This window comes from Neobacillus sp. MER 74, from assembly GCF_023714155.1.
Window position 1 is genome coordinate 115,344 of sequence record NZ_JAMAUV010000002.1, and the last position, 57,671, is coordinate 173,014.

68 protein-coding genes and 1 riboswitch (2 of these 69 cut by a window edge) are annotated in these 57,671 nt (G+C 36.9%); of the genes, 6 read left to right on the forward strand and 62 right to left on the reverse strand.

Going from position 1 to position 57,671, the window contains the following annotated elements; all coding sequences use genetic code 11:
• The 11 genes from dinG to M3610_RS04875 all read right to left on the reverse strand — a co-directional run.
• Window positions 1-1,540, reverse strand: the 5' portion of a protein-coding gene (gene dinG / locus M3610_RS04825) for an ATP-dependent DNA helicase DinG (protein WP_251456940.1). It extends 1,262 nt beyond the left edge of the window; the window shows 1,540 of its 2,802 coding nt (coding positions 1-1,540); its start codon is at window positions 1,538-1,540; its stop codon lies beyond the left edge, outside the window.
• Window positions 1,541-1,707: 167 nt separating this feature from the next.
• A complete protein-coding gene (panD, locus tag M3610_RS04830) occupies window positions 1,708-2,091 on the reverse strand; it encodes an aspartate 1-decarboxylase (protein ID WP_251456942.1) in 384 nt (127 codons plus the stop codon).
• Between the two features lie 28 nt (window positions 2,092-2,119).
• A complete protein-coding gene (panC, locus tag M3610_RS04835; RefSeq protein WP_251456943.1) occupies window positions 2,120-2,968 on the reverse strand; it encodes a pantoate--beta-alanine ligase in 849 nt (282 codons plus the stop codon).
• The gene (gene panB, locus M3610_RS04840; RefSeq protein ID WP_098574782.1) at window positions 2,965-3,801 is read right to left on the reverse strand and encodes a 3-methyl-2-oxobutanoate hydroxymethyltransferase; all 837 of its coding nucleotides are present in this window, start codon (window positions 3,799-3,801) and stop codon (window positions 2,965-2,967) included. Before panB ends, panC begins: the two co-directional genes overlap by 4 nt.
• Window positions 3,802-4,044: 243 nt before the next feature.
• Window positions 4,045-5,022 (reverse strand): biotin--[acetyl-CoA-carboxylase] ligase, encoded by a 978-nt coding sequence (locus M3610_RS04845; protein WP_098574783.1) that lies wholly within the window; start codon window positions 5,020-5,022, stop codon window positions 4,045-4,047.
• A complete protein-coding gene (locus M3610_RS04850; RefSeq protein WP_251456945.1) occupies window positions 5,007-6,206 on the reverse strand; it encodes a CCA tRNA nucleotidyltransferase in 1,200 nt (399 codons plus the stop codon). Before M3610_RS04850 ends, M3610_RS04845 begins: the two co-directional genes overlap by 16 nt.
• A 10-nt stretch (window positions 6,207-6,216) precedes the next feature.
• Window positions 6,217-7,344: an N-acetyl-alpha-D-glucosaminyl L-malate synthase BshA gene (gene bshA / locus M3610_RS04855; RefSeq protein ID WP_098574785.1), complete on the reverse strand. Its 1,128-nt coding sequence runs from the start codon at window positions 7,342-7,344 to the stop codon at window positions 6,217-6,219.
• Between the two features lie 2 nt (window positions 7,345-7,346).
• Window positions 7,347-8,057 carry a bacillithiol biosynthesis deacetylase BshB1 gene (gene bshB1 / locus M3610_RS04860; RefSeq protein WP_098574786.1) on the reverse strand — a complete coding sequence of 237 codons (711 nt, stop codon included), beginning with the start codon at window positions 8,055-8,057 and terminating at the stop codon, window positions 7,347-7,349.
• On the reverse strand, window positions 8,050-8,466 hold the full coding sequence (gene mgsA / locus M3610_RS04865) for a methylglyoxal synthase (RefSeq protein WP_098574787.1): 417 nt from the start codon (window positions 8,464-8,466) through the stop codon (window positions 8,050-8,052). Before mgsA ends, bshB1 begins: the two co-directional genes overlap by 8 nt.
• Window positions 8,467-8,477: 11 nt before the next feature.
• Window positions 8,478-9,281: a 4-hydroxy-tetrahydrodipicolinate reductase gene (gene dapB, locus M3610_RS04870; protein WP_251456947.1), complete on the reverse strand. Its 804-nt coding sequence runs from the start codon at window positions 9,279-9,281 to the stop codon at window positions 8,478-8,480.
• A gap of 5 nt (window positions 9,282-9,286) precedes the next feature.
• Window positions 9,287-9,613, reverse strand: coding sequence for a nucleotide pyrophosphohydrolase (locus M3610_RS04875; protein ID WP_180230147.1), 327 nt, complete (start codon window positions 9,611-9,613; stop codon window positions 9,287-9,289).
• A 214-nt stretch (window positions 9,614-9,827) separates the two neighbouring features.
• On the opposite strand from M3610_RS04875, the gene M3610_RS04880 reads away from it, so the two are divergent.
• Window positions 9,828-10,700, forward strand: a complete 873-nt coding sequence (locus tag M3610_RS04880) for a YitT family protein (RefSeq protein WP_098574790.1) — start codon at window positions 9,828-9,830, stop codon at window positions 10,698-10,700.
• 34 nt (window positions 10,701-10,734) lie between these two features.
• Here M3610_RS04880 and ypjB read toward each other — a convergent pair whose 3' ends face one another.
• The 28 genes from ypjB to M3610_RS05020 all read right to left on the reverse strand — a co-directional run bounded on the left by ypjB (window position 10,735) and on the right by M3610_RS05020 (window position 35,474).
• Window positions 10,735-11,520 carry a sporulation protein YpjB gene (gene ypjB, locus M3610_RS04885; RefSeq protein WP_251456948.1) on the reverse strand — a complete coding sequence of 262 codons (786 nt, stop codon included), beginning with the start codon at window positions 11,518-11,520 and terminating at the stop codon, window positions 10,735-10,737.
• Window positions 11,521-11,586: 66 nt separating this feature from the next.
• Window positions 11,587-12,180 (reverse strand): lipoprotein heptaprenylglyceryl N-acetyltransferase LhaT, encoded by a 594-nt coding sequence (gene lhaT / locus M3610_RS04890; RefSeq protein ID WP_251456949.1) that lies wholly within the window; start codon window positions 12,178-12,180, stop codon window positions 11,587-11,589.
• 80 nt (window positions 12,181-12,260) lie between these two features.
• A complete protein-coding gene (locus M3610_RS04895) occupies window positions 12,261-13,034 on the reverse strand; it encodes a menaquinol-cytochrome c reductase cytochrome b/c subunit (protein ID WP_098574792.1) in 774 nt (257 codons plus the stop codon).
• A gap of 63 nt (window positions 13,035-13,097) precedes the next feature.
• Window positions 13,098-13,772 carry a menaquinol-cytochrome c reductase cytochrome b subunit gene (qcrB, locus tag M3610_RS04900; protein ID WP_026563914.1) on the reverse strand — a complete coding sequence of 225 codons (675 nt, stop codon included), beginning with the start codon at window positions 13,770-13,772 and terminating at the stop codon, window positions 13,098-13,100.
• A gap of 1 nt (window position 13,773) precedes the next feature.
• A complete protein-coding gene (locus tag M3610_RS04905) occupies window positions 13,774-14,280 on the reverse strand; it encodes a QcrA and Rieske domain-containing protein (RefSeq protein WP_285850948.1) in 507 nt (168 codons plus the stop codon).
• 142 nt (window positions 14,281-14,422) lie between these two features.
• Window positions 14,423-14,887 (reverse strand): YpiF family protein, encoded by a 465-nt coding sequence (locus tag M3610_RS04910; RefSeq protein ID WP_251456950.1) that lies wholly within the window; start codon window positions 14,885-14,887, stop codon window positions 14,423-14,425.
• Window positions 14,888-14,996: 109 nt separating this feature from the next.
• Window positions 14,997-15,563, reverse strand: a complete 567-nt coding sequence (locus tag M3610_RS04915; protein ID WP_098574795.1) for a ReoY family proteolytic degradation factor — start codon at window positions 15,561-15,563, stop codon at window positions 14,997-14,999.
• Window positions 15,564-15,596: 33 nt separating this feature from the next.
• A complete protein-coding gene (locus tag M3610_RS04920) occupies window positions 15,597-16,862 on the reverse strand; it encodes a tetratricopeptide repeat protein (protein ID WP_251456951.1) in 1,266 nt (421 codons plus the stop codon).
• A gap of 21 nt (window positions 16,863-16,883) precedes the next feature.
• Window positions 16,884-17,786: a hypothetical protein gene (locus M3610_RS04925; RefSeq protein WP_251456952.1), complete on the reverse strand. Its 903-nt coding sequence runs from the start codon at window positions 17,784-17,786 to the stop codon at window positions 16,884-16,886.
• A gap of 133 nt (window positions 17,787-17,919) precedes the next feature.
• Window positions 17,920-19,209 carry a 3-phosphoshikimate 1-carboxyvinyltransferase gene (aroA, locus tag M3610_RS04930; RefSeq protein WP_098574798.1) on the reverse strand — a complete coding sequence of 430 codons (1,290 nt, stop codon included), beginning with the start codon at window positions 19,207-19,209 and terminating at the stop codon, window positions 17,920-17,922.
• A gap of 27 nt (window positions 19,210-19,236) precedes the next feature.
• A complete protein-coding gene (locus M3610_RS04935; protein ID WP_251456953.1) occupies window positions 19,237-20,343 on the reverse strand; it encodes a prephenate dehydrogenase in 1,107 nt (368 codons plus the stop codon).
• Between the two features lie 34 nt (window positions 20,344-20,377).
• The gene (hisC, locus tag M3610_RS04940; protein ID WP_251456955.1) at window positions 20,378-21,466 is read right to left on the reverse strand and encodes a histidinol-phosphate transaminase; all 1,089 of its coding nucleotides are present in this window, start codon (window positions 21,464-21,466) and stop codon (window positions 20,378-20,380) included.
• A gap of 54 nt (window positions 21,467-21,520) precedes the next feature.
• The gene (gene aroH, locus M3610_RS04945; RefSeq protein ID WP_251456957.1) at window positions 21,521-21,895 is read right to left on the reverse strand and encodes a chorismate mutase; all 375 of its coding nucleotides are present in this window, start codon (window positions 21,893-21,895) and stop codon (window positions 21,521-21,523) included.
• A 15-nt stretch (window positions 21,896-21,910) separates the two neighbouring features.
• On the reverse strand, window positions 21,911-22,981 hold the full coding sequence (gene aroB, locus M3610_RS04950) for a 3-dehydroquinate synthase (protein WP_251456959.1): 1,071 nt from the start codon (window positions 22,979-22,981) through the stop codon (window positions 21,911-21,913).
• Complete coding sequence (aroC, locus tag M3610_RS04955) at window positions 22,981-24,153, reverse strand: chorismate synthase (RefSeq protein ID WP_251457611.1); 1,173 nt, start codon at window positions 24,151-24,153, stop codon at window positions 22,981-22,983. The genes aroB and aroC overlap by 1 nt, the downstream gene beginning before the upstream one ends.
• 165 nt (window positions 24,154-24,318) lie before the next feature.
• The gene (gene ndk, locus M3610_RS04960) at window positions 24,319-24,765 is read right to left on the reverse strand and encodes a nucleoside-diphosphate kinase (protein WP_026563926.1); all 447 of its coding nucleotides are present in this window, start codon (window positions 24,763-24,765) and stop codon (window positions 24,319-24,321) included.
• A gap of 99 nt (window positions 24,766-24,864) precedes the next feature.
• Window positions 24,865-25,827 (reverse strand): heptaprenyl diphosphate synthase component II, encoded by a 963-nt coding sequence (hepT, locus tag M3610_RS04965; RefSeq protein WP_098574803.1) that lies wholly within the window; start codon window positions 25,825-25,827, stop codon window positions 24,865-24,867.
• A 43-nt stretch (window positions 25,828-25,870) separates the two neighbouring features.
• Window positions 25,871-26,575 (reverse strand): demethylmenaquinone methyltransferase, encoded by a 705-nt coding sequence (locus M3610_RS04970; RefSeq protein WP_098574804.1) that lies wholly within the window; start codon window positions 26,573-26,575, stop codon window positions 25,871-25,873.
• A gap of 7 nt (window positions 26,576-26,582) precedes the next feature.
• Entirely contained in the window at window positions 26,583-27,395 is an 813-nt protein-coding gene (locus tag M3610_RS04975) for a heptaprenyl diphosphate synthase component 1 (protein WP_251456961.1), read from the reverse strand.
• A 223-nt stretch (window positions 27,396-27,618) separates the two neighbouring features.
• On the reverse strand, window positions 27,619-27,855 hold the full coding sequence (gene mtrB / locus M3610_RS04980; RefSeq protein ID WP_026563930.1) for a trp RNA-binding attenuation protein MtrB: 237 nt from the start codon (window positions 27,853-27,855) through the stop codon (window positions 27,619-27,621).
• A gap of 31 nt (window positions 27,856-27,886) precedes the next feature.
• Window positions 27,887-28,453 (reverse strand): GTP cyclohydrolase I FolE, encoded by a 567-nt coding sequence (folE, locus tag M3610_RS04985; protein ID WP_098574806.1) that lies wholly within the window; start codon window positions 28,451-28,453, stop codon window positions 27,887-27,889.
• A 153-nt stretch (window positions 28,454-28,606) separates the two neighbouring features.
• Window positions 28,607-28,879: an HU family DNA-binding protein gene (locus M3610_RS04990; RefSeq protein WP_026563932.1), complete on the reverse strand. Its 273-nt coding sequence runs from the start codon at window positions 28,877-28,879 to the stop codon at window positions 28,607-28,609.
• A 394-nt stretch (window positions 28,880-29,273) separates the two neighbouring features.
• Window positions 29,274-30,752: a stage IV sporulation protein A gene (spoIVA, locus tag M3610_RS04995; RefSeq protein ID WP_098574807.1), complete on the reverse strand. Its 1,479-nt coding sequence runs from the start codon at window positions 30,750-30,752 to the stop codon at window positions 29,274-29,276.
• A 271-nt stretch (window positions 30,753-31,023) separates the two neighbouring features.
• Complete coding sequence (locus tag M3610_RS05000; RefSeq protein WP_251456964.1) at window positions 31,024-31,734, reverse strand: hypothetical protein; 711 nt, start codon at window positions 31,732-31,734, stop codon at window positions 31,024-31,026.
• Between the two features lie 31 nt (window positions 31,735-31,765).
• Entirely contained in the window at window positions 31,766-31,951 is a 186-nt protein-coding gene (locus M3610_RS05005) for a DUF2768 domain-containing protein (protein WP_098574809.1), read from the reverse strand.
• Window positions 31,952-32,222: 271 nt separating this feature from the next.
• The gene (locus tag M3610_RS05010) at window positions 32,223-33,278 is read right to left on the reverse strand and encodes an NAD(P)H-dependent glycerol-3-phosphate dehydrogenase (protein WP_251456968.1); all 1,056 of its coding nucleotides are present in this window, start codon (window positions 33,276-33,278) and stop codon (window positions 32,223-32,225) included.
• Between the two features lie 23 nt (window positions 33,279-33,301).
• Window positions 33,302-34,612, reverse strand: a complete 1,311-nt coding sequence (gene der, locus M3610_RS05015; RefSeq protein ID WP_098574811.1) for a ribosome biogenesis GTPase Der — start codon at window positions 34,610-34,612, stop codon at window positions 33,302-33,304.
• 253 nt (window positions 34,613-34,865) lie between these two features.
• A complete protein-coding gene (locus tag M3610_RS05020; RefSeq protein ID WP_251456971.1) occupies window positions 34,866-35,474 on the reverse strand; it encodes a YphA family membrane protein in 609 nt (202 codons plus the stop codon).
• Between the two features lie 108 nt (window positions 35,475-35,582).
• Between M3610_RS05020 and M3610_RS05025 the strand changes: the two genes are divergently transcribed.
• On the forward strand, window positions 35,583-35,723 hold the full coding sequence (locus M3610_RS05025; RefSeq protein ID WP_098574813.1) for a YpzI family protein: 141 nt from the start codon (window positions 35,583-35,585) through the stop codon (window positions 35,721-35,723).
• Window positions 35,724-35,796: 73 nt separating this feature from the next.
• Here M3610_RS05025 and fni read toward each other — a convergent pair whose 3' ends face one another.
• From fni to M3610_RS05100, 15 genes are all read right to left on the reverse strand, one after another.
• Entirely contained in the window at window positions 35,797-36,855 is a 1,059-nt protein-coding gene (gene fni, locus M3610_RS05030; protein ID WP_251456974.1) for a type 2 isopentenyl-diphosphate Delta-isomerase, read from the reverse strand.
• A gap of 11 nt (window positions 36,856-36,866) precedes the next feature.
• Entirely contained in the window at window positions 36,867-38,006 is a 1,140-nt protein-coding gene (gene rpsA / locus M3610_RS05035) for a 30S ribosomal protein S1 (protein ID WP_098574815.1), read from the reverse strand.
• Window positions 38,007-38,162: 156 nt separating this feature from the next.
• Entirely contained in the window at window positions 38,163-38,744 is a 582-nt protein-coding gene (locus M3610_RS05040; protein ID WP_098574816.1) for a lysophospholipid acyltransferase family protein, read from the reverse strand.
• 2 nt (window positions 38,745-38,746) lie between these two features.
• Window positions 38,747-39,421: a (d)CMP kinase gene (gene cmk, locus M3610_RS05045; RefSeq protein ID WP_098574817.1), complete on the reverse strand. Its 675-nt coding sequence runs from the start codon at window positions 39,419-39,421 to the stop codon at window positions 38,747-38,749.
• 162 nt (window positions 39,422-39,583) lie between these two features.
• The gene (locus M3610_RS05050) at window positions 39,584-39,763 is read right to left on the reverse strand and encodes a YpfB family protein (RefSeq protein WP_098574818.1); all 180 of its coding nucleotides are present in this window, start codon (window positions 39,761-39,763) and stop codon (window positions 39,584-39,586) included.
• Window positions 39,764-39,840: 77 nt separating this feature from the next.
• Entirely contained in the window at window positions 39,841-41,190 is a 1,350-nt protein-coding gene (gene ypeB, locus M3610_RS05055; RefSeq protein WP_251457614.1) for a germination protein YpeB, read from the reverse strand.
• Window positions 41,191-41,204: 14 nt separating this feature from the next.
• The gene (gene sleB, locus M3610_RS05060; RefSeq protein WP_251457617.1) at window positions 41,205-42,131 is read right to left on the reverse strand and encodes a spore cortex-lytic enzyme; all 927 of its coding nucleotides are present in this window, start codon (window positions 42,129-42,131) and stop codon (window positions 41,205-41,207) included.
• Window positions 42,132-42,261: 130 nt separating this feature from the next.
• Complete coding sequence (gene prsW, locus M3610_RS05065; RefSeq protein WP_251456977.1) at window positions 42,262-42,951, reverse strand: glutamic-type intramembrane protease PrsW; 690 nt, start codon at window positions 42,949-42,951, stop codon at window positions 42,262-42,264.
• A gap of 112 nt (window positions 42,952-43,063) precedes the next feature.
• Window positions 43,064-44,020 (reverse strand): asparaginase, encoded by a 957-nt coding sequence (locus M3610_RS05070; protein ID WP_251456980.1) that lies wholly within the window; start codon window positions 44,018-44,020, stop codon window positions 43,064-43,066.
• The gene (locus M3610_RS05075) at window positions 44,020-45,000 is read right to left on the reverse strand and encodes a YpdA family putative bacillithiol disulfide reductase (RefSeq protein ID WP_251457620.1); all 981 of its coding nucleotides are present in this window, start codon (window positions 44,998-45,000) and stop codon (window positions 44,020-44,022) included. The genes M3610_RS05070 and M3610_RS05075 overlap by 1 nt, the downstream gene beginning before the upstream one ends.
• A 117-nt stretch (window positions 45,001-45,117) precedes the next feature.
• Window positions 45,118-46,395 (reverse strand): Glu/Leu/Phe/Val family dehydrogenase, encoded by a 1,278-nt coding sequence (locus M3610_RS05080; RefSeq protein WP_251456983.1) that lies wholly within the window; start codon window positions 46,393-46,395, stop codon window positions 45,118-45,120.
• Between the two features lie 220 nt (window positions 46,396-46,615).
• A complete protein-coding gene (locus M3610_RS05085) occupies window positions 46,616-47,197 on the reverse strand; it encodes a genetic competence negative regulator (protein WP_251456986.1) in 582 nt (193 codons plus the stop codon).
• A 75-nt stretch (window positions 47,198-47,272) separates the two neighbouring features.
• The gene (locus M3610_RS05090; RefSeq protein ID WP_251456988.1) at window positions 47,273-48,055 is read right to left on the reverse strand and encodes a metallophosphoesterase; all 783 of its coding nucleotides are present in this window, start codon (window positions 48,053-48,055) and stop codon (window positions 47,273-47,275) included.
• Between the two features lie 22 nt (window positions 48,056-48,077).
• Entirely contained in the window at window positions 48,078-48,446 is a 369-nt protein-coding gene (locus M3610_RS05095) for a hypothetical protein (RefSeq protein ID WP_098574826.1), read from the reverse strand.
• A 55-nt stretch (window positions 48,447-48,501) separates the two neighbouring features.
• Entirely contained in the window at window positions 48,502-49,137 is a 636-nt protein-coding gene (locus tag M3610_RS05100) for a CBS domain-containing protein (RefSeq protein ID WP_251456990.1), read from the reverse strand.
• 142 nt (window positions 49,138-49,279) lie between these two features.
• Here M3610_RS05100 and M3610_RS05105 point away from each other — a divergent pair, with 142 nt between their 5' ends.
• From M3610_RS05105 to M3610_RS05115, 3 genes are read left to right on the forward strand one after another with little or no spacing between them, the layout of a single operon-like run.
• The gene (locus M3610_RS05105) at window positions 49,280-49,510 is read left to right on the forward strand and encodes a spore coat associated protein CotJA (protein ID WP_098574828.1); all 231 of its coding nucleotides are present in this window, start codon (window positions 49,280-49,282) and stop codon (window positions 49,508-49,510) included.
• Complete coding sequence (locus M3610_RS05110; RefSeq protein WP_098574829.1) at window positions 49,507-49,767, forward strand: spore coat protein CotJB; 261 nt, start codon at window positions 49,507-49,509, stop codon at window positions 49,765-49,767. Before M3610_RS05105 ends, M3610_RS05110 begins: the two co-directional genes overlap by 4 nt.
• Before the next feature lie 44 nt (window positions 49,768-49,811).
• On the forward strand, window positions 49,812-50,381 hold the full coding sequence (locus tag M3610_RS05115) for a manganese catalase family protein (RefSeq protein ID WP_098574830.1): 570 nt from the start codon (window positions 49,812-49,814) through the stop codon (window positions 50,379-50,381).
• A gap of 72 nt (window positions 50,382-50,453) precedes the next feature.
• Here M3610_RS05115 and M3610_RS05120 read toward each other — a convergent pair whose 3' ends face one another.
• The 5 genes from M3610_RS05120 to M3610_RS05140 all read right to left on the reverse strand — a co-directional run bounded on the left by M3610_RS05120 (window position 50,454) and on the right by M3610_RS05140 (window position 54,776).
• Window positions 50,454-50,909: a YpbF family protein gene (locus M3610_RS05120; protein ID WP_251456994.1), complete on the reverse strand. Its 456-nt coding sequence runs from the start codon at window positions 50,907-50,909 to the stop codon at window positions 50,454-50,456.
• Window positions 50,910-50,999: 90 nt separating this feature from the next.
• Window positions 51,000-51,626 carry a LysM peptidoglycan-binding domain-containing protein gene (locus M3610_RS05125; protein ID WP_251456997.1) on the reverse strand — a complete coding sequence of 209 codons (627 nt, stop codon included), beginning with the start codon at window positions 51,624-51,626 and terminating at the stop codon, window positions 51,000-51,002.
• Window positions 51,623-52,228 carry a CPBP family intramembrane glutamic endopeptidase gene (locus tag M3610_RS05130; RefSeq protein WP_098574833.1) on the reverse strand — a complete coding sequence of 202 codons (606 nt, stop codon included), beginning with the start codon at window positions 52,226-52,228 and terminating at the stop codon, window positions 51,623-51,625. The genes M3610_RS05125 and M3610_RS05130 overlap by 4 nt, the downstream gene beginning before the upstream one ends.
• Window positions 52,225-53,739: a RecQ family ATP-dependent DNA helicase gene (locus M3610_RS05135; RefSeq protein ID WP_251457000.1), complete on the reverse strand. Its 1,515-nt coding sequence runs from the start codon at window positions 53,737-53,739 to the stop codon at window positions 52,225-52,227. The genes M3610_RS05130 and M3610_RS05135 overlap by 4 nt, the downstream gene beginning before the upstream one ends.
• A complete protein-coding gene (locus M3610_RS05140) occupies window positions 53,739-54,776 on the reverse strand; it encodes a YpbB family protein (protein WP_251457003.1) in 1,038 nt (345 codons plus the stop codon). The genes M3610_RS05135 and M3610_RS05140 overlap by 1 nt, the downstream gene beginning before the upstream one ends.
• A 256-nt stretch (window positions 54,777-55,032) precedes the next feature.
• On the opposite strand from M3610_RS05140, the gene M3610_RS05145 reads away from it, so the two are divergent.
• Window positions 55,033-55,281, forward strand: a complete 249-nt coding sequence (locus tag M3610_RS05145) for a ferredoxin (protein ID WP_098574836.1) — start codon at window positions 55,033-55,035, stop codon at window positions 55,279-55,281.
• A gap of 111 nt (window positions 55,282-55,392) precedes the next feature.
• Here the strand turns inward: M3610_RS05145 and M3610_RS05150 are convergent, their stop codons facing one another.
• The 3 genes from M3610_RS05150 to M3610_RS05160 form a co-directional block, all read right to left on the reverse strand.
• Window positions 55,393-55,977 carry an ECF transporter S component gene (locus M3610_RS05150; RefSeq protein WP_098574837.1) on the reverse strand — a complete coding sequence of 195 codons (585 nt, stop codon included), beginning with the start codon at window positions 55,975-55,977 and terminating at the stop codon, window positions 55,393-55,395.
• Window positions 55,978-56,144: 167 nt separating this feature from the next.
• Window positions 56,145-56,278, reverse strand: a riboswitch (FMN riboswitch).
• A 110-nt stretch (window positions 56,279-56,388) separates the two neighbouring features.
• Window positions 56,389-57,135: a peptidoglycan DD-metalloendopeptidase family protein gene (locus M3610_RS05155; protein WP_251457005.1), complete on the reverse strand. Its 747-nt coding sequence runs from the start codon at window positions 57,133-57,135 to the stop codon at window positions 56,389-56,391.
• A gap of 171 nt (window positions 57,136-57,306) precedes the next feature.
• Window positions 57,307-57,671: the 3' end of a hypothetical protein gene (locus tag M3610_RS05160; RefSeq protein WP_251457008.1), read on the reverse strand. Its footprint extends 811 nt past the window's final position; only the last 365 of its 1,176 coding nucleotides appear in the window; its start codon lies off the right edge, out of view — the gene reads right to left on this strand; its stop codon occupies window positions 57,307-57,309.

Sequence of the window (57,671 nt, forward strand, 5' to 3'; positions counted from 1 at the left end):
TTTTACTTGGTACAGAATCCAGCAGCATTTCCAAATCATAAAAGAGCTGTTTTTGTTCATACAGTCCAAATTGACCTAATAGGAGACGGGTCGATAAATAATCCAATGTATGTCCAAAAAACTGACTAGCGGCTTTCTCAAAATGATGCCCTTCATCAATAATGGCATAAGAAAATTCAGGCAGGATTGCCACTTCACCTTTAATATCACTTAATAATAAAGAATGATTAGTAATAATAATATCAGCAACTTCCGCTTTTCTTTTTGCCCTTAAATAAAAATCTCTTTCTTGCCACGCTTCGTCCTGTAAAAAAATTCCTGGTTCATTCTTTATTTTATTCCAAAAAATTTGACCGCCGCTTGAAAGGTTTAACTCATCCCGATCACCTGTTTCTGTTTCAATCAGCCAAACAAGAATTTGCATCTTTGTTAAACCGGTATCGTAATTATCGTTATCATCTGCCAGCGTCTGGTGAAACTTTTCTAAACTAATATAATGATTTCTTCCCTTAAGTAATACAGTGTTTAATGGAAAGGGCAAAAGTTTAGACAAGAGCGGTATTTCATTTTTTAAAATCTGTTCTTGCAAATGGATAGTATGTGTACTTACAACGATTGGAAGCCTATTCTTCTTAGAAAAGTAAGCACTTGGCAGCAAATAGCCCAGAGACTTGCCAACACCTGTACCAGCCTCAATCACAGCATGTTTTTCATTTTGAAAAGCCTGATAGATTGTATCCATCATGGTAAATTGACCCGTTCTTTGCTCGAAAGCTTTAAATGCCTGACTGACCATTCTGATTTTTTCAGCCTCAGATGCAGGGAAATGATATTCTTTATCTTCAGCAGGGAGCCTAATTTGGTCTGGAATCCTTTTTAAAGCAAGTTCCCTAAATATCTCCAATGTCTCAGATAAGCATTCGACAGTTTCTTCTTTATTAATCAGTAATTCATCAAGCAGCTGTTGTAGGTCGCTTTTCAATCCGCCTGATAAATGTGCAAGCTGTTTTAATGTTGTGAGTGGTAAAGAAGCCAATTTTTCTAAAAGAATCAGTAAAAGCTCAGCTGTAACCTGTGCATCACTATCTGCTTGATGGGGGCGATCATGATTCAATTTTTCTCTCTCCGCTAAATTAGATAGCTTATAACCATCTGCCGTGGGATAAAGAATTCTAGCCATTTCAACCGTATCTAAAACAGGACCGAAGAACCCTTCTTGGCCCGCTTGGATTAATTCTTCTTGAAGAAAGGACAAATCAAACAAAACATTATGGGCAACAAAATAGGACCCGTCCAGTAAAGACATGACTTTTTCCGCGATTTCCGAAAAAAGCGGCGCATCTTTAACCATATCATCATTTAAACCCGTTAATTCTTCAATAAATATGGGGATGGATTTTTTGGGATTAATGAGTGATGAAAACTTTTCTGTGATTTTCCCATTTTCAATGACCACAGCTGCAAATTGAATGATTTTATCACCCTTTTTTGGAATGTTTCCCGTTGTTTCCAAGTCGATTACGACGAATTTATTTAACATTTATTAACACCCCAAACCTTCGTTCATTCAAACGGTATCACATAATCTTTAAAAGAAAAAGTATACACTACTATAAGCTTTTGATTCTACCACAAACTTTTTGATTAATGTTACTACATATATTATATAAAACCCTCGTTAAAAAAGAAAAATCCCCTGAACGGGGATTACATAATCGTTAGTGCTGGTTCAGCATGGATCAGTTCTTTAATCCGATTACCTTCATCCATGATCGCCACTTTTGGTTTATGTGCTGCTACTTTTTCTTCAGAAATCAACGCATAGGATATGATAATCACGATATCACCTTTTTGAACAAGACGGGCGGCAGCACCATTTAAACAAATAACTCCACTGCCTCTTTCACCTGGAATAATATAAGTCTCTAGGCGTGCACCATTATTATTATTAACAATTTGAACCTTTTCATTAGCAATCATTCCAACTGCATCTAAAATATCTTCATCAATTGTGATACTTCCTACATAATTTAAATTTGCCTCAGTAACAGTGGCACGGTGGATCTTTCCGTTCATCATGTTGCGAAACATATCCTCTTCCTCCATTTCCTCTTACCTATCAATCTATTTTTGTAATGATGTTGTCTATTAAACGAACCTTCGTAAATTTTACAGCGAGAGCAATAATAATTGTACCCTCTAATTTTTCCAATGGTTTTAATTGTGGATAGGAGTAGATTTGGACATAATCAATGACACTCGATGATTCATTGCCAATCACTTCGCGAATCATATCAATTATTTTAATAGGATCTCTCTCTCCTTTATCAATCGCTGCATTTGCTGCTTGAAGACTTTGATAAAGAACAGGTGCTTCTTTTCTTTCTGTCGGCAAGAGATTAACATTTCGAGAACTCTTAGCCAGTCCATCATTTTCCCGGACAATATCTACTGCTACCAGATTTACAGGAATATTAAAATCTGAAATTAACCCTTCAATAACCGCAACTTGCTGGGCATCTTTTTTCCCAAAATAAGCACGTGTTGGCATAATGATGTTAAAGAATTTTGTTATAACTGTTGCAACGCCATCAAAATGGCCAGGGCGTGAACTTCCACATAATACATCTGTGCGCTCCTGTACGGTAACTTTGACTGAAGGGCTGGTCGGATACATTTCTTCTACACTTGGATAAAACAGAAAATCTACCATTTCACTTTCAGCCAATGCACGGTCACGCTCAAAGTCACGGGGATATTCAGCATAATCCTCTTTCGGACCAAACTGCAACGGATTAACAAAAATGCTAAGGACGACGATATCATTTTCTTTTCTAGCTCTATTTAAAAGCGTCAAATGGCCTTCATGCAGAAAACCCATCGTTGGAACAAAGCCAATCGATTTTCCTTGGGACTTTTGTTTCAAAATTAACGCTTGCATGTCTTTAATTGTGGTAACTACCTTCATTTTATACCTCCATAAAGCCCTTTCAGTTCCTGCTCCTTCATTGTGAATGAATGCTTATCTTCTGGAAACTGTTTATTTTTAACATCTGCTGCATAAGCTTGAATAGATTCAAGCATAAATGGATTTACGGAATGGTATTGTTTCACAAACTTCGGTACACGCTCAACACCATAACCAAGAATATCATGATACACGAGCACTTGACCGTCCACATCAATCCCGGCACCAATACCAATGATAGGTATTGAAAGACTTTGTGTAATTTCTTCAGCCAATTGTTTTGGGACACATTCAAGAACGATGGCGAAAGCTCCTGCTTGTTCACATTTCTTCGCATCATCTATTAATTTCCTTGCTGCCTCAGCATCTTTCCCTTGTACTTTATACCCGCCTAATACACCAACGGATTGTGGAGTTAACCCCAAATGAGCACACACAGGGATGCCTGCTTTCGTTAGAGCAGTTATTTTTTCTAGGACATCATCTGCACCCTCAAGTTTCACCGCATGTGCGCCTGTTTCTTGAATGAGTCTGCCTGCATTCATTAATGTATCACGGACGGATAAATGATAGGTTAAGAATGGCAAGTCCGCGAGAATAAATGTATCCTTTGCACCTCGTTTTACTGCTTTCGTATGATGGATCATGTCTTCAAGTGTCACCGGTATGGTCGAGTCATACCCTAAGACAACCATACCAAGGGAATCACCCACCAAAATAATGTCAACTCCACCTTCTTCTGCTTGTTTAGCAGAGGGGTAATCATACGCTGTTAACATGACTATTTTTTCATTTTTTTCCTTCATTTTTAAAAAATCTGTTGCTTGCTTCATCCATTTTTCCCTCCTTTTTTGTTGGGAGAGGGGATATGAAGATTTCGAAGAGCAAATAAAAAGATCCTTCTGAAGGCAGAGGATCCCTATTACTCAATTCAAGCTTCATCCCTCTGTCCCGGTCCGTTAAACGGATCTAGGCAGAAACCTTTTTTAATTGTTGGTTACTTCATTAAGGTGCAGTTCACTATGGATACTGCCCATTGGAATGAATTATAGCAAATTTCTCGAAAAGTTCAAGTCTTATAACTCAATATCCGCTGAATAAATATGGTGGATGAATCCAGTCTGATCCTCCAGTTTCAACACACCATCATCTGTGATACCTAGCGCAATACCTTCAATGGTATTTGTCAATGTTCTCGCTTTTATGTACTTGCCGATACTGCTGGCATAACCTTCCCATAAAAGCTTTATTGGCAAGAAGCCCTGTTCCAGATACATTGTATACAAATTTTCAAAGTTCTTTAGGATCGTTCTAATTAATTCCGCTCTCGAGACAGTGTCTTTTTTCTCAATAAAAAGGGACGTAGCAATATCTTGAATTTCTGCTGGGAAATCTTCTAACTTTTGATTCACATTGATACCAATTCCAATAATAATGGAATGAATTCGATCGGCCTCAGCTTGTAGCTCAGTCAATATTCCAGTGACTTTTTTTCCGCTAATTAGAACATCATTAGGCCATTTAATATCTGGGACTAAGTCTGTCATTTCTTCAATGGCTTGAACAATGGAAACTGCAGCTAATAATGTCAATTGTGGCGCATTACTAAGAGGTATATTGGGGCGCAGGATCATGCTCATCCAAATACCTGAATATTTTGGAGAATGCCATTTACGGGCCATTCTTCCCCTGCCTGACAACTGCTCTTCTGCAATGATGACCGTTCCTTCTGGTGCATCTTCAGAAGCCATGCGATGGGCTATCTTCTGAGTTGACTCAACAGTCTCCTCATAATGGATATTCCTCCCCATGAAGTGAGTTGTTAGACCCAGTCTTATTTCATCGGCAGTTATTTTTTCTGGGGTCTTTAGAATCCGATATCCCTTATTTCTAACTGCATCTAATTCAAAGCCTTCTTTTCTTAGTTCCTCTATATGCTTCCAAACTGCCGTCCTAGAGCAGCCAATGAGTTCAGCTAGATATTGACCTGACAAAAAGGCATCTCCGGCATTTGTAAAGGCATCAATTAATTCTTTTCTTATTTCTGATTGCACTTCATTAGCCACTCCTTGATTTTTTCTTTGTTATTAGGAAGTTGACAAGATAAGATGTTATTTTCAATTTCTAATAGGGTTTCCTTTAGCCATGGTCCGCCTCTTTTATTGAACCAATCCATTAAGTCATTTCCTGATACATTTATTTCTGCACGTTCTTTAATCGGAAGAGAATCATACATTTTTCCCCAATGTTCAATTGATCGAATATCCTTTATTTGGTTAATCACAAGGTAGAGTCTTTCTGTTGAAAGGATTGTATCACGACCTGCAGCATAGAGATCATAGATAGACCATTCTTGTTCAAGTCTTTTATATAAGAAATGGACCGTTCGTCCAATTTCTCTTATTTCCTTAATTGAAAGCCGCCAGTCTTTTAGAAATACCTCGATCTCTTTTTCTTTAAACTGTAAACAGAAAATTAATAATGACCACATTTCATTAATATTAAGAGGGATACTTTCAAAGCGAATCAGTTTCTCTAAAGACTTCCTCTCTCCTTTTAAACCAGGCAAATATAAAAAAATGCTTGTATCTAGAAGGATATTTAACGCGGTTTGTTTGTTTTTACCGATTAACAGTTTTTCGAACTCTGTTTTTTTTCTCTCCACAGCAATTTTCTCAAGTAAATGAACCTGATTGGCTAATGCGGTGATAGTTCCCGCTTCTATTTGAAATGAAAGTTGACTTACAAAACGTACGGCTCTCATTATTCTTAAGGCATCTTCTTGGAACCTGTCACTTGGACTTCCGACTGTTTGAATTAATTTATTCTGTATAGCTAAAAATCCGTTAAAAGGATCAATCAGTTTCCGATTTCTGTCCATTGCAATGGCATTCATTGTAAAATCCCTGCGCTGCAAATCATCCTTTAAATTCCGAATAAACGTAACCTCTTTAGGTCTACGATAATCTTCATACTCCGATTCTGTCCTAAAGGTAGTAATTTCATATGCCCCATTAGTAACCAGGACTAGAACTGTTCCATGTTCTATTCCAATATCTACTGTTTTTGGAAAGATTTTTTTCACTTCATCTGGAGTTGCACTTGTCGCAATATCCACGTCATTTATCTCTCTATTTAAAAGAAAATCTCTAACTGATCCGCCAACAAAGTAGGCCTCATAACCGGCGTCCTCTAGCTTTTCTAAGACAGGAATTGCAGTTAAGAATGGGTCTGTCATTTCCTTCACCTTAATTCAGTATATTAAAATATATTTGCTCATACTGTTCAACGATTTGATCTGCTTTAAATTTTGTTTTTGCTGTGTAAATGGACTGTTGAGAAAATTGCTGATGAAGCTTCGCATCATTTAAAACCGCTAATGCTCTACTAGAAATATCCTCTATGTCACCTACTTCACAAATAAATCCATTGACACCATGATTAATAACCTCTGGAACACCGCCAACATTCGTCCCGATACAAGGGACACCACAAGCCATCGCTTCTAGTGCAACAAGTCCAAAGCTTTCTTTCTCTGATAATAACAACATTAAATCACTAATAGAGTACAATTCCTCTAAACTCTCTTGTTTACCAAGAAAAATGACTTGATCTTCCAAGCCCAACTCTCTGACGAGCTTACAAACGATAGTCATTTCGGGACCATCACCGACCAATAGTAATTTTGCAGGCATTGCAGATGCAATCTTTGAAAAAGATTTTACTACATCTTTCACGCGCTTTACTGGACGGAAATTTGAAACATGTATGATTACCTTCTCGTTTTCCCTTATTTCAAAATCTGACTTTAAACCAAGTGCATCAGTTTTTTTATAGACGCGGTCATCAATAAAATTATAGACAGTTTCGATTGTTTTATCAGGATTGATGAGGTCATAAGTTTGATTCACAAGCGAATTCGATACAGCAGTTACCACATCAGATTTTTCTATTCCAAATTTAATTGCATCTGTCAACGAAGGATCATACCCTAAAACGGTTATGTCTGTTCCGTGCAGGGTAGTGACTATTTTAAAATCTCGGTGACTCATTTGCTTGGCTAATATAGCACAAACCGCATGAGGAATAGCATAATGAACGTGAAGTAGATCTAATTTTTCCCGATTAGCAACTTCCGCCATTTTACTTGCTAAAGCAATATCGTAGGGTGGGTACTGAAATAAGGAATATTGATTCACTTCAACTTGATGATAATAGATATTATGATAAATTTTGTTCAACCTAAAAGGGATGCTTGATGAAATGAAATGAATTTCATGACCTTTTTCAGCCAGCATTTTTCCTAATTCCGTTGCTACCACCCCTGAACCACCTACTGTTGGATAGCAAGTAATTCCAATTTTTAATTTCCTCATGGTTATTCTCCTATCAAATCTCGATTCAAAAGAATGGGAACTTTCGTTTTGAACCCTTCAGCAAATGTAACACCAACAAGCTTGCCAAACATTCTTTCCCTTGCCTCGACTGTTTCAATATACCCATTAACAAGTGGAGTATTGTGGGTTTCTTCTGTTTGCTGGAATTGGCTCTTATACTCCCTTAATGCTTCGAGCTTTAAATCTATGTATTGTGAAATATCGATAACAAAATCGGGTTTGTGAAAACCATTAATCATATAAAAATAAACTCTTTCCACTCGGTGAGCAGGTTCATTTCCATCTGTTTCATATTTTCGGATTCCAGCTGAAAAAACTGCCTCTTCCACTAAACTAGCACAATTTCCATGGTCTGGATGACGGTCTTCAAAATAAGGTGCAAACACGATTTGAGGCTTGTTTATTCTTATTACCCTTGCAATTTCTCTTATGTATTCTTCATTAAGGTATAAGCCCCTATCCGGAAAACCCAGCGAGGACCGCCACGAAACTTTTAGAACTTCAGCCGCATTTGCCGCCTCAGACTTTCTGAGCTCTATATTCCCATTTGAAGAAAGGTCGGCATCTGTTAAATCACAGATACCTACACGTTTTCCCTCAGATGTAAATTTTGCGATTGTCCCTGCCATGCCTATCTCGACATCGTCTGCATGGGCACCAAATGCAAGGACTTGAAGGTGTTGATTATTCATTATGTCCACCATTCTCTTTAATTATATTTCTCCATTCAATCAGCCCGAGTTCTAAACCTCTTATAAGCAATTCCGCAGTTCCCATATTGGTTGCAAGGGGTATGGAGTATACATCACATAGTCTTACTAATGCAGTAACATCTGGTTCATGCGGCTGTGCGGTTAATGGATCTCGAAAAAAGAAAACAGCATCCATTTCATTTTGAGCAATCATCGCACCAATTTGCTGGTCACCACCAAGCGGTCCGGATTGAAACCGTGTAATATTCAATCCTGTTGCATCACTAATTCTTTGCCCTGTTGTTCCAGTAGCAAATAAAGAGTGCTTCGAAAAAATATTCTGATAGGCAATCGCGAACTGCACCAAATCATTTTTCTTATTATCATGAGCAATTAATGCAATATTCATTATATTTCCTCCTATCCTAAAATATTTTCAAGGCCATAAACAAAGGCATTATGTGTCATCACAGACTCAACTGCCACTTTTACCCCTGACATAAACGACCCTCGGTGGTAGGAATCGTGCCTGATTGTTAAAGTCTGACCATCTGAACCGAATAACACCTGTTGATGTGCAACCAATCCCGGCAATCGAACCGAGTGAATATGCATCCCATCAAAATTTGCCCCCCTCGCTCCTGCGATTGTTTCTTTTTCATTTGGGTGGCCTTGATTTTTTGCTTCTCTTACAGTTGAGATCATTTCCGCCGTCTTTACCGCTGTTCCTGACGGAGCATCCAGCTTCTGGTCGTGGTGTAATTCGATAATTTCAACATCCTCAAAATATTTGGCAGCCATTTGAGAGAATTTCATCATTAAAACCGCACCTATAGCAAAATTCGGAGCAATAATACACCCCAGTTCTTTCTCCTGACAAATACGCTCTAATTCTTCTAATTCATCAGCGGTAAACCCTGTTGTACCTACAACAGGCCGCACATTGTAAGAGAGTGCTGTTTTGGTATGATGCATGCCCACTTCAGGTGTGGTTAAGTCAATTAATACATCTGCTTGGATTGTTTGCAGACATGTTTCAATATTTGAATAAACTTGCACATTATGTATTGAATGAAAACCTTCCAAATCGCTTAACATGATTCCGTCATACTTATGATCCACAACAGCAACTAATTCAAAATTATCAGTATTTGTGACTAACTTTACAGCTTCGCTCCCCATTCTTCCACGAGGGCCTGCAATAATAATTTTAATCTTTTCCATCGCATTCACTCCATTTTTTCTTCGTTAATTCTAGTCCAACGATTTTTGTCTCTTGTCTTAAATTTTGCCATGACATAATCATGTGCATCTTCTAGGCTAATATTTAAAGAATTAGCAAAGCAAATTAAGACAAATAAAAGGTCTCCCAGTTCTTCCTCAATCGCTTTTTCAGTTTCACTAGTTTTTTTGGGTTTCTCTCCATAATAATGATTTACTTCTCTAGCAAATTCCCCTAGTTCTTCTGTAAGTCGCGCCAGCATTGCCAGTGGACTGAAATACCCCTCTTTAAATTGACTAATGTACAAATCTACTTCTTGCTGAAGTTCTTTCATTGTCTTTTCATTGGCCAATTTGCCTTCACCTCGTTAATATGATTGATACTAATGCCCATTTTCTTATTCATTGTTTATGTTAGCTAAATTATCTCGGTTTTACAAATGTTTTCAATTATTTTTAGTCTTTTTCACTACTCATTGCTCTAGCATTTTTAATTCGATATAATAAAAATCGCCAGATAAGAGAATTTATGGCAGAGGGGGGTTATGAATGATATCAGGACTTAAATTTAAAAACATATTATTTATCCTTTTAGGGGCTGCAATCATGTCGTTTGGACTTGTGAATTTTAATATGCAAAACAAGTTGGCTGAAGGTGGTTTCACTGGGATTGCTCTATTATTTTATTTCTTGTTCAAGTGGGATCCGTCATATTCAAATTTATTTTTAAATATTCCACTTTTTTTTATCGGGTGGAAATTGTTAGGACGGAATACATTTTTATACACCATTATAGGAACGGTAGGAGTATCGATTTTTTTGTGGATATTTCAACGCTATGCAATAGATATGCCACTTGAAAGTGATTTAACATTAGCAGCATTATTTGCTGGAGTTTTTACAGGCGTTGGTTTAGGAGTAATCTTTCGTTATGGTGGAACTACGGGAGGAGTCGATATTATTGCAAGGCTCGTCCAGAAATATGCAGGCTGGAATATGGGGAAAACGATGTTCTTATTTGATGCATGTGTTATCGCGTTATCTCTAGTTACATATTTAAATTATAAACAGGCAATGTATACACTTGTTGCTGTTTTTATTGGTGCAAGAGTCATCGATTTCATTTTAGAAGGTGCCTATTCTGCAAGAGGGGCAATGATTATTTCGGAAAAAAACGAACAAATTGCCGCAAAAATTATGGAGGAAATGGACCGAGGAGTTACTGCCTTAAAAGGTTATGGATCATATACAAAAAGTGAACGTGAGGTTTTATATTGTGTTGTGGCTAAAAATGAAATCGTTCGGTTAAAAAATGTAATCACCTCGGTCGATCCACATGCCTTTGTTTCAATTACTATTGTTCACGATGTTCATGGAGAAGGATTTACCCTTGACGAAAATAAAATGCCGTTAGTAGATTAAAAAAGCAATGTCGTTTGACATTGCTTTTTTAGTATCAATCTTTCGAACGGTCTTTTTTCTGGTTCTTGTCACCTTGATATTTTCTCCAACCCACATAGGATAATGTCATGATAATAATGCTTCCAGTGGATATAATAACCCACCAAATGTTAGGATCTGCCTCATCCTCTTCCATGTTAGAAAAGAGTTTGACTAAGTCCGTATCTAGTTTATCCAATTCCTGCTGACTTTTAGTGTCATTTACTACTAGGGAACGGTATTCATTTATAAAATCAATCCGTGCATCTAATTTTTGTACATTTTCTACGGACACATCAATTTTCATACTTGGATAGATGACATTGTACAAAGATAAAAATGAATTGAAGTTTGTATGAAAGTTTCCAGAATCACCTTTTTTAGCGGCATCTTTCGCTTGATGAAAAGCAGTCATAATTTGATCTTCCATTTCAACCCATAGGGGTTGATGACTTGTAGCAATCGCATCAATAACAAGTCTAAATTTGACTAATTTATTTATTCGTTCCTCATATTTCATGTTGGAACTAACTGCCGCTTCCACTGCTTCATCATGGGAGGTGTTAATTATTCTCACTTCATCCATGGTTAATGGTGGATCCGTACCAGCAATACTTGTGAACTGATTTGAAAAATAATCAAGGAGTCTTTTCGCATCTTCATATCTATGAAACTTCACCATTTGGAGTGCTTCATCTGAAATATCATCAAGCTTCTCCATTGGCGATTGTTGTTCTGCATAAATAGATGTGGGAGTAAGCATCATGATAATTGCAAATAAAAATAACCATTTGATTTTCAATCCTTGTCCCCCCTTTCATTACTAATAAAATGTATGTAGGGGTGGACAAGGTTAGACCATTTTGGATTATTTTATTTCAAGCTTGTACCGATTGGACCGAATGGAAAAATAATAGGCAAGGGCAATAGAAAAAATCGAAAGCCAGAATGTAAAATAGCCAATTTGCGGAGTGTAGCGATCAAGCATATGATAGCTCGGCAACATGAAAAAAACATAATCTATCACATCATTATGTAATGTCCAAACAGCTGTTATGATTAAATGCCACCATTTAAAACGATAAAATGGAGCATACAAAATCCCTTGTACAGCCATTGCAAAATGGGAAAATATTAGCATATAGCCAACTGCATCAAGTTCCCCTTGGACAAAGTAGACTAGAATGTTCATCACCACTGCCCAAATTCCATATTTAAAAAGTGTGACAATCGCCAGAGCCTCTATTAAAGGCCAGTTTCTCCGTAATAGAAAGGCAATTAAAACGAAAACAAAGAATAAACTAGCGGTAGGGCTGTCGGGAACGAATGCCAGGAAAATTGCAGGTGTTTCTTTTAGTTGCCACCCATACCAGTAATACCCATATATAGTTCCAGCTATATTTATAAATAATAGCAGCTTAATAATTGACCTATGGGCCAAGAGAGGATAAATCCAACTCACAAGCATGCTCCTTCCAGGATTGATTTTTCATGAAGAAAAAAAGCTGACGATCTTTCGTCAGCTTTTCAATAATTCGATTATTACTTACCAAGGCCTGAGATAAATTCAGAAAGTGTTTTAAGTTCTTCGTCAGTACCTTTGAAGATTCCGGGTGGCATTTTTCCACCTTTACCTTCTTTAGCAATTTTCGCTACTTCTTCAGCAGATAGACCAGTTCCAACTAATGCAGGAGCACCGGCACCTCCGGAAAGATCTTCACCGTGACAAGTTATACATGTATTCGCACTAGCAATTTTGTAGCCGGCACTCGACTTATCAATATCAACCTTTTCAACAATTTTACCTTGGCGCTCAGCTTGTTCCCAGTCGTGGGTCGCAACAGACTCCCAAGTTAAAAATACGGTGGCAGCTAATGCCAAAAGCATAGCTGTAGTTGCAATCGGACGCTTCATTGGACGACGTTCAGGACCATTATCCAGGAATGGAGCTAATAGTAAGCCTCCAAATGCAAGTCCAGGCATAATCATAGCTCCGATAACTGTATACGGTCCGGATGCATATGAATATTTTAGTAATTGATACAAAAATAAGAAATACCAGTCTGGCAATGGAATGTAACCAGTATCAGTCGGATCCGCTATCCTTTCAAGCGGAGCCGGATGGGCAACAGTTAAACATAAAAAGCCGACAAGAAATACAGCTCCTATCATCCATTCTTTCAAAAGGAAGTTAGGCCAGAACGCCTCTGTTTTACCAGGGTATTCAGAGTAATCTTTCGGAATCATTTTTTTTCGTTCAGAAGGTGCTAAAACACGTGAATCACCAACGAACTTTAATCCTTTACCGCGATGCATCGAGCAATCCCCCTCCTTTTTCCGTAGTTAGTAGAAAAAACATCGATTGAGAAAAAACGTTTTTTATAGTGGTCCAGAAATACCTTGTTTACGAATCATTAAGAAGTGGGCTCCCATTAATCCAAGCAGTGCACCTGGCAGGAAGAACACGTGAATCGCAAAGAAACGGGTTAATGTTTGGGCACCAACAATATGTTCATGACCTGCAAGTAAAACCTTAACCTGTGTACCGATAAACGGTGTTGCTTCGGCAATCTGCAGACCTACTTTTGTTGCAAATAACGCTTTCATATCCCATGGTAATAAGTAACCAGTAAATCCTAAGCCAAGCATAACGAAGAAAATAAGCACTCCGACTACCCAGTTTAGTTCACGAGGTTTCTTGTAAGCACCTTGGAAGAAAACACGTAGTGTATGTAAAAACATCATTACAAGTACTAAACTTGCACCCCAGTGATGCATTCCACGTACAATTTGTCCAAAAGCAACTTCATTTTGAAGATAATAAACCGATTCCCATGCATTTTTAATATCTGGTACATAGTACATAGTTAAAAACATACCAGAGAGAATTTGAATGACTGTTACGAAGAATGTTAGACCTCCAAAGCAGTATACAAACGCTGAAAAGTGATGCGCTGGATTAACATGCTCAGGTACTTCATGGTCTGCGATATCGCGCCACAAAGGCGTAATATCTAAACGTTCATCTACCCAATCGTAAATCTTGTTTAACATGTTACGCCTCCTTCCGTGGTTCAGCTTTACCTAAATAAAGAAAACCGTCTTTTTCCTTAAATGGATATACATCAAGCGGGTGAAGTGGTGGTGTACCTGGAACGTTGGTTCCATCCTTTGTGTAACGGCCATAGTGACATGGACAAAAGAATTGATTTGGATGTTCCTTGTCCGTATTCCAGTTAACAGTACAGCCTAAATGTTTACACACAGGTGAAAGGGCTACAATTTTACCTGCATCATCCTTATAAACCCAGGCAGTCTCCGTAACCTCTGACTCATACCATGCATCCTTTTGTTTAAAGCTAAAGTCAACTCGAACCGGTTCGTTAGTTATTTCAGAAACCTTTTGTTTTGTTGCGACGAAATCTCCGCCTTCTTCAGCCTTTAAAACTGGATCAACTGCAAATCTTACCATTGGCATTAACATACCAGCTGCCATAAAGCCGCCTACTCCTGTTAATGTGTAGCTTAAAAATTGACGTCTTGAAACGCGTTGCTTACTCATGCTTATATCCCCCCCTCTATTCACGAAGTTAAGTCCGACGGACAAATTTAAACACATATAAAACTAGGACATAACAATGATATATCAATCTGCAAGTTAGGTCAATATCATACTATTTTAAAAACATGCTTAAAAGGTGGTTTTACTCATTTTCATGCCATTTTTGCGTAAAAAGGTCTAATAATTGTTTTACTTGACTATCAACAACCGCCATTTTCTGTGAATCATTCATGTGTTCCAGTGGGATTGATGGAAGCCATATTATCGTTCCGGAAAGTTCTTCTTCTCGTGATCTCCAATCAATTTCGGATGTAATGTAAAATATGTGTTTAAATTCCCCCTTTTGAAGGCTAGCCTCCCATTCCTTCAAATCACTAATGATATTTTCTCCATTTTTGGACTTCAAATATGTATATGGAGGTAATAATAATAATCTTCCCGTAAATTGCCTTTCTAGATGTCCAGTAAGTAATGTGATAAATTCCGCAGCTGTCGCAGACTGTTTCATCCCCCCCCCCACAGATACAGCCAGCAATGGCACAACAGCTGTGTCTACATATTCCTTTGCATTCAAATACGTCTCAATATCTTGAGGTGTCCATTTCATATTTATGCACCAACCTTTTAATTTCACTATTATCATAATATCATTTTCTACAGAAACAATAAAAGATATAGTGCAATATTTAGAAAATCCCAAACAAAAAGGAAGCTGCTTATCGCACGCTTCCTTTTTGTTCTGACATGGTTAACTGATTAAGCTTTTGTGTAAGAACTTGAAATGCTTTTCGATCTTGATTATCAAGGGCCTCATCAATTAATTGAAGGATTTTCTCACGTTGAAAATGTTCAATACTGCGCTGCAATAATTGTTCTGCAATAATTCCATCCTTCTCATTCACTTGCAGGTGTTTGGGAACGTATAAATTCTCTTCAAGAACCGCAGCATACTGGTGTGCCTGATTAGCAGCATGAAAGTTTAATTGGATAAAAATATCCTCATCACGATTTAAACGAATGTCGTGAAAAGACTTTTCAGCATCTGTAGTCATCACATTTTCTTTATAGAATCTAAATGGTACCTTATCGACGCAATGTGTAGACATAATTAAACCTCTCGGACAATACTGTGCTTGCTCCACAAAATGGACCTTCTCCATTAATTGATCGTGGCTCATTAGATAATTAAGAATCCAAACACATTCTCTTCTCTTTAATTGATAATGATTTAAAAACCAGCGAATAAAGTCCTTCTTCTCGTTGACAGAAACAGGGGTTGCCATGATAGTTTCCCTCCTCTGCAAATTCAGCTTTTTTTAATCTTTCAACCCTGTAAGACGTTCAATTAAATCCATATACTCCCCGTTTGTTGGATCTTCATTTAGCAACTGTTTAAAAATTTCGGCGGCGCGGTCGCTTTTTCCTTCTTCAATTAGAAAATAACCGTAATCCTGTAAAAATGTTTCATTTTTCTTAAAAAAAGTATATGCACTTTCATATTTGTCTAATGCGTAAGAAAATTTTTCTAACCTCTGATAGCTTACTGCAGCATCCCATAAGAGTTGGGGTTCTTCATCTTCTTTAATATCAAGTTCAGTAATTAAATCAATGATGTCCTCATATCTTTCTTGAAGTAAAAAGAGTTTATTTAATGTAAGTGCTGCTTCAATAAATCCTGGGTCTAAGGCAAGTGCTTCACGGAAAAACTGTTCTCCTTCTTCCACTTTTCCTAGTTGGGTTGCTATTCTCCCGCCAAAGAAAAATAACTCCTTATTATATTCATCTTGTTTTATGCCTTCTTGAATGGTAAGTAAACTATTTTCAAGTTCTCCCTCCCTTTCATATGCTAAAGCAAGGTGTAAATATAGAGAATGGTATTCCGGATCCAGCTCTTTCAATTCAGTGAATTTTACGATAGCAGTCTTGTAATACCCTGCCTGAAGTGCCGTAAAACCATAGCCGAATAAAGTGTTAATCTCTAATTTTTCATTCATTGCCTTTTCATAATAAACTAATGCATCCTCAAACATCCCAGATACACTTAAGAGATCTGCAATCCGTTGATCTATATTTACACCAGCTATTTCATTTTCTTCTTTTAAAACCTTTTCGTATGCTTCCAGTGCCTTGGTCACTTCACCTTGTTCACTATAAAGTTCGCCTAAAGCAAAATCTATAATGATTTCATCGGGCAACAATTCCTTTGCCTTCAAAAGTTTTCTTTCACAAACTTCATACAAACCTTGAACTTGATAAAGATCGGCTAATAAAAGTAGGGATTGTCCATAATTCGCATCATGTTCTGATATCTTTTCAAGAACAAGAATTGCTTCTTCGTCTTCACCGGCTTCAACTAATATTTCACCTAACAGGACAAGAAGCTCACCTTCCTCAGGGAATGTTTCTAATAAATTTGCTATTAGTGACTTTGCCTCTTCTAGGAAACCATATTGATACATTTCTTCGCTAAGAAGAAACTTTTCATCGGGCATACCATTTTGTAATACATCATTATATTCAATTAAGGCCTCATTATGTTGACCATTTTCTAACATGGTAATAATTTTATTCACTCGGTCCATTGACTCTTACCTCTCGTTCTCCTAGATTGACAGAGAAAAATAGGATGGGATTCGCACCCTAACATGTTCTCCATTTCCAGGTTTAAATATCACGTTACCACTTGCTCGTAAAACCTCCCCCTTGTGGACGGTTACTACGAGTCTATCACTATGATAATGAAATATATTCACTTCATCAACATTCTGGCCTTCATTTATTTTAGTATACAAATTATAACTCACTTCTGTACCACACATTAAACTACCTTTTTGCGGATATACACCAATTTTATTTAATACAGAAACAGCCAATGGGATATTTTCTTCAATTTCTTCATAAAGAGCGGGTATATTCTCTCTATTCATGATACCATTCCATTTCGACAAAACACCCTTCACTTCCTTCTTGTGAACCGAAGAAATTATTGGGATGAACGGACTGTTGAAAGGAAACATTGCTTCTTTAATCCAACCCCATGGAACTTGTTCTAATTCTTCATGTGATTGAAGGTCTACAAAAATAGCTGGTACTTTTTCTTTCTTACATTTCCTAATAAACGATGGAGAAATCAATCGAACTGGTATTCTTACCCCAATAAGATAATCTATTGGGCTGCTTAAGAGAGCCGTTTTAAGCGCTGATATTTTTGTGGTTAATTCATTTTCGTAGGAAACATTAACATAGGTGAACAAGGTGGTGCAACCTTTCAACAAAAAATCTTCAGTCAAATACTTTTTTAATTCTTGAAAGGCTCTAATTTGTGGAATATTTGAATTAAATAAAACATAGGTGGGGGTCATAATATATGGTTCGGCATTCATTCTTATTAACCGATAATAATTGAAATGCGAGTCAATCCTTTCTATTCGATTGTTACGTATTAATAGTGAACAAGTTTTTAATTGCTTGTCTTTTAGGAGATTGGCATTTTCAATAATATACATTATCCACCACCATTTCATTGTGTCCTATTTTCTTTTTTGACTATTCTCTTTAAGACAAGCTATGCGAAAATTCCAAAAACTATGCCATTCAATTCGGGATATAAAATAGAAAAAGCTGCATTGATATGCAGCTTTACTTAATCAGACTATTTAAATGGTCAAAGAAGTTCGGATACGAAACGGAAATCGCTTCTGGGTTTTCTAGAACTGCCTTTTCTTCACAGAGGAGTGCAGCTATGGCCAGCATCATTCCAATTCGATGATCGCCATGACTAGCGACAGTTCCACCAACTAATTTGGTTTTTCCATGAATAATCATTCCATCTTCAGTTGCTTCGATTTTAGCACCTAAAGTTTTTAGCTCATGAACAACTGTATCAATTCGATTTGTTTCTTTTACTTTCAGTTCCTCGGCATCCTTGATAATTGTTGTACCTTCTGCCTGGGTTGCTAAAAGGGCAATTATTGGGATTTCATCAATTAATTTTGGAATTAAATCTCCTTCAATCACGGTTCCTTTCAGACTGGAAGTCTTAATAATTAGATCCCCCATTGGTTCAAATGATGATTCCTCGTTCTGGACAATTTCTAAGTCCGCACCCATCTTTTTCATTACTTCGATAATTCCCGTTCTTGTTGGATTCAGCCCAACATTTTTTAATACAACTTCACTTCCAGGAATTATGGCACCTGCAACTAAAAAGAATGCTGCAGACGATATATCCCCAGGAACATGGACTGTCGTTCCGACTAGTTTTTGACCGCCATTGACGATAATCATTTGGTTATCCTTGTGGATTTCCCCGCCAAATTTAATAATCATTCTTTCTGTATGATCACGAGTTTCTTCCGGCTCAATAATCACACTTTGACCTTCTGCTTGCAGGCCTGCAAGAATTAAGGCAGATTTAACCTGTGCACTCGCAACCGGAAGTTGATAATTTACAGGTTTTAATTCACCCCCACGAATAGAGATGGGTGTGTAGGAACCATTGTTACGACCATCTATTTTTGCACCCAATTCCGATAAAGGGTTCGTTACCCTCGTCATTGGACGTTTCCCGATTGACTCATCACCAACAAGAGAAGAGAAAAATGGTCTACCTGCCAATATCCCCATTAATAAACGGATTGTTGTTCCAGAGTTACCAACGTCTAATACTTCATTTGGTTCGGTTAACCCTTCAAATCCTTTTCCAATAATGTGAAGTTGGCCATCAGATTCTTCGATGGTAACTCCGAGTTTTCGAAAGCACGATATTGTGCTTAAGCAATCTTCCCCAGGTAAAAAATTGGTTACTTTGGTTTCACCGTGGGCAATCGAACCAAACATAACTGACCGGTGTGAAATTGATTTATCCCCAGGAATTGTTATTTCTCCGTTTAAGTGTGTTATGTTTGTCTTCAGTTTTAGAGACGTCATGAAAAATCACCTTTTTTATTTATCATTTTAAGATCCAATAGATGTAGCATAACTAGAATAGGAGCCAATACATTGTTCCGCTTTTTGACGGTCCTCTTCTGTTTGAAAACTAATTACTAAGACACCATTTATATCTTCACGTGTTTCTAAAATTCGAATATTTGTGATACTAATTTCTTCCTTCGCTAAATAACCAGTAATCTCGGAAACGACCCCTGGGTAGTCCGGTACATCAACAAATAAATCATAAAATGCCGGAATTGCACCCTTATCTTTTTGAGGCAGACCATCACGGAATTGTTTTGCTTGGTGAAAATAGTCATATATTGCCGAACTGTTTTCATCTTCAAGCAGCATTTTGACATCATTCATCTCTTCTTGCCACTGATTGAGCAATTCAATTAATATCTCACGATTGTGGAGGAGAATATCTTTCCACATCTTCGGACTACTTGAGGCAATCCGGGTAATATCTCTAAACCCGCCTGCTGCAAGACGCGGAATTAAACTCTCTGCTTCAGCTAACTTTTCAGTTTGGCGAACAATTGAGGCAGCGATGATATGAGGAAAATGACTGACAATCCCTGTAAGATAATCATGATTTTCTGGTGTGATAGTTAAAAACTTGGCTTTAGTTCCAATTAACCATGATTTTAATATTTTTACCTTTGAATCATCTATATGTTCCTTTGGTGTTAACAAATAAAACGCATTTTCAAATAGAATTTCTTTGGCAGCAGAAACACCACTTTTATGTGATCCCGCCATTGGATGCCCGCCGATAAAGGTGATTCCTCTCTCTTTTAGGCTTTTGGCACTTCCAACAATCTTGCTTTTTGTACTACCTGTATCTGTCACGATTACCTCTGGATGAAGAGGGAGACCCGCAAGGAACTTGATAATTTCCTCTGTTTCATTTACAGGTGCAGAAATAATAATTAAATTAGCATCAATAGCGCCACTTTGGATATCTTCAGCTATTTCATCGATAACCCCAAGCATTTTTGCTAGTCTTGCTTGTTCACTATTAATATCATATCCTACAATCGTTGCATCCTCATGTTCCTTTTTTATACATAGGGCTAGAGAACCGCCTATTAATCCTAACCCTATAACAAAAACACGGCCTTTCAATGATAACTCCCCCTAAAAACAAAGCAGAACTGTTTTACTTTTGTGATAAAAACTCTCCTAATGCATGGAGAACACCTTCATTTTGTTCAAATGACCCTACTGTAATTCTAACCCCTGTAGGAAAACCAAGAGCTTTCCCAGAGCGAACAATATAGCCTCTCTGCATTAGATTCTGGAACACCACGTCCCCATCTGTTTTACAATCAATTAATATAAAATTGGTTTGTGATGGATAATAATCAAGTTCATACTTCCCACAGAATTCATAGAACTGTTCTAGTCCTTGCCTATTTTTTTCTTTGCAGCTGTTAATAAATTGCTGATCTTTTATGGCTGCTGACGCCGCTAATTGGCCTAAAGAATTAACATTAAATGGCTCCCGAGCAGGTTCAAGTGCTTTAATAATTGAAGGATTGGCAACCCCATAGCCAATTCTTAAGGCAGCGAGACCGTATATTTTTGAAAAAGTTCTAAGGACAATTAAATTTTCATACTTTTGAGCTAATTTAATGGAATCATAGTAATCTTCTGCAACAACATATTCATAATAAGCTTCATCTAGTACGACCAGAATATCAGCAGGAACTTTTTCAAGAAAGGCGTTTAACTTAGATTCAGGTATATAGGTACCAGTAGGATTATTAGGACTGCATAGCCAAATGACATTGGTCTGATCATCAATGGCTGCCAACATGGAATCTAAATCATGGTTTCCGTTTACAAGTGGGATTTCTTTGCAGACCGCGCCTTCAATCACTGCGTTATGCTTATATTGTGAAAAGCTAGGTGTAGCCATAATTGTATTAGCATTCGGATGTAACAGTGCCCTTGAAATAATTTGAATTAAGTTATCTGAGCCATTTCCAAAGATTAATTCTTCTTCATCAACCTGCAAATAGGTTGAAAGGGTCTCTCGTAATATAGTGGCATAGCCATCTGGATAGATTGCCAAACTTGTTTGATTTGATTGAAGTGCATCCAAGGCCTGAGATGAGCATCCAAAAGGATTTTCATTTGATGCTAGCTTTACTATCTTGTCCAGTTTATATTGCCTCTTCACAGCTTCGATTGATTTCCCTGGTTGATAAGGTGTCAGTTGTAATAACTGCTCTTTCCATCTCATATTAACTCACTCCGTTCGTAATAAGTTATTCTATTACAGCTTTATCGTTTTTACCTATTTTGCTAGACTGCTGCCAAGGTCGGGTCTCAGAACCGTTGCACCTTTTAAGTATACATGAATAATCTCTTCTTGTGACTTGTTCGTATTCACATGCATCATGACTCTGACACACTTCTTTAACGAATTGGGAACAGGAATTTCCTGCATACACATCACAGGGACATAGGTCCATCCCTCAAATTTACGAAGGGCCCTTGCAGGGAATGCGGCGTTAACATCATTTGTTGTTGAAATGAAAATTGACCCAACTTGATCTGGTTGAATATGATTATCTTCAATTAACCGTACAAAAAGTTCTTCTGTTGCAGAGATGATTTCCTCTTCGGAATTCTGGTCAATCGTAATTGCTCCTCTTACCCCTCTAATCAAGAAAAGTCCCCCTTATTAATTACTGTTTAATTGTTCGTATAATACTTTTTCAGATAGTTCCTTAACTGTAGGCTGACCCAATTGTTCAAGTAGAACAAAGTGAATAGCATCCCTAACTGACTTTTTATCCTGCTTCATTTTGTTGATTAATCTTTCATGGGATAGAATTTCTGGAATTTTAGATTCATAACCTAGTCTTTCAATCCAATTTGTAAATTCTTTTATATCAAAGTTAAGACCTAGTAATTGGTTACTTAGCCTTAGGGCATAAAGCATTCCTATCATCACTGCTTCCCCATGTGTAAAGTTCCCATAACCCATCTCCGATTCAATGGCATGCCCTAGTGTGTGGCCAAAATTCAAGAAAGCCCTAATCCCCGTTTCTCGTTCATCCTGACCAACAATTTTACCTTTTATCCTTATACCTTTTATTAAAGATTCCGATAACATCTCCATTGGTAAGGTTTGAAGGTTTTGCACATTATCTTTTAACCAATTATAGAAATCGACATCATCAATAAGTGCATGTTTAATAACCTCAGCAAAACCAGAACGAATTTCATGAACTGGTAGTGTTTTAAGGAAGGCTAAATCATAAAAAACAGCTTCTGGCTGATGGAAAGCCCCAATCATATTTTTCCCGAGCGGATGATTGATGGCTACCTTGCCGCCAACAGCACTGTCATGAGCTAATATAGTAGTCGGCACCTGAATAAATGGAATGCCCCTCATAAAGGATGCTGCAACAAATCCTGACAAATCTCCAACAGCCCCTCCTCCAAAGGAAAGAATAACAGATTTCCGATCTAGTTTGTTTTCAAGTGCTGTTGAAAGCGCAGCGTAGTATATTTCAAAGGTTTTGGCTTTTTCCCCACTAGGAGCAGTAAAAATTACAGGATTTAACGATTTCAGCTCAAACAATAATTTTTCCAGATGAAGCGCTGCAACTGTTTCATCGGTAATAATTAATATTCGAGTTAGGCCGTCAAAATGTCTCGCTAAAAAAGGACCAATTTCTTTTCTTACCCCTTCTCCCACATAGACATTATAATTTTTTGAATCTGTATGGATTTGAATGGTTTCCATTAAAATTCCCTCGCATATTCCCGCTGTCTTTTAATTTCCTCCGCAAAAGTGTCAAAGCGGTCACTATAAAATTGTTCAACCAAAGCATTGGCAAGTTCCCATGCCACCGCATGTTCTGCAACAACAGCTGCAGCAGGCACTGCACAACTGTCAGAACGCTCGACACTTGCTGCAAACGGCTCTTTTGTATCAATATCAACACTCATAAGAGGTTTATATAAAGTTGGGATAGGTTTCATTACACCTCTGACCACAACCGGCATGCCTGTTGTCATCCCACCTTCAAATCCACCAAGGCGATTAGACTTCCTGTAGTAACCTTTTTCTTGGTCCCATGCAATTTCATCATGAACTTCACTTCCAGGTTTCCTTGCAGCCTCAAATCCAATACCAATTTCGACCCCTTTAAAGGCATTTATACTCATAATAGCGGCTGCCAATTTTCCATCCAATTTACGATCATAATGTACATAACTTCCTACACCTGCTGGCATACCCGTAGCGATTACTTCTACAACTCCCCCTATTGAATCGCCATTTTTCTTTGCTTCATCAATAGCAGCCATCATATCACTTTCCACGGCAGCATCAGCGCATCGTACAGGGGATAGTTCTGTCTTTTCCTTCAATTCATTAATAGAAATGGAGCGATCAATACTAGCTTTAATTCCGCCTATTTCAACCACATGGGACACTATTTCAACACCCACTAATGATAGAAGCTTTTTCGCTACAGAACCTGCTGCAACTCTGACGGTCGTCTCACGTGCAGAAGAACGTTCAAGGACATTTCTCATATCCCTGTGTCCATACTTAATGGCGCCGTTTAAATCTGCATGACCTGGACGAGCACGCGTTACCTTCCGTTTCACCTCATCTTCTTGTCCTTCTTCTAAAGGTTCTGCTCCCATAATCTTTGTCCAATGCTTCCAGTCATTATTTTGAACTACTAATGCAACGGGTGAGCCGAGAGTGTACCCGTGACGGACACCGGAAACAATTTGGGCTGTATCCTTTTCAATTTGCATTCTTCTTCCACGCCCATAACCTTTCTGGCGCCTTGATAATTCTTCATTTATATCTTCCAATAATATTGGCATACCCGCAGGGAGGCCTTCTATAATCGTTGTTAATTGCGGCCCATGGGATTCTCCTGCTGTTAAATATCTCATTCCCATATTACTTTCCCCCTTCAACTCATTAAAGAATTTTGTATCAATATACCATATACTGCGCAATAAACATAGTATAACTATTCAGAAAAAAAGGAATAAATTTTTCATATAAAAAAAGGCATTTGTATAATTTCTTATACAAATGCCTTTCTTTTATTTCAATTAGTAGATCCATTCGTTTACTAGTTTATTGTACTCTACTACACCGGAATCTTTAAAGAATAAGCCAATTTCACGCTCAGCACTAGCAGGTGAATCAGATCCATGGATAACATTTTTCCCAACTGTTAATCCAAAATCACCGCGGATTGTTCCAGGTGCAGCATCTTTTGGATTGGTAGAACCCATCATTTGACGAGCAGTAGCAATCACATTTTCACCTTGCCAAACCATTGCAAAAACAGGTCCAGAAGTAATAAAATCGACTAATTCTCCGAAGAATGGACGCTCTTTATGTTCTCCGTAATGTTCTTCAGCTAGTTCATTAGGAATGCTCATTAATTTAGCTCCTACTAATTGAAAGCCCTTTCTTTCAAAACGTGAGACGATTTCTCCAATTAGGTTACGTTGTACACCATCAGGTTTTACCATTAAAAAAGTTTTTTCCATGAATTCCACTCCTAATAAAAATTATTATGTATATGAATGTTTTTTAGAAAACAATCCATGAAAAATATTATCATTTTTTCGAAAATTTAACAAGTTGATTTAAAATTTTCGTTTTCCAATGAATCTTGCTAAGTCTTGAAGGGTTTTTTTTGTTCTATTTGCAGGTAACCCTTCTAATTCAGCCAAAGCTTTTTTAAGGTAAAGATCACTAAGAGCGATTGACTTTTCAATTGCATCTGAATCTTTAATAATGGTGATAATCTTCTTTATCTCTGAAGGAGTCATGGATTCATGCACCTTTTCAATTTCTGCGCGTATTTCAGCCTTTTCCATTGCAAAAAGTGCAGGTGCGGTAATATTTCCCTGCAGCAAGTCTCCGCCTGCAGGCTTTCCTAGTTCCTTCTCAGTAGATGTAAAATCTAAAATATCATCGATAATTTGATATGACATTCCAACGTAATAACCAAAACGGTATAGTTTTTTATGGACAGATTCTTCTACATCAGCAGCAATTGCTCCCAATTGACAACTTACAGCAATTAATAGGGCAGTCTTTCTCTTAATTCTACGAAGATAATCTCGGAGATTTTGATTAAATCGGTATTTATCTTTTATTTGTTGAATTTCCCCTAATGACACTTCAACAATGGTATTAGATAAAATTTTATGAGCAATTGGGTTTTCAATGTTAGTCATTAATTCTATCGCAAGAGCAAAAACAAAATCACCAGTATACATAGCAATTTTGTTATCCCATTTAGATTTCACGGTTGGCTGCCCTCGCCGTAGATCCGCATCATCAATCACATCATCATGGACAAGTGATGCCATATGAATTAATTCAAGGGCAACAGCAACATTTTTCATCACATGTATATCATAATTTCCAAATTTACCAGCAAGCAAAACAAAAACAGGACGAATTCTTTTTCCTCCGGCTTGTAATGTATGCATAGAAGCTTGTTTAAGCAGAAGGGACTCCGCATGTATGGTCTCTTCTAGCTTTTTTTCAATCAAGTTAATATCCGAATTCAAAAATGAATACATCATTTTTAATTTCATTTGTATTCACCCAGCTTTTCATCCTGTCTTCAAGTACAATAAATTAATTTTTTCTGCCAATATGAACAGCTGCTGCGCCGCCGCTATATGGTTTATATTTTACATCTGCGAAGCCCGCTTGTTCAAACATTTTAGCAAGTTCCTTCATCCCTGGAAACTCACGTGCTGATTCATGCAGCCATGCATATTCGCGATAACTTTTTGCCAGTAATTTACCAAACATCGGCATAATATAACGAAAGTAAAAATAATAGAGCTGTTTATAGCCGATTAAAGTAGGCTGTGATGTCTCTAAGCAGACAGCAATACCGCCAGGTTTTACAACACGATGCATCTCTTTTAATACTTGCAGGTAGTCCGGGACATTCCTTAAGCCAAAACCAATCGTCACATAATCAAAACTATTATCTGGAAAAGGGAGTTCCATTGCATTACCATGTACTAATTTCACCTGTTTTAATCCCAGGTCCTTAACCTTTTCAATCCCCACATTAAGCATGTTTTGGCTAAAATCCAAACCTGTAACGTCCCCTGTCGGACCCACTGCCTCAGCTAATGCTATAGTCCAATCAGCGGTGCCGCAGCAAACATCAAGAGCTCGTGAGCCCGGCTTTACATCCATTCTTTTCATTGTGTCTTTCCGCCACTTTATGTGTTGTTGGAAACTGATAACAGAATTCATTTTATCGTAGTTATCGGAAATTTTTTCAAACACATTGTGAACCCGCTGTTCTTTCGATTCCTGCATGTTTTTATTACCCTTCTTCCACAAAAGTTTTCGCATATGGCTGGTATTGGTTTAAGAGCGATATAATTCTAATTTCAAGCAATTCATTTAAGTAAGGAAGTTGCTCTAATCCATTTTCTATTACTTTTTTTGAACTTTCAAGATACTGGTCACAATATTGAAATAAATGACTCTTCTGTTCACTAGATAATTTTTTCAATTTAAAGTTATGGATTGGGAAGACAATTGAGGTCAAGGCTTCGAATAAGACGGATCTTTCTGTTTTAATAAATTGACTCTTTTCATCCAGTAACCGTTTAAACAACATCAAATTCTCAAGAAATTCGTTCCAGAGGTCAACGTTAAAATACTCAGAAAGACGAGCTAGTAAGGAACTTTCTATCCTTTTTATGCTTGTCATTAACTCCTCAACTGAAACAAATTCATGGTGATAAACAGAAATTTTATTTTCATTTACATCCTTAATTCCTTTTGAAAGTGCCTTAATCATCAAAATATCTTCTGCTTCTGCAAGAAGTTTATAATAAAGACCGCTGAAATAATCCCCAGCAAGAACAGTTAATTGACGATTTTTTTCGTCAACAGATGCATCTGAAATATGTTCATGTGTATCAAGGGCGATTTGTATTAACATTGATGATAAGGCGTAATTTTGCATATCGCTGAATGACAATTCGAGGCGTTCCATAATTGAGACCAGGATAAGAAGTTTATCTTCATCAATAATTGGAGTCTCAATATATTTGAGCAGATATGTATCATAAACTCTTTGTTCGACCTGCTCTCGAATATTTGTGAATTTTTGTCGAATGTCCAGCAATTAAATCACCCTTGCTTCCCCTAGTAATGTCTTTATGTATTCTTATTTCCTATTTGCATAGTAAAATTCATGCCGTTTAGCCTTTAATAATGAAAAATAATTAATCATTCATTCTAAAAACAAGGCAAACACCATTATAACATAAAAGGTATTCTTAAGGCAGATATTCACAAAATAATCATTTTAGCTAATATGAAATAAGATGAAAACAGTGTGATTAGAATTATTTTTTTATTTCACTTTCAATTTCACCAAGGTGTGTAAGTATTTTAGCATTTCCCCTGATTTTTATTGCCGAAGTATGCTCTGTAAATTGAGCAATTAGGACTTCTCCTTTATCAAGCTTCTCTGAATGATGAAATTTGGTATCAGAGCCCCTTGTTAAACCGATCACATTAACTCCATCTTCGATTGCCTTAATAACTACGTACTCACTGTTTTGGTTTTCTCTCTTCTCCATATAAACACCTCAAATATTCTTAGAAATAGGACTAATATTTAATTAACGAGAGCACTTCAGACCGTGCAACCGCATCATCTGATAGAATACCGCGGACAGCCGTGGTTACTGTTTTAGAGCCAGGCTTTTTAACTCCACGCATGGTCATACACATATGTTCTGCTTCGACGACCACCATGACCCCATGAGGCTCTAATTTCTCCATCATACTGTCGGCAATCGTGGAAGTAATCCGTTCTTGAAGTTGAGGTCTCTTTGCTACTGCTTCCACTGCCCTTGCTAATTTACTTAATCCGGTCACACGACCATTTCTTGGAATGTATGCTACATGCGCTTTTCCGAAGAAAGGTACAAGATGATGTTCACACATGGAATAAAACGGTATATCTTTAACCAATACCAACTCTTCGTGGTCTTCACTAAAGATTGTTTCAAAATGCTTCCTTGGATCCTCATTTAACCCGCTAAAAACTTCTTCATACATTTTTGCTACTCGTTTTGGTGTGTCATGGAGACCTTCACGATTTGGGTCTTCCCCGATTGCTTCTAATATTAAACGTACCGCATCTTCAATTTGGGCACGATTTACTTGTGACATATAAAAATTCCTCCTAATGTTCAGTCAAGTATATATGACAAATACATATTAGCACAATTTTTAAAGTTCAAGCAAAAAAAATAGAAAAAAGGCCATGGACATAGCCATGACCTTTTTGCTTAAGCATTCGCTTAAAGCAATAAATTTATGTAATTATTTTACTGCGTCTTTAAGCGCTTTCCCTGGTTTAAAAGCTGGAACTTTGCTAGCAGCGATATCGATTTCCTCACCTGTTTGAGGGTTACGACCTTTACGAGCTGCACGCTCACGTACTTCAAAGTTTCCAAAACCGATTAATTGTACTTTATCACCATTTTTTAAAGCATCTAAAATCGCATCAAAAACAGCATCAACTGCTTTAGTCGCGTCCTTTTTAGAAAGTTCGCTAGCTTCAGCAACTGCATTAATAAGTTCTGTCTTGTTCATGCCATTCACCTCCTCCCAAAGAAATTATCAAGATTCGTAAATAAGATTACTTATCTACATTTCTAAACAATTTTTCTAATTTCTATACGTCATAGCGCGGTTTTATTACCAAAATTACCATAAATGATTAAATTGGTAACTAGAATCTATTTTTTTAGGAAAAACCCTTATGAAATAAGGGTTCAAACGCTATAATGTAATTCAGTTAAAAGATTATCATAATCAAAACAGCTTATCAAGAAGAATTCATGAAATTATGGTAATCTTTTCTTTGTTTCAACAAAATTCTACTTAATTTGATCCTATTTAGTAGATATTTTAAAATAATGGCAATTTGTCATATAATTCAGGCTTTCTTTTCAAAGAAAAAAGACTCCGAATTGGAGTCCATAGCTTAAAGTATAATGGCAATTAGGCCACCTGAACCTTCGTTAATAATTCTCTCTAATGTTTCTTTTAATTTATATCGTGCATTTTCTGGCATTAATGAAAGCTTTGCTTGGATCCCTTCTCGAACAATAGAACTTAAGCTGCGGCCAAAGATATCTGAATTCCAGATGGATAACGGATCATCTTCAAAATCCTGCATTAGGTATCTCACTAGTTCCTCACTTTGTTTTTCAGTACCAATAATTGGCGCGAATTCCGATTCCACATCCACTTTTATCATATGGATGGATGGTGCTACAGCTCGCAGCCTTACACCAAATCGTGCACCTTGACGAATAATTTCCGGTTCTTCAAGGCTCATATCTGAAAGGGTTGGTGAGGCAATACCGTAACCCGTTTGTTTAACCATTTTTAGTGCATCGGCAATGTGGTCATATTCTGCTTTTGCATGAGCAAAATCCTGCATTAATTCAAGAAGATGATCTTTTCCGCGAATTTCGACTCCAACGATTTCTTTTAATATATCATCATACAATTCATCTGGTGCATATAAGTCGATTTCAGCGACGCCCGAGCCCATTTCAATTCCAGCTAAGCCAGCTCGTTCAATGAATTCAAATTCGCTAAAGTGTTGAACAACCCTGTCAACATCTCTTAATCTCTTGATATCTTTTACAGTATCTTTAACAGCCTCTTGATAGCTTTCACGAAGCCAATGGTTTTCTCTAAGGACCATCACCCAACTTGGCAGGTTCACATTGACTTCAAGGACTGGGAACTCGTAGAGTGCTTCACGGAGAACGTTAAGAACATCGCTGTCCCGCATGCTTTCAACACTCATAGCAATTACCGGAATATCATATTTTTCTGCTAAACTCGATCTTAGTGTTTCAGTGCTTGGATGGTATGGCTGTGCACTGTTAACAACCATGATAAACGGTTTGCCAACTTCTTTCAATTCATCAATAACTCTTTCTTCTGCTTCAATATAATTACTTCTTGGAATTTCTCCAATCGTCCCATCAGTCGTTACAACAACCCCAATAGTTGAATGTTCTTGGATCACTTTTCTTGTGCCAATTTCAGCAGCTTCATGAAATGGGATTGGTTCCTCATACCAAGGAGTGGTAATCATTCTTGGACCATTTTCATCCTCATAGCCTTTCGCGCCTGGCACCGTATAGCCTACACAATCAACTAGCCTGATATTGACATTTAATCCATCATCAACATGGACAGTGGCTGCTTGATTTGGTACGAATTTTGGCTCGGTTGTCATAATTGTTTTTCCTGCAGCACTTTGAGGTAACTCATCAAGTGCACGTGACCTCTCAGCTTCACTGTTTATATTCGGTAAAACAACAAGCTCCATAAATTTTTTAATAAATGTTGATTTTCCAGTCCGTACTGCACCTACTACGCCTAAATAAATATCACCGCCTGTTCTCTCGGCAATATCTTTAAAAATATCAACCTTTTCCAAGTGATCCCCTCCCGATCATTGAGTAAAGTGGGATTAAACATCCATTTTAGGTATTTTTGGACACTATATGTTTATGATGTTGTCCTACAATGTTATGACACTTTTATAAAAATTTTTTACCCCCCTTATTAAAAATTCACTAGGTTCTCTTGTATCTGTAGTGTCTGAACATTTGATATTATGGAGGGTTTCAATATATGTTTTCTTTTGGGAATAGCCAAAAAAAACCCTTCTCCTACAATATATTTCATCGGAAAAGGGTTATGACTATTTATTCTTCTAAAAATACTGGTTCTTTCGTCTTAGAATCCCAGGTATATGGTAAGGAATATGCAGGCACAAACATGGAATCCTTCACTAAAATTGGCCGAATATCTTCACCGGGTTTTACCTTCATATCCTTATTTTCCATGGCTTGATATAAATCGGGGCGATAATCTACATATACTTCCGCACTGCCTGTAATGACAAAGGATAAATTTTGATTTGTAAATGGACTTGCTACAAAAGGGGGTTTTTTATACCCTAATTGTTTATAATCAAGAGTAAAAACATTCTTTGCAATTTGTTCTTTATAGGGAGGATACCCTTTTGTTTTGATTCGTAATTTAATATCACGTATGGCTTCTGTTATTCTTAAATCAAATAATTTTACAGTTGGCTGGGTTTCAACATCCACAAGGACATATTGGAAGATCCCACCGCTTTCGTATGCGTTACCAGGAGGCTCAGCGATATATTTTGGTGTTATTTTTTTAAAATCAATAGGATACTTTTGATAAATCGGGGTTTCTGCTTCTTTGGTTTTTATCGGAAGAATCCCGCCATTATCCTCCTTAAAGGTATCTACTGCTGTTTGAACAGCTAAAATTTGATCTTTATATGGGATTTGATTTTTTGCTAATTCCTCTTCGGGATACATGCAGCCTGATAGGAAAAGAGCAGTAAATACTAGAAAACAACTGAGTACGTTCCATTTCATACAATCACCTTTTATTATGTATTAACTCCCATTATGTGAAAAAAACAATTAGAAGCGTTATTCCGGCAATAATCATTAATAAGTAAGCGATAATCGCAGTAGCAATTCTGAGTACTCCTTTTAGCTTATATCTACTTAGATAAATTGTGATAATTGCCAAGAACATAAAACCCATTCCTGCAATTGAGATCCACATTTTAAGCATAGCTGGCGACAAACTTAACTCCCCCTTTTTCGAAGATTAATTATATCACAAGCAATAACTTTTCTAGAAAAATTTTAAACAAAAAAAAAAAAAAAACTGAAGTAAAGAGGGGCGAATTCTTTACTTCAGCTTTAACGACTAAATAACCCATACCTGCGTATAACTACTAGGTTGCTTCGTTGCATTGTATGCAATCTAGACACAAAGCGTCTCACCGAACGCCCATTTTTAAGAAAAACTTTTTAAAGCATGAGGCCCTATTTCTCCGCTATGCTATATTTTTTTAATCTTCAATATTTCGTTCCTCTAAGACATTAACCAAATCTTCCATTTCATGCGTCTTGCCGCGGGCCATTAAAACATCTACAGCATCCGCTGCTCTCTTCCCATTAAATAAGACATCATAAAGGGCAAAGGTAATCGGCATGTTCACATCATACCTTTTGGCCAACTGATAAGCAGCCTTGGTGGTTCGAACACCTTCCACTACCATCCCCATATTGTCCAAAACCTCATTTAGGGTTTTCCCTTTACCTAATAGGTTTCCTGCTCTCCAGTTCCTTGAATGGACACTTGTACATGTCACAATTAAATCACCGATCCCTGCAAGTCCAGAAAATGTTAATGGATTAGCACCCATTTTCGTACCAAGGCGAGCGATTTCTGCTAACCCTCGTGTCATTAATGCGGCTTTAGCATTATCACCATAACCTAATCCATCAGTAATACCAGCAGCAAGTGCAATTATGTTTTTTAATGCACCACCAATTTCAACACCAATGACATCTGAATTAGTATAAACACGAAAATTATTGTTGATAAATAAATCCTGTATTTTTTCCGCTGCTTCCATATTCTCAGAAGTTACGGTAACCGTTGTTGGGTGGCGAAGGCTAACTTCTTCTGCGTGACTTGGACCGGATAAAACAACAACATCCTTTAATAAATTTTTCGGCATTTCCTCTTGAATAATTTCAGAGATGCGCAGTAATGAATCAGGTTCAATCCCTTTACTAACATGCGCAATTGTCAATGGTTCTGCATGTATAGTACGAATTTTACCGATTACTTCACGTATTGCCTTTGTCGGGACGGCTAATATAAGTGTATCTACGCCTGCTAAAGCATCACTTAATGATGAATATCCAACAATCAATTCTGAAAGGTTAATCTCTGGAAGATATTTCTTGTTAGTGTGCTTTTCATTAATTTCTTTGACTTGCCCTTCATTATGGCTCCAAAGACGAACTTCATGACGATTGTCTGCTAGCACGATTGCTAAAGCGGTTCCCCAGCTTCCAGCTCCAATAACGGCTATTGCTGATTTAGTATCCTTCACTTTACATCACACCCACCTTATCTTTATTTTCTTTCTCTTGCATAAATTTTGATAGGGGTTCCTTCAAATCCAAAAGCTTCTCTGATTCTGTTCTCTAAGAATCGTTCATATGAAAAGTGTAATAATTCAGGTTCATTTACAAATACAACAAAGGTCGGCGGTTTAACTGCCACTTGTGTAGTATAATATATTTTCAAACGTCTGCCATTGTCTGTAGGTGTCGGATTCATCGCGACTGCATCCATGATCACATCATTGAGCACGCTTGTTTCAACTCTCATTGAATGGTTTTCACTAGCGGTATTGATCATTGGGAGCAACGTATGAACACGTTTTTTTGTTTTTGCAGATAAAAACACAATTGGAGCATAACTAAGAAATAAGAAATGTTCCCTTATTTTTTGTTCGAGCTCTTTCATCGTTTTTTCATCTTTTTCAATTGCATCCCACTTATTGACCACGATAACGACAGCCCTACCCGCTTCGTGTGCATACCCAGCAATCTTTTTGTCCTGTTCAATGATTCCTTCTTCAGCATTAATGACAACAAGAACAACGTCAGAGCGTTCAATTGCCCTTAAAGCACGAAGTACACTATATTTTTCTGTACTTTCATAAACTTTTCCTTTTTTCCTAATTCCCGCAGTATCAATTATGACATATTTTCCCCCATTATATGTATAGGGAGAATCGACAGCATCACGGGTTGTACCGGCAATATTACTGACGATTACACGTTCTTCGCCTAAAATAGCATTGACTAATGATGATTTCCCTACATTGGGGCGTCCTATTAGTGAAAACTTTACTACATCTTCTCCATACTCAACTGTCTTGTTTTTGGGGAAATGTTTTGCAGCCTCATCTAAAAGGTCTCCTAAACCAAGCCCATGTGAGCCTGAAATTGGAATTGGTTCACCAAATCCCAATGAATAAAAATCATAGATTTGATCACGCATTTCTGGGTTATCTATTTTATTAACAGCTAATACTACAGGCTTTTTAGACCGATATAATATTTTAGCCACTTCCTCATCAGCTGCTGTAACCCCTTCACGTCCATTTGTTAAGAAGATAATGACATCTGCCTCATCAATGGCTATTTCAGCCTGTTGTCGAATTTGTTCCAAAAACGGTTCATCACCAATATCAATTCCACCTGTATCAATAAGGTTGAAGTCATGTGTTAACCACTCACCAGAGCTATAGATACGATCTCTTGTAACTCCAGGGATGTCCTCCACAATAGAAATTCTTTCACCGACAATCCGATTAAAAATTGTTGATTTTCCTACGTTGGGCCGTCCTACAATGGCAATAACAGGTTTAACCAATTACAATCGCCATCCTTTCTTTCTTATAATTAAATACGAATTAGTATGTTAGCATAGAGTGAAAATTACATCAGTGGGGGCATCCTCCCCGATAATGAGGGGTCATTCCCTTTGTTCTTATTAAGTAAAGAAACCCTTCTGTGTTCTAGAAGGGCCTAACTATGTTATTTTATCAATGTTAATCCTTTCCCGCAATGGAAAAAACCGAAAAGCGGATTTCTGAAAACCTGACATCAAGAATTATAAATCACTTTCAAGATGATTTTTGCTTCCCTTTTTCCAAAAAATGAAAATGATTTTGGAGGATAGGTCCTAGATTTTCTAACGCGGTCCAACCTGTAAGTAATAGAGCTGTCAGTGAGCAAACATCAAGGTATGCAAACGTCCCTATTACATATGGAAAATCGAATTTATTTAATATAAACGCATATAAAATGTCCCCTTGCATGGCACCAGCAAAAATGATGAGTAATCTCCCTTTTAAAGATTTCTGCAATAATAAGGCTAAATACCACATGGTAATCCCCATCATCCATTCCTTTTTAAAAATAATCCAAACCGGATCAAATATCTCAAATAAATGGAAGGTCACGTAGGCAATTGAAATGATGAATGAACAAATGAAAAAATAAATGAGTGCTCCTCGTTTTTCTTGGTTTATAAAAAAATAACAAATGCCTAACATAAATAACCCGCTTGCCTGTATATCAAACCCTCCTACAGCAAACCGGACATTCGTTAATATTACTACTATTAATACTATTGCGGCTAATTTTAATCGATATGGGTTTTGCTTTTCCACAATAAAGGTCAAGTAGATCCAAAAACCCCAAAAGACCCAATAAAAGATTGCTCCTTCCAACTCATACACCTCCTATTATTTTCATTATTGGTAATCTTTATGTACTTTCATACTTCCTTGAATAATATTTTCTGTGTGAATCATCTTATTAAGAGGAGGTGTGTTTAAATGGGAAAAGACCGACAAGAAAAAAAGTTACGTGCGAGTGGAAGAGTGGAATCAGATCGCGATCAGGCATTGCACTATCCAGGTGCCACGAAGCTATCTGGACCTGAAGAGGCACGGGGATTAAACGATGGTAAAAAATAATAAAGCGGATGCGCCAAGGCGCTGGAGCTAGACAGCAATAACAATAAAGCTCTCGCAAAAAATTGCGAGAGCTTTATTTTATGGAACGTTGGGCGAACTCTTTGGTATCGATGCCACGTTGATGTAACCAATGATAAGTTTCACCTGAAATAATTAATGGTGCTTGTTTTAAATCTGAAATCGTTTTTGTACCTAATGCAGTCATGATAATCGACAATTCATTATGAAGGTTTTCAATTTCTTGTTGTAAGACCTCAATCCCTTCCTTAATGAGGATTGGCAAAAAATAGCCTGCCATGCCGATTGCATTCGCCCCAAGAGCTAATCCTTTTGCAATATCATGTCCTGACTTAAATCCTCCTGAACCAATAACTGAAAGATGCTTCGAAACAGATGATGCCTCAAGAATAGAAACACCAGTGGGGATTCCCCAATGATTAAAAAAAGATAATGCTTTATCTCTGCGTTTATTTTCAATTTCAGCAAAATTTGTCCCGCCAGCGCCGCCAACATCAACCACTTTAACTCCAATGGATGATAGCTTTCTGACCGTTTCAACCCCCATACCGAAACCAACTTCTTTTACAATTACAGGCACATTTATCTCTTTTACAATTGTTTCAATCCTTTTAAGTGCACCAGAAAAATTGCGATCTCCTTCGGGCATGGTTAGTTCTTGAATAACATTTAAATGTATTTGCAGAGCGTCTGCTTCTATCATATCAATCGCGGCCTTTGCATCCTCTGCTGATGCTTCGCTGCCTAAATTTGCAATGATAACGCCAGAGGGATTCTCTTTCCGGACAACTTCATATGTGTATTTTTGAGAATTATCCTTTATTGCAGCCATTTGTGACCCAACAGCCATCGTTAATCCTGTATTTTTAGCGACGATAGCCAGTTCTTTATTGATACGATATGTTTTATCACCACCGCCACCAGTCATGGCGTTGATAAAAATAGGCGAACTTAAATAAAGTCCGCCAATTTCATGGTCTATTGCAACATCGAATACACCGATATCAGGTAGGCCCTGGTGAATAAATTTAAAATCATCGAAAGCTGAAGAGTGATTTTGCCTGTTTTCAAGGGCAAAACGAATATGATCCCATTTTCGTTCAGATCTAGACACTTATATCACCATTATTTTCCTAAATTCTTTAATTTATCACCAATAACTTCTCCTAGCTGAAAGCCTTTTGACTCTTCAGGAAGTTCATAGTCTTGGTTTTCCTCATACTCTTTTTCAAGTAGTTCTTTAATGCTTAATGATAGACGTTGATCAGACTCATTTGCATCAAGGACTTTGACGTCCACTTCTTGGCCTTCTTTTAATACTTCATGTGGAGTACCAATATGCTTATGTGCAATTTGAGAGATATGAACAAGACCTTCCACTCCAGGGAATACCTCGACAAATGCACCATAAGAGACCAATCTTTTTACTTTACCTTTTAAGATGCTGCCTTTAGGTGCTTTTTCGGAAAGATTTGACCATGGTCCAGGCAGTGTTTCTTTAATTGATAGAGAAATTCTCTCACTATCACGGTCAACACTTAAAACTTTAACCTGAACTTGTTGACCTTCATGAACCACATCTGATGGTTTATCAACATGATCATAGGATAGTTGAGAAATATGAACTAGACCGTCAATACCGCCAATATCAACAAAAGCGCCAAAATCAGTGATTCTTTGAACTGTTCCTTCAATAATTTGACCAACTTGTACAGCACTAAGCCGACTTTGTTTTTGCTTACCTTTTTCTTGTTCTACCACTGCTCGATGGGAAAGGATTAAACGATTCTTTTCCTTTTCAAGTTCAACAATTTTAAAAGTAAGACTACGACCTTTATAATCACTAAAATCTTCAACAAAATGTGCTTCAACTAATGATGCTGGTACAAATCCACGAACTCCTAAATCGACTACCAAACCGCCTTTTACAACGTCCTTTACTTCAGTTTCAATAATTTCTCCGTTTTGGAATTGATTTTCTAAGTGATCCCAAGCCTTTTCTGCATCAACTTTTCTTTTTGAAAGAACAATTGCTTCTTCCTCAACCTTCAACACTTCTAATTCTAATTCATCACCCTCAGCAACTGCATCAGATGCCTTTTCAATATGCAGACTAGAAAGTTCACTGATTGGAATGATTCCATCTAATTTGCTGCCTTGGATATCGACTAGTACCTGCTTTTCTTCTACTTTGGTAACTTGTCCCGTTACTTTATCCCCGATTTCAAAGCTTTTCACTTCTACTTGATTTAATTCTTCCGACATATGTATTCCTCCTTAATCCATTTACTTCAAAATTCTATATATGATCTGGTGGATGCCACGCAGCATACAACACATATAAAAATAAAAGCAGTGAATTTTCAAAAAAAAACTCTTTCCATTAACTTCTTACAAATAGACTATTTTGTCAAGCAGAACCTATCGATGTTCTTTTCTAAGTTTATCAATTTTTGACATAATCAATTCAGTAACTTGTTCTGCTGACGCTTTCTCTTTTCTCATTTCCTCCAAATCAATAGGTTCTCCATAGATCACCTTTAATTTTCGGAAACTTCGATAGGGACCAATGATGGCGCAAGGAACAACCGCTGCTGTTGACCTTAAAGCAAAAAAACCTGCTCCAGAAAGTCCTTTACCTAGTTCGCCAGTCTTACTTCTTGTTCCCTCTGGAAAAAGACCGAAAACTTGACCATCCTTTAGGATTTTTAAGCCTGTTCTAAGTGCTTCTCGATCGTTGAATCCCCTTTTTACTGGAAAGGCATTACATTTTCTAACTATATTACCCAAAACAGGAACTGAAAAAATCTCTTCTTTTGCCATGTAGTGTACAGGACGCGGAGCCATAATTCCAACTATAATGGGATCAAAATTATGGATGTGATTCGCACAAAGAAGAACACCACCTTCTTTTGGGAAATGTTCTAATCCGATAGCTTCAACTCTATAAAGTGGTTTAAATACTCCAGTAACCACTGATTTGGCAAAATCATAAAACGTCACGCCTATCCAATCCTTTCGTGCACCAACACCATTATTTTTTCTACAACATCTGTAATTGATAGAGAGGTTGTATCGATTTCCACTGCATCATCTGCTTTTTTCAATGGTGCCACTTCTCTCTCAGAATCGATTTTATCTCTACGAGCAATTTCTTCTTTTAATTTTTCTAAGTCAGACGGGAAGCCTTTTTGGATATTTTCCATATGGCGCCTTTCTGCTCTTTCCTCAACACTAGCAAGTAAAAATACTTTTACCTCCGCATCAGGCAATACATGTGTCCCAATGTCCCTTCCATCCATCACAACGCCGCCTTCTGTGGCAAACGCCTGTTGTCTTTTAACCATTTCTTCACGGACCTTTTGGTGTTTAGCAACATACGAAGTCGAATTGGTAACCTCAGCAAAACGAATTTCATTAGAAACATTTCGCTCATCTACGTATACTAACTGCCCTTTATCAGATGGCTGTAATCTAATATCTGTTGATAATAATGTTGCCAATAATGCATCTTCGTCTTCTAGATTCAGTTTATTTACGATCGCCTTATATGTTAAAGCACGGTACATTGCACCAGTATCGATATAAATATATGAAAGTTTTTCTGCCACTATTTTAGCAACTGTACTTTTACCGGCTGCAGCAGGGCCGTCTATTGCTATTGATATTTTTTTGTCCATAAATCCTCCTATTTGTCATCATGAGTTTCTTAGATGTTGTCTATATTTATTTTACCACAAGATAATGGATTGCCTCTTTTTTTACCATGATAAAATATGAAATTTTAACGATCCTATTGTTATTATTGGTCCAATCAAAAGAAAGCAGGCTGGCCTGCTTTCTCAATTACCCTGAAAGGTTTCAAGAATTTCCGTAAATGTATTTTCATTTACTCCTTCGTATTTTGTCAATTGTTTTACTTGAGGAAGTACATTTAGCTGATGAAAAAAAAGTTGTGTTAGAAATAGAAAAATAAATTGGACGATGATAATTTTTATTAAGACTCTTTCTACCTTTTTCATAACATCCACTCCACCGATTAATATACTTATTATTGGAGTTTTTTGAAAAAAATATAAGGAAAAGCATATGCTTTTCCTTATAACAAGTCTTCATAAACAGCCTCAGCATTTTTTAGCTTTTCCACTTTTTCCTCAACACCACTTTTGGCATTAATAAAAATTCGATACGTATCATCATCGATTGTTCCTAGAAACTCATAACAAAGAACTTCCTTGTTAAGATCGTTTATAATAACTGCCTGACGGTCTTCCATGATTTTAGTGTTCGGATTTACTTTTGCTCGAGCTTGCTTCACAGAGAGGGACGGTTTTTCAATAGTTCTTGTATGGAAAGATTTTAAATATTCTTCTGCTGATACACCAATAATATCCCCGTTATCGAGTGCTACCTTTACTTTAATTGATTCAGGATAAATTCGAACGCCATTAATGGATGAAACGAAATTGAATACTCCAATATTGTCATATTGTGTGCTTTCAAAGATTTCTAAACCCTTAAAGCCCGTCTCCTTTAAAAATGCTGCCGCCTTATTATCAGCATCATTTAAACTAATAACTTGTTTTTTTACATCACGATGATTAATAAACCAAATCGGATGGCCAGCTTTTTTCGTAATATCCATACTGCCTTCCTCACCGGTTTTCTTATCTTTGATTGAAACGCTATAAAAACCATAGTCGGAACCTTTCCCATTCTCTGTAACCTTTACCTCAGAATTCCCGTCAATCTTGATGTATTTTTTTGCAATTTTAATTGCTTCTTGCTTAGAAATGGTTTTTCCTTTTATTTTGTTAAAATTTTCATCTTTTTGTTGCATGTTTGCAAAAGTAGGACCCAAATTTGATTCAGTGTAGCCGCTTACTGTCTTTTCTACAGCTTTAAAGCCATCAATAATCGTATTATCTGTTTTTTCTTTTCCAGATGCCAATGCAAGTTCAACATCCATCCACCGAAGATTATTTTTTAATACCATATGCTGGACTTTTCTGAGATCATCCTGAATATCACCAGATTGCTTATACAGTACCTTTAACGTGTTGTATTCTTCCTTTGAAAGTGGTTCCTTGTCTAAATCTCTTACAGCCGCACGGTAACTGAAATTCCCAATTTTTGATAAGAATTCCTCCGTCTTGTTAAACGGAAGCAGGGTTAACGGCAATTGTCCAACATCACTATGTGCTTCCGAGGTAAGCCTCCATACCTCAATTAAGGAAGGTGACAATGATTGTTTTGAATTCATTGCAAGGGTTGTACCAATCTTATCGTGTAATAAATCTACTTGATAGTTAAGGTCATGAAATGCCCGTTGATACGTGTTTTCCGCATTTAAAAGAACTGCATTTTTCTCCTGGTGTTCTTGATAGCCCCAGTATGCTGTTCCCGCTACACCAACAGCAAGAACTCCAATTAATATTCCTCTTATCAATTTCATTCACCTCTCTACTTGCAAAAAATATGTTTCCCGATTCGTTTGATTTGTGGTCGTCCCCAGATCCACCCGCTTGTAGCGGTATCTGGGTTAAAATAATAAAGTGCTTCTCCAGTTGGGTCCCAGCCATTTATCGCATCCAAAACCGCTTTCTTTGCATTTTCATTTGGCGTGAGCCATATTTGTCCATCTGCTACGGCTGTGAATGCACCAGGCTCAAAAATCACTCCTGAAACTGTATTTGGGAATGTGGCACTATTTACCCGATTGAGAATAACAGCTGCCACAGCAACTTGCCCTGTATAAGGCTCACCCCGGGATTCTCCATAAACGGCATTAGCCATCAACTGAATATCATTTTGCGAAAAACCATTTGGTGTGTTCGCAGCCGTCGGTTTTTTAGGTGCTGTTTTCTGGGGTGCTGTGTTTTTTTGTGGCACCGTTTGTTTTGGGGCCTGCTTTGCTGGTGCTTGTTTTGCAGGTGCCTGTTTCGCTGGTGCTTGGTTAGCAGGTGCCTGTTTCGCTGGCGCTTGTTTTGCAGGTGCCTGTTTCGCTGGCGCCTGTTTCCCAGGACTTGGTGCAACCTGTTTACTTTGATCAACCCCGCCATAATGTGTAAACTTTTTGCCAGTGTTAATATGTTTTTTTACAAACTGCTCATTGTATTTACTTGCTTTGGCTAGTTTTAATTTTGTTGTCCACCCTGCAAGCCCATCAATTGGCAGGCCGAATTCATATTGAAAATTTCTTAACGCCCAATATGTGCTCCAGCCAAAAACCCCATCAATCTTACCGTTATAAAAACCCAAATACTGGAGCCTCGATTGAAGCTCAATGACATCATCTCCAACCGCACCCTTTTCAATTACCTGATTAGAGAAAGCCTGCACTTCCTTGCTTTCAGAAATCGATGATGTCACGATCAGAAGGATTAGTATAAATAACTTAATTAGGATTTTCTTCTTTTTCACGGAATTTTAACCCCCATTGTAAATCTTTTTAGCAGTAAACCTATTTTTTGTTTTAATGGGTTTTTTATTCCATTTAAATAAATAAAAAAACCCTTCTTTATGATTGAAGGGTTTTTTGGACAGAATATTGTTTTTTCAAATGATTGGCACTTAAGATTTTTGCTTTCTTAACTTTTCTAAGACCAAACCACCAAAGAAAAATCATAAACGGAAAAATAATCATAAGCCAATTTTCTTGTGAGATTAAGATAAAATCGTAGGCTCCATGGAGAATAAATGGCAAGAATAAGGAAAGAATGACCCACTTCGCTTTATTTCCTTCTGTAAATTTTGCCTTTCCAATATAAAAGCCCATAATTACACCAAATAGGGCGTGACTGGATACAGGTAACAATGCACGTGTCATGGCGTGTTCGATTCCATTCGCAATTAGATAAAAGATATTTTCGATTGTAGCAAAACCAAGTGAAACAGCTACTCCGTAAACAATTCCATCAAAGGGTTCATCAAACTCTACATGCTGATAAATAACATAAAAGAGTATAAACCATTTAAAGAACTCCTCGAATAAGCCTGAGCTAAGAAATGCATTGAATAGTTCAGATTTTACTATATGTTCTGTTTCAAGGACATGCTGGATAAACATAATGGGAAACACAAGAAGTGCTCCGTACATAAAAGTCCTTAAAACGAATGAAATTGGCTCTGGTTCATATTCATCTTTTAAATAAAAATAACTTAGTAATGCCAGTCCGGGGGCAAGTCCGGCTGATAATATTCCCAGCATGATGAACCTCTTTTCAAATCCATTTTCTTAATCGTAACATGGTTTCTCTATAAAGAAAATGAAAGATTCATTCCAATTCCTAATAGGTATTTATCTTTTGGTTAATTAAAACTTAAAATCTAATTTCATTCAAATTACTGGCAAGCGCAACTGCCAATTTAATTCTTGCTTTTTTAGAGTCATTATCACTTCCAAGAATTACACCCTTATTAAATAGGTCAAAGGCACTTCCTTCATAGTCATAGGTTGTATAAACTGAGCCTTCTTCTGCGCTTGTAGTTATAACTAGTTTCATTCCTTCTGCAATGGCTGTTTCAATTTCTGTCATCATTTTAGGGGCAACTTGACCACGTCCCACGCCCTCTAAGATAATTCCAGCAATCCCCGCCTCCCGTGCTGCCTTAATAAATTTCCCATCCGCTCCAATATAGCATTTAATGATTTCCACTTGTGGGATGGAAGATTTAATCTCAAAATATTCTCTTTTAATTGGTTTTTGGAAAACATGAACTTGATCATTATCGATAATGCCAAGATATCCAAACCCAAATGAGTTAAAGCCTTGAATATTAGATGCATGTTCTTTTTTTACATAACGTGCTGCAAATATTCGTTCATTAAAAACAACCACTGTTCCAGCATTCCTTAAATCATCGGAACAAGCACAATAAATGGCATGACGTAAATTAATATATACATCGCTTCCTAAATCTTCTGGAGAGCGTTGTGATCCTGTCACTACCACAGTTCTGGAATCATTAATTGTTAAATCAAGAAAATAAGAAGTTTCTTCCATCGTATCTGTTCCATGTGTGACAACTACACCTGAAACCGAATCATCCTTAAAATAGTCTTCAATCTTATTCTTCAATAGTAATAAGTCATCAAAGGTAATATGAATACTAGCCTTCTGAAAAACTGATTCAACAACTACTTCGATGTCCTTTGGCAAATTACACATACTTGCCAATTCTTCACCAGTTATCGCTCCTGAGGCCAATTTTCCCGATTCTTTATTTGTCTTGCTTGCAATAGTCCCACCAGTCGTTAATAAAACTACCTTTTTCATTATTTAGCCACCCTTTTTGCATCATTTTCGATAATTGAGCGTGCGATTGCTTCTCCGTGAAATCTGCCATTTTCAATAAATATTTCATTCGCATTATTTCCAGCAGCAATTACACCTGCAATATATATTCCCTCTACATTTGTCTCCATCGAATCCGGACTAAAGAATGGCCTTCCAGATTCTTCATCAATTTTTACACCCATATTTTTTAAAAATTGGTGGTCTGGATGGTATCCAGTCATTGCAAATACAAAATCATTGGGTATTGTATTATCTTCAGCGTCTTTTGTATAAATAACTTGATTCTCTGTTATTTCTTTAACGCGGGCGTTAAATTCCATTAAAATGGTTCCTGTTCGAACTAACGATTCAAACTCAGGGAGAATCCAAGGCTTAATACTTGGTGAATATTTATCACCACGGTATAAAACGGTCACTCTCGCACCTGCTTTTACAAGTTCTATGGCCGCATCCACACTTGAATTTTTTCCGCCGACCACACAAACATCCTTATCAAAATATGGATGGGCCTCTTTAAAATAGTGGAATACCTTTGGTAAATTTTCGCCCGGAACATTCATATAGTTTGGATGATCATAATAACCTGTTGCGATGATTACATGGCGTGCACAATACGTATTTTTACTAGTAAAGATTTGAAACATTTCATCCTTTTTAAGAACTTTATTCACTTGTTCGAAAGAGTTTATACGCAGCTGTTTTCGTTTAGCGACTTCTCGATAATAGACAAGTGCTTGATTTCTTTTTGGTTTATAACTCTCAGTAATAAACGGCACTTCCCCAATTTCTAACTTTTCTGCCGTGCTAAAAAATGTTTGATGGGTTGGATAGTGATAAATGGAATTTACCACATTTCCTTTTTCAATGATTAATGGCTCTTTTCCTTTATCCTGAATGGCAATGGCTGCTGCCAATCCGCAGGGTCCACCACCAACAATTATGATATCTTCTATTTGCATCATAGGTACACTCCTTAATACAATCACATGGATGACAAAAAAACTCCTATCGTCTATGATAGGAGTTTTTTAACTATGTTTCAATGGTTAAGTATTATATTTAGCAGCAGCTCGTTATTATATCCAGCCTCTAAAGCGGCTCGCTTCTGCCATTTTTCTAACCCCCACCATATATGCAGATAAACGCATATCTACTCGACGGGTTTGGGCAGTATCGTAAATATTATTAAAGGATTTTACCATTACTTTTTCAAGCTTTTCTTCCACTTCTTCTTCCGACCAATAGTAGCCTTGGTTATTTTGAACCCACTCAAAATAAGAAACCGTTACACCGCCTGCTGAAGCTAAAACATCTGGTACAAGGAGAATACCACGTTCAGTTAAAATCTCCGTTGCTTCGAGTGTCGTTGGACCATTTGCTGCTTCAACAACGATGCTCGCACGAATATTGTGAGCATTTTCTTCAGTAATTTGATTTTCTATTGCGGCTGGTACGAGAATATCGCACTCAAGTTCTAGCAATTCTTTATTAGTTATTGTGTTATTAAATAATTTTGTAACAGTTCCGAAGCTATCTCGTCTATCTAATAGATAATCAATATCTAGTCCATCTGGATCATGCAAGGCGCCATAAGCATCGGAAATCCCAATGACTTTTGCTCCTGCATCATGCATAAATTTAGCTAAAAAGCTTCCCGCATTACCAAAACCTTGGATAACAACACGTGCATCCTCAATTCGGATACCTTTCTTCTTTGCAGCCTCTTGGATACAGATTGTCACACCTTTTGCAGTTGCTGATTCACGCCCATGCGACCCACCTAGAACAAGCGGCTTCCCTGTAATAAAACCAGGTGAATTAAATTCATCTATTCGACTATATTCATCCATCATCCATGCCATGATTTGAGAATTAGTAAATACGTCTGGTGCTGGAATATCTTTCGTTGGTCCTACAATTTGACTAATGGCTCTAACGTAACCTCGGCTTAATCTCTCAAGCTCTCTAAAGGACATATCTCGAGGGTCACAAACGATACCGCCTTTACCACCACCGTACGGCAGGTCAACAATTCCACATTTCAAGCTCATCCAAATTGAAAGGGCTTTCACTTCCGTTTCTGTTACACCTGGATGGAAACGAATCCCACCCTTTGTTGGCCCCACTGCATCATTATGTTGTGCACGGTAACCAGTAAAGATTTTTATGGAACCATCATCCATTCTAATTGGAATTTTAACTGTCATTAAACGTAATGGCTCTTTCAAGAGCTCGTATACCTCTTCAGGATAACCTAACTTTTCAAGGGCCTTATGTATAACTGTTTGTGTCGATTTCAACACATCATGCTTTTCCTCTTGATTAGTCTTTTCATTTTCTCTTTCGGCTACCATTTGTAATCCTCCCTAAAAAAATGCTACGAATGTTGTCATCTTTCAGACACAAGTATACACCTTTCATACATTTATGCAAGAAGAAAAGTATAAAAAAAGTCCAATTATGTAAACGCTGCCATTGGCATTTTTATATGCAATGGCTAAATATTATTGCGCAATATCATTTTCCGATTTAAGGGCGGTGGCGCCCTTTTTTTATCTATAAAAACAATTAATTCTACTTAAAAAAATGAAGAATGGTTTCCACCGCTTGTTGTTCGATTATTCGCTTACCGTACTCAGCTAGAACATATGGACTAAGTATAGATGCATTGCCAAATTCGGATAAAACGCAGGCAGCTTTAATATTTTTTTCCGATTCTAAGTTATCCATTATTAAATAGTAGCGGTTGTTCCATACATAGAGACTCCCGCCGAAAATATTCACAGTGGACAGTCTTTTGGCAAGGCTGATAATATCTTCAAATTCATCAAACTCATACAAGAGGTCCTCATAGCCTTCAACTCTTACTTGCATCTCGATAAAACCATCATACAAAATTTCATCATCTTCTATCACATCATCAACGGTAATAATCAATATCATCCCTTGAGCTTGGAGGGAGAACACCTCTACCGCAACAGAACCTTGAATATCAACATCAAATTCCTCACTTGCCTCTTCCAGCATATCATGGAAAAGCTGATTCCATTTAATGGAGTCCTTCCAAATATCTTCTTTGGAGAGTCCTCTGTCAAATAAATCATCAGAGGTTAGAAAAATCTTTATTTTATTGGCTGTTAAGCGTTCTAAGCGCATGATTTTGCCCCCTGCCGTGACATAACTCTTGTTTTCAGTGTATGCCCCAGGGGTCTGTTGGTGAATTGTCTATATTTATCCTTCGATTACAGAATTCCCATTTAGTGTAATCAGGTGACATTCAGCCGGTGCACCTAACCGGAGTGGAATGGAAGTGGTACCATAACCATTACTTATAAGTTGGACCGTGTTATCCAGCTTTTTTATTTTTCCCCGCTCATGGGGGCTATATCCTAAAATATGAATTTGCCCTCCGTGTGTATGTCCGCTTAACACCAAACGTATTTTATGCTCTGGAAGAATCTTATCTGTAATATTAGGATAATGACTGGCTAATATCTTAAACCCACTTTCTTCCGCATCTAATAAGGCCAAATCTAGGCGATCTCGTTCTTGGTTTAAATCATCTACACCTAGTAAACAAAATTTTTCTCCTTTAACAGATTCAAAGGTAACTGCTGTATTAGCTAATACTTTAATACCCAATTCTAGGAGAATGGTATCCAATTTATGATAATCCACTTCATAATCATTGTTTCCCCAAACAAAATAAACTGGGCCAATTTGTTTTAATTTCCTCAAGTTTGCCTTTACTTTTTCAAAAGATACACCTTTTTCAGTTAAATCACCACCGATCACAACAATATCCGCTTTCCCCATAACTGGATTTATCACTTTATCAGAGATTGTTCGCCTATGTATATCGGAAATAAAAAAAATAGAAATGCTGCCAAGTGATTTAGGAAAGTCAGGAAAGCTGAATTCATGTTCTATGATATTATTTAAAAAAGCTTCTCGTAACATATATATAAGAAGGCAACCACCCAGGATGAACAAGAATACTAATGTTATAACCATTTCTCTTTTCCCCATTTCTTAACTAACGTTCAATGGAAATCATACCATAAAAAAGACTTAAACTAAAAAATGCAATCGTCTGCACCAAACCTAAATAAAAGAGAAGGCAAAAAACAATCAGAAGATATAGATACTCAATGAGAAGGTCAACACCAATTACTTTTCGTTTTTGCCAAGCTATTTTTGTGCCAACGATAAGTTCTGATAGGACTCTCCCAGTTAAGAGAAATCCGATAAAAAAAACTAACGTGGCTGCAAAAAATTTTAAGGGATTTACGACAAGACTTATAAAGAAATCAGATAAGGCAAAAGGTTGTGGTATTGAAATCCATTTGATGAGTATATACCCACATATAAAAATTACAAAATACTTAATCACTTTAATGAACATAAAAACCCCTCCCATACAATGTATGAGAAGGATTTAAAAACTTACCTACTGCTAGTTAATCATCTTCTTGGATGCTCAATATTCTGAAGCCATGGTCTTCCAGCCTCCTGGTGAATTTATCGATATTGTCTTTCTTCTCTATCTTCATAACGATTCTCCGGACAAGTTTATCTGTTTCATCGAAAGTTACCAGAGAAATAATATGCTCGTGGAATTGATGTGCAATTTCAGACAGGCGTGCGATTCGTCCTTCGGTTTCAACTGATGTAAAGGCAATCCGTACACCTGGACGATTCACCCCAAATGCACTTTCGAAAGAACTAATGACATCAGAGCGCGTAACTACACCAAGGAAGTTTTTGTTAGCATCAACAACTGCTAATAAAGGAAAATCCTTTAAATCAAGAAGTGTTTTCTCAAATAATTCTCCACCTTCTAGAAACTTATCATGATGTGTAGCAATATCTTTTACAAAAGTTTGGGATAAATACTCATTCTTTTGTTTATCAGACTGAAAATAGCTCATATAAATGTTGTATCTTGTCGCCACTCCTACGTATTTATCTCCACTTAAAACCGGAAGTCCATCAATCTGATATTTTTCCAAACTTTCTAAAGCGTCTTTAAGTGTAGTATTTTCCTGGACAGTAAAACATTCATGCTTTGGAATCATTATATTTTTTACGAACAAATCCATCACCTCGAAATATAATCATGCATTATTTAGTATACTTCTATAAGGCTTGGAAAAAACCCTTTTGCATTTAAGATTATGTCATAGAAAAAGGATTATTTCATATTATTAACTGATGTTGAATAAAGGGAGGACTATTATGAATACACATTTCAAAACCTTTCATCCGTATGTGAGTCCCTTTGACCCTTGTCCGCCGATTCTTGAAAAAGCATACTCTACCCCGCCAAATTTATATATGGGATTTCAACCACCAAACCTGGAACAATTTACACCACTTGAGGCACTTAGAGCCGGTACACTCTGGAAAGCATTCTATGATCCATGGTTTAGTCCACTGGAGCCTGGCAAAGGAGGATTACCCCAATGAAACAAGTTCCTGCCGAGTACTATCAATTAATGGAACAACTACAAGCTGTTGACTTTGTCTTAGTCGAACTAACCCTATATTTGGATACTCATAATGATGATCTTGAAGCCATCAATCAATTCAATCATTACGCAAAAGAAAGAAAACGCCTTAAAAAAGCATTCGAAAGCCAATTTGGACCTCTTTTGCAATTTGGTAATAGTTACTCAAGTTATCCATGGAATTGGGACGATACCCCTTGGCCATGGCAAGTCTAAAATCCGAAGCGCCCGTATTATTTTTTGAGGAGGGATTGGTGTAAATGTGGATTTACGAAAAGAAATTACAATATCCTGTTCGTGTCAGCACTTGTAATCCGAGATTGGCTAAATATTTAATTGAGCAATATGGCGGTGCAGATGGGGAATTGTCTGCAGCACTACGATATTTAAACCAAAGATATTCCATTCCTGACAAAGTAATCGGACTTCTGACAGATATAGGAACAGAGGAATTTGCACACCTTGAAATGATTGCCACCATGGTTTATAAGCTAACAAAGGATGCAACACCAGAACAAATAAAAGCGGCAGGGATTGAGGATCACTATGTAAACCATGACAAAGGTTTGTTTTACCATAATGCTGCTGGAGTGCCATGGACAGCAGCATTTATCCAAACAAAAGGGGATCCTATTGCAGATCTTTACGAAGACATTGCAGCAGAAGAAAAAGCCAGAGCTACCTATCAATGGATTATTAATATGAGTGATGATACAGATTTAAATGATGGTCTACGGTTCTTAAGAGAACGAGAGATTATTCATTCACAGCGCTTCCGTGAAGCCGTGGAAATATTAAAAGACGAACAAGGCAAAAAGAAAATATTTTAACTAAAAAGTGGAAGCTCCTCTAGGCGCTGGAGCTGGATTCAAAAGAAATAAGAAGCAGTTTTGTCCTGCTTCTTATTTTTTTTCATGGTATAGATTAATGTCATATTTTGTTTTCATCATTTCAAAGACAATATGGCGGTTTTTCCATTCTTCTTCTTTTTTCCAGTAATCTTTACTTCGGTCAACAATTTCACAGCGTAATTCATGGTATTCTTTTTCTGCTTTGTCTTTTTTCTCTTTCAATAAGTTCATGGTTCCATACATTCCCACACAAAAGACTAATAGTGTTAAATTATTCGAATCATTAACAAAAGCTGAAAACATCGCAGCAAAGGAATAGGAATAAATGCTGGCAACTGTTAAATATAAATAGACAAAAAAACTTACGGCCAATATAATTGTTCCCCAGATTGAAAGGATATGCCGCTTTTTAAACCGATCAAACTTTTCTTTCCTTTTTCTCACATTTTCAAGCGCTTGTTTGGTTGCTTGATCCGTATTTTCAAGTAATTGGATTGGAGAATCCATTTTATCACCCTCCATTTCTATATATATACATATGAACTTGTCCTTTCTATTATGATTTCTTCATGAAAAAACCGATCACTAAGGGATCGGCTAATTGTTTATCGGTATTTTCAAGACCTGACCTGCATTTACTTGTTTACTCCGAAGATGATTGGCTTTCATAATGATGTCCATCCCCTTGGGAGATTGGTAGTACTTTAAGGCTATTCTATATAGATTTTCGTTTCGTTTAACTGTATGCGTAACAGTAAACTTTATTTGTGATTCTGTCGAAGTTCCTGTTGTTTTTTTTAAGGGTTTTTTAGTTTCAGAATGTTTTACCTCGTTGCTAGTTTGTTTTGTTTCATTATTAGCAGGATTCGTTTCCTTTGATTGATCAAAATCCTCGGCTTTTGTTTCTTCTTCGTCATTTGACGTTTCTAAATTAATGGTTTCATATCCAACAGAATCCTCGGTGGTATTTGGAACTCCATTAACTTTTTTAGCTCCATCACGGTACGAAATTACACTAAAAATTATAATCGGCAGGAGAATAAAGAACAAAACTAATAAACGGATGACTGGGTATTTTAGCTTCCACTTTGTTTTTTTCTTCTTTCTCCGATGGATATGCTCACGAGGCGGCAAGTCATCCTTGGCGTCCACTTTCTCATTAATTTTTTCTATACGTTGTTTCAAACGTTCCGCCTGGTCCCTGTATGGTTCTTCGCTATTCATAGCCGCACTCCTCCCCGTGGGTCTTCTCTAGTTGGACTTTTACATTTTATATAAACACCTAATAAAAAATCAATAACAAAATGCATAACAATTGTAACCGCTAAATTATTGGTCCATTCAAATATTACACCAATCAAAAAGCTTAATATAACAATATTTACAAATAAAAACCAATTAAAAAGATATCGATAGTGAATAATTGCAAAAATAATGCTCGCAAAAACCAATCCTACTTTTGTTTGTATGATTCCTCTAAACAATAATTCCTCACTAAACGCTACAAAAAAAGCAATCAGTATGATGTGAAAAAAGTTTCTATTTTTAAAGATTCTTTCATTTAACCCCCCGTCATCATAAAAGGAAGAAGGCAGCCATTTCATTAAAAGAACATCTAACATCACAATGATTACTCCCGCAGGAATCCCAATTATAAAAATGTTAGAGTCATCCAAAATTATATTTTCTAAATAGGAGAAATGGTCAAAAAATATAAACCCCAATAGTAACGAGATGACACAGAGAATGATTTGTGTCATATACAGATGAAAAAGCAAATCTCTATCCGTTAATCCATTTATTAATTCAAAATACTTCTTTTTCATTCCCTCAACTCACTATTGATTAGAATTTTGGCAAGTAATTCTTTCCAGTTTTGTTCCGTTTTTCTCACCAAAGGTAAATCACTAGAATGACTTGTTTGGTAGTCGATTATTTGAAGTCCGCATATGTCACAGCATTTGTTTACCTTGTTTAATAGTGTTTCATCAAAATATTGTAAAATATTTTGACGTCTGCATAATCTAGATTCAGCCCATTTTTTCATTCGATAAATATTATTCTTTTTAATTGTTAATCTTTCCAGAACAAACTCTTTAATGATGTTTCTTAATTGTTTAATACTTATTGTTTCAAGAGAAGTATTTATTACAAAGTCCTCAACAATCCGCCATTGAATTTCCGAGAAACCGCCAAGATCCATTAAATTGATATCTAAAGTCATCTTCCCATCTATTAACATCCGTTTCTCGTCCAGTTTATTAAACAACCAGTCTATTTGCTGCTCAGATGGTAATTCACTCTCCGCAAGTTGAATCGGCAGTTGTTCATCCCCAGGCGTATATAAAAGGATGGCAATACTAGGTTTGCCATCTCGGCCAGCCCTTCCAATTTCTTGGAGATACGATTCTATTTGCATCGGCATATGATAATGAATAACAAACCGGATATTGTCCTTATTTATTCCCATGCCAAAGGCACTTGTGGCACATATAACATCTAATTGTCCGTACACAAACTGCTGTTGAATCAGTATTCTAGTGGATTGGTCCAAACCGCTATGATAGGCCATCGCTCGGCAGATTCCTTTATCTGATAACAAGGAAGCCATTTGTTCAGCCATTTTTTTACTTGAAAAATAAATAATCCCAGGCTTTTGCAAATTGGCAACAAGCTCACAGACAACCCCTTGCTTTTCGCGGAATTCTAATAATTCTTTAACATAAAAACCTATATTTGGCCTGTCAATTGTGGACTCTATTTTTTTAATTTCATCCAAATCAAGTGAACGAATGATGTCCTCTCTTACTTTTTTGGTAGCAGTTGCAGTCAGCGCAAGTGTGAGTGGATCGCCAAACTTTTTTCTAATTTCACCTAGTTTTGAATAATCTGGCCGAAAGTCAAAGCCCCATTGGGAAATACAATGAGCTTCATCGACTACAAACAATGAAATTGTAAGTTCTTGTAGTTTGCGAAGGATAAAAGGAATCATTAACATTTCAGGTGAGATGAAGATATACTTATACTGTTTCAATTGATGAAGTGCATTTTTCCTTTCATCTGCACTAAGAAAGGAGTTTAACGCAATGACTCTCTTTTCACCAAATTTCTTTAAATGTTCCACTTGGTCTTGCATCAATGAGAGGAGTGGCGATACTATTAAAATTTGCCCCTTTAACATTAGACCTGGCAGTTGGTAACACAATGATTTTCCTGTTCCTGTCGGGAGCATAGCCAATGTATGATGGCCAGACAAGATTGATGTGATTACCTCTTTTTGTCCAGTCTTAAAACTTGGATAACCAAAATGTTCTATTAATACTTTTTCTAGTTCCATTATCTATCACCATATTTCGCCAATACTAGTCTTATTTGAAAATATGTTGCGGTTACAATCTTTTCTCGAATTAACTTTAACTGTTTAGTTGCTATTTGGTGTGAAATTTCTAAAATCTTATTTTGTAATTCTTTATCTACGTAAGTATCGATGGAGAAATTCTCCATATTTAAGGCTAATTCAACCAGATGGTCTTCTATTGTACTTAATTTTAAGTGCCTTATATTTGCAATCATATCAAGTGTATATCCTTGATTTAATAATCTTTGTGTTTTCCTGGTAGATAACGTTAATTCATCATTTTTCATTAGACCTTTAATTAAAAAAGGCAAAATTTTAAACTTATAACCATCTTTCTCAATTTTTCGCAATAAATAATGAAGTGTATTTGTAAAACCAATTTGGTAGTCGTGAAAATTTATATTTAACTGTTTGGCTGCTTGAAGAGGGGTCAAGCCAATTTGTTGAAAACCTGTTAACCGAATTACTAAGATGGCAGGGTCAAACCCGTTTCCCGCGTCAAGACAATCTTCTAATTCTGAATAAAAAGTTGTCCCCATTTCCATCCTAGGCAGATTCATACTTTTTAGAGCGGATTTTAACCAAGTATGAACTTCTTTGTTTTTTTGGATGGGAGTATATCTTGTTTCTCCGAACATTAAATTGGATATCACCTGTACTAATAGGGACAATCTTTCCCAAAATAAGGAGGTCATTTGATGATAGTTCCAGCCTTGAATATACTTCGGCAGTTGAGTTTTTTCTAGAAGCTCTTTTCCAAGAAGCGTAACTATAAATCGTTGTTCTCCGATATTTTTTACCCACTTTTTTTCACTCATCGATTGAATAATTTCTTCAAAAGATTCTCTGGATAATTGCTCATAAATCCCAAAAAAACTTTTCAACGAAAATAAATGGGCATCTTGGATAGTTTGCGATGACTTTTTTCCATTAAGAAGGTGATACACCGAATAAATGGTCCGTTCCTTATTTAATTGTTTTATACTATAAAGAATGATGGATTCAATTTGGAGCATACGAACCTCCCATCACTTATTTCGCACATATTCGACCAAAAACACCATTTTCTCTCTTTATTCTACCATGAAATAAAGGATCTTGATGCCCAAAAATGTGGAAGATTTAGCAAAACACTTGGATAAACTAAAGTGATAAAGGCATTTTTCTATTGAAAAGTTGACGATACAGTTTTACAATAGATATGAGTTATCCGTTTTCATATTAATAATGGAAATGAGTCTTATTTTTTTAATTTACTGGGAGGTTTTTTTCATGGCAAAGTACACAATTGTTGATAAGGAAACATGCATTGCATGTGGAGCTTGCGGCGCGGCAGCACCAGATATCTATGATTACGATGATGAAGGTATCGCATACGTAACACTTGATGATAATGAAGGAATTGTTGAAATTCCTGATGTATTAATCGATGACATGATGGATGCTTTCGAAGGCTGTCCTACTGATTCCATTAAAGTAGCTGACGAAGCTTTTGATGGCAATCCAACTAAATTTGAGTAATATTTAGGATAATACGTTTAAGCTACTGCCTCTCTCCTATTTAGGTGAGGGGCCTTTATTTTTGTTTACAAAATAAAACAGGAGGAATGATTCCCCCTGTCCTTTAGCTACTTAGGCGCTTTTAATAGTAGTAAATTTATTGATCCATGCTTGCATCCGTATGAACAGAAGCATGAAGATGATGGACATCATGACTCCTTTTAAAAGGTTAAATGGTAAGATTGCTGGCAATACTAAATTCCTCATATCTGGAAAGCCCATTAGAACGGTATATGCAGGTAAAATTACCAAGTAGTTTAAAATACTCATCATAACTGCCATGATTGCCGTACCAAAAATTAATGCTAGCGTCATACCTTTTCTAGTCTTAAGTCTATTATATACAAAATAGGTCGGCAGGATAAAAACAATTCCCGCAACGAAATTGGCTATCTGCCCCACCGGGATTCCTGTTTGACTACCTGTCTGAATATAATTAAGGACATTTTTAAAAAACTCAACTAAAATTCCTGCAATCGGTCCAAAAATCAATGTGGCAATTAATGCTGGAATGTCACTGAAATCGACAAACAAGAAATTTGGGAATAGCGGCAACGGAAATTGTATGAGCATTAACAGAAAAGCAATACTACTCAGCATTCCTATTGACACATAAGCCCTAACGTTCATTTTCCTCTTTTTCTGCATTTTCTTCATCTTCCTCTCTCCTTTTTTTGATCCATCGCGTTAAGGAAGAGAGGTTCAGCAACAGACGAGACCAATGTAAATAAAAACTCCCTCAGCAATAATTTGCTTAAGGGAGTTTACAAAGGCACGCTTAATAAACGTTCATTAATATAAAATTTTTTGAACGTCTGCAGAACCTCCATCTTCTCCCATCCAGACTATACTGTCGGCTTTGGAATCTCACCAAATCCTGCCATAAAACGGCTCGCGGGCTTATGAGTTTTACTCAAATACCGCCGATCGGGAATTTCACCCTGCCCCGAAGATAGATCGATATTAAATTACAATTTCAATTATACTGCAGAACTTATCTTTTGTTAAGTAAAAGGTTTCACGTAACAAGACCCGCAGAAAATAGTCTGCGGGTCTTGCTGCGTGAAATTAATGTATATTCAATATTTGTTTAGGTTTGATCAAGTCGGTGGAAAGGTGGTTTAACTCTTTAATCCGGGTCACCGAGATGTTTTTTTCCCTCGAAATCGAATACAATGTATCACCTTGTTTGACGATATATTGCTGGTTTGTCACCTTGATTTTATCCTCATGATTGAATTTAATATGTGAGCTCGCTTCTAATACAACGCCATTGCTTGCGGCAATCCCTCCGCGTACTGTTTCCCCGGTGTCAGCTTTTCCTAATATCTTTTCTGGATCCAATGCAAACTTCTTATCATATCTCCATTCTTGCTGATGCGTTTCAAAATGGAGATGTATCCCTGTAGCTTGTCCAGTTTCCCCCATTTTTCCTATTACTGTACCTTGCTTAATCTTTTGTCCTTGTAACACGTTTCTCTTGTTTAAATGTGCATAGACAGTTACTAAATGACTTGGGTGTTTAATAAACACTACGTTTCCATATGTATTAGAGTAATAAGATTTCACCACCTGTCCGTCAGCAACTGCTAGTACAGGTGTATTTAATTTTCCAGCGATATCAATTCCCTTATGCTTACCCATCCTTGTTCCATATGTATCAGAAACTATACCATCTGCAGGCCATATCCATCCATCCTTAATCTCTTTATCAACCTGCATACTAGCTTCGGAATGTTTTCCTCCTAAAAATAACAAACTGACACATAGCGCCATAATTAGGGCTATAATAACCCTTTTTATGTAATCTCGCATTTTCTTTAGTCACTCTCCTTATTTCTTTTCCTCCTCCACACAATATGTAGTATTTTTCACCTTTAGAACATAATCCTTATCGGTGGAGTGATTAGGCATACTTGTTATAATTTGGAGAAATGATAAATAATATTCATTAAAAAATCAACCTTTAACGGTTGATTAAGTAAATTATTGTAATGTCCGTTGATTCGGAGCCAGCGGTACTTTGTTCTCTTTTGACAGGTCAAATGGACCAAGATTTTTTGTTGGAGGGTTCGTAATAAAGACTTTTTCTAATCCGAATTCTTTTGCTGTTAATAACAGTGACTCATAAGCGTTGATTGTTGATTGATCATCTTGAAGGCTCGTATTATCCTCCATTGATACAATTAACGTTTTCTCTTTAATAGACACCTCATTTATCGGAAGTGCAGGTAAAAGTGAACTCTTTAATCCTAGTGCGGGCTGATCCTTTTTCATTTCCTCAACAGCCTTCTTAATATCTTCATATTTTTCTATAGATGGGACTAAGAAGGGTATATCATTACCCTCAG

Bases quoted from the DNA above. Each gene is read 5' to 3' on its own strand.
- panB (WP_098574782.1), bottom strand. From the start codon at position 3,801: ATGAAGCAAGCAACAGATTTTTTAAAAATGAAGGAAAAAAATGAAAAA.
- hisC (WP_251456955.1), bottom strand. From the start codon at position 21,466: ATGAGATGGAAAGAGCAGTTATTACAACTGACACCTTATCAACCAGGG.
- M3610_RS05140 (WP_251457003.1), bottom strand. From the start codon at position 54,776: ATGCTCCAAATTGAATCCATCATTCTTTATAGTATAAAACAATTAAAT.
- aroB (WP_251456959.1), bottom strand. From the start codon at position 22,981: ATGGAAACCATTCAAATCCATACAGATTCAAAAAATTATAATGTCTAT.
- mgsA (WP_098574787.1), bottom strand. From the start codon at position 8,466: ATGAATATTGCATTAATTGCTCATGATAATAAGAAAAATGATTTGGTG.
- M3610_RS05095 (WP_098574826.1), bottom strand. From the start codon at position 48,446: ATGTTCATTAAAGTGATTAAGTATTTTGTAATTTTTATATGTGGGTAT.
- M3610_RS04905 (WP_285850948.1), bottom strand. From the start codon at position 14,280: ATGAGTAAGCAACGCGTTTCAAGACGTCAATTTTTAAGCTACACATTA.
- bshA (WP_098574785.1), bottom strand. From the start codon at position 7,344: ATGAGGAAATTAAAAATTGGAATTACTTGCTATCCAACAGTAGGTGGT.
- mtrB (WP_026563930.1), bottom strand. From the start codon at position 27,855: ATGGAGAAGAGAGAAAACCAAAACAGTGAGTACGTAGTTATTAAGGCA.
- M3610_RS04990 (WP_026563932.1), bottom strand. From the start codon at position 28,879: ATGAACAAGACAGAACTTATTAATGCAGTTGCTGAAGCTAGCGAACTT.
- M3610_RS05120 (WP_251456994.1), bottom strand. From the start codon at position 50,909: ATGGATTCTCCAATCCAATTACTTGAAAATACGGATCAAGCAACCAAA.
- M3610_RS05105 (WP_098574828.1), top strand. From the start codon at position 49,280: ATGAATACACATTTCAAAACCTTTCATCCGTATGTGAGTCCCTTTGAC.
- qcrB (WP_026563914.1), bottom strand. From the start codon at position 13,772: ATGTTAAACAAGATTTACGATTGGGTAGATGAACGTTTAGATATTACG.
- M3610_RS05125 (WP_251456997.1), bottom strand. From the start codon at position 51,626: ATGAATAGCGAAGAACCATACAGGGACCAGGCGGAACGTTTGAAACAA.
- M3610_RS05135 (WP_251457000.1), bottom strand. From the start codon at position 53,739: ATGGAACTAGAAAAAGTATTAATAGAACATTTTGGTTATCCAAGTTTT.
- prsW (WP_251456977.1), bottom strand. From the start codon at position 42,951: ATGCTGGGAATATTATCAGCCGGACTTGCCCCCGGACTGGCATTACTA.
- M3610_RS05075 (WP_251457620.1), bottom strand. From the start codon at position 45,000: ATGCAAATAGAAGATATCATAATTGTTGGTGGTGGACCCTGCGGATTG.
- M3610_RS04850 (WP_251456945.1), bottom strand. From the start codon at position 6,206: ATGACAGACCCATTCTTAACTGCAATTCCTGTCTTAGAAAAGCTAGAG.
- M3610_RS05130 (WP_098574833.1), bottom strand. From the start codon at position 52,228: ATGAAAAAGAAGTATTTTGAATTAATAAATGGATTAACGGATAGAGAT.
- M3610_RS04895 (WP_098574792.1), bottom strand. From the start codon at position 13,034: ATGCATCGCGGTAAAGGATTAAAGTTCGTTGGTGATTCACGTGTTTTA.
- panC (WP_251456943.1), bottom strand. From the start codon at position 2,968: ATGAAGGTAGTTACCACAATTAAAGACATGCAAGCGTTAATTTTGAAA.
- M3610_RS05155 (WP_251457005.1), bottom strand. From the start codon at position 57,135: ATGCGAGATTACATAAAAAGGGTTATTATAGCCCTAATTATGGCGCTA.
- M3610_RS04915 (WP_098574795.1), bottom strand. From the start codon at position 15,563: ATGGCAACCCCTGTTTCTGTCAACGAGAAGAAGGACTTTATTCGCTGG.
- M3610_RS05145 (WP_098574836.1), top strand. From the start codon at position 55,033: ATGGCAAAGTACACAATTGTTGATAAGGAAACATGCATTGCATGTGGA.
- aroA (WP_098574798.1), bottom strand. From the start codon at position 19,209: ATGACGTCTCTAAAACTGAAGACAAACATAACACACTTAAACGGAGAA.
- M3610_RS05050 (WP_098574818.1), bottom strand. From the start codon at position 39,763: ATGAAAAAGGTAGAAAGAGTCTTAATAAAAATTATCATCGTCCAATTT.
- M3610_RS05070 (WP_251456980.1), bottom strand. From the start codon at position 44,020: ATGAAAAAGGTAGTTTTATTAACGACTGGTGGGACTATTGCAAGCAAG.
- aroC (WP_251457611.1), bottom strand. From the start codon at position 24,153: ATGAGATATTTAACAGCAGGAGAATCCCATGGGCCGCAATTAACAACG.
- M3610_RS05085 (WP_251456986.1), bottom strand. From the start codon at position 47,197: ATGCGCTTAGAACGCTTAACAGCCAATAAAATAAAGATTTTTCTAACC.
- M3610_RS05025 (WP_098574813.1), top strand. From the start codon at position 35,583: ATGGGAAAAGACCGACAAGAAAAAAAGTTACGTGCGAGTGGAAGAGTG.
- M3610_RS05000 (WP_251456964.1), bottom strand. From the start codon at position 31,734: ATGAAATGGAACGTACTCAGTTGTTTTCTAGTATTTACTGCTCTTTTC.
- M3610_RS05150 (WP_098574837.1), bottom strand. From the start codon at position 55,977: ATGAAGAAAATGCAGAAAAAGAGGAAAATGAACGTTAGGGCTTATGTG.
- M3610_RS05115 (WP_098574830.1), top strand. From the start codon at position 49,812: ATGTGGATTTACGAAAAGAAATTACAATATCCTGTTCGTGTCAGCACT.
- M3610_RS04880 (WP_098574790.1), top strand. From the start codon at position 9,828: ATGATATCAGGACTTAAATTTAAAAACATATTATTTATCCTTTTAGGG.
- panD (WP_251456942.1), bottom strand. From the start codon at position 2,091: ATGTTTCGCAACATGATGAACGGAAAGATCCACCGTGCCACTGTTACT.
- bshB1 (WP_098574786.1), bottom strand. From the start codon at position 8,057: ATGAATAATCAACACCTTCAAGTCCTTGCATTTGGTGCCCATGCAGAC.
- M3610_RS04875 (WP_180230147.1), bottom strand. From the start codon at position 9,613: ATGAAAGAACTTCAGCAAGAAGTAGATTTGTACATTAGTCAATTTAAA.
- M3610_RS04910 (WP_251456950.1), bottom strand. From the start codon at position 14,887: ATGAAATGGACACCTCAAGATATTGAGACGTATTTGAATGCAAAGGAA.
- M3610_RS05080 (WP_251456983.1), bottom strand. From the start codon at position 46,395: ATGGTAGCCGAAAGAGAAAATGAAAAGACTAATCAAGAGGAAAAGCAT.
- cmk (WP_098574817.1), bottom strand. From the start codon at position 39,421: ATGGACAAAAAAATATCAATAGCAATAGACGGCCCTGCTGCAGCCGGT.
- hepT (WP_098574803.1), bottom strand. From the start codon at position 25,827: ATGAAATTAAAAATGATGTATTCATTTTTGAATTCGGATATTAACTTG.
- ndk (WP_026563926.1), bottom strand. From the start codon at position 24,765: ATGGAAAAAACTTTTTTAATGGTAAAACCTGATGGTGTACAACGTAAC.
- M3610_RS05110 (WP_098574829.1), top strand. From the start codon at position 49,507: ATGAAACAAGTTCCTGCCGAGTACTATCAATTAATGGAACAACTACAA.
- rpsA (WP_098574815.1), bottom strand. From the start codon at position 38,006: ATGTCGGAAGAATTAAATCAAGTAGAAGTGAAAAGCTTTGAAATCGGG.
- folE (WP_098574806.1), bottom strand. From the start codon at position 28,453: ATGTCACAAGTAAATCGTGCCCAAATTGAAGATGCGGTACGTTTAATA.
- M3610_RS04925 (WP_251456952.1), bottom strand. From the start codon at position 17,786: ATGTATATTATTGAAAATGCCAATCTCCTAAAAGACAAGCAATTAAAA.
- M3610_RS04920 (WP_251456951.1), bottom strand. From the start codon at position 16,862: ATGGACCGAGTGAATAAAATTATTACCATGTTAGAAAATGGTCAACAT.
- M3610_RS04970 (WP_098574804.1), bottom strand. From the start codon at position 26,575: ATGCAGGAATCGAAAGAACAGCGGGTTCACAATGTGTTTGAAAAAATT.
- dapB (WP_251456947.1), bottom strand. From the start codon at position 9,281: ATGGAAAAGATTAAAATTATTATTGCAGGCCCTCGTGGAAGAATGGGG.
- M3610_RS05090 (WP_251456988.1), bottom strand. From the start codon at position 48,055: ATGGTTATAACATTAGTATTCTTGTTCATCCTGGGTGGTTGCCTTCTT.